Below are 57,671 nucleotides of genomic sequence, written 5' to 3' on the forward strand. Positions count from 1 at the left end.
GCTCACGGCGTCGTCCCGGGCAGGACCGAGCGGACGTACGGGCCGCGGTCGCGCAGGTCGGCGGCCGCGTCGGCGGTCACGTCGAACAGCGGCCCGGCCACCACGGTCAGCCCCAGACCGAACACCACGAGGGCGACCGTCGCGCCGACCATCAGCGCCGGCAGGCGTACGGCCGGCTCGGTGGTGGCCAGCCGCGGCGCCCGCCAGAAGGCGATGTTCCACACCCGGGAGGCGACGTAGAGGGTGAGCAGGCTGGTCAGCGCCCCGGCCGCGACGAGCGCCCCGGGCAGCGGGCCACCGGCGGCGACGCCGGCCTGGAGGAGACCGAGCTTGCCGAGGAACCCGGAGAACGGCGGCACTCCGGCGAGGTTCATGGCGGGTACGAAGAAGAGCACGCCGAGCAGCGGCGCCACCCGGGCCAGTCCGCCGAGGCGGCGCAGGTCGGTGCTGCCGGCCCGTTCCTCGACCAGGCCGGCGACCAGGAAGAGCGTGGTCTGGATGGTGATGTGGTGCACCACGTAGAAGATGGCGCCGGAGAGGCCGGCGACGGTGCCGACCGCCACCCCGAAGATCATGTAGCCGATGTGGCTGACCAGGGTGAACGAGAAGAGCCGCTTCATGTCGGACTGGGCGACCGCGCCGAGGATGCCCACCACCATGGTCAGCCCGGCGGCCACGAGCAGGAAGGCGTTGACTCGCCCGTCCGGGAAGAGCAGCGTCTCGGTCCGGATGATCGCGTACACGCCGACCTTGGTGAGCAGGCCGGCGAAGACCGCCGTGACCGGGGCCGGCGCGGTCGGGTAGCTGTCCGGCAGCCACGCCGACAGCGGGAACACCGCCGCCTTGATCGCGAAGGCCAGCAGCAGCATGAGCTGGAGGATCAGCCGTACGCCGGCGGGCAGCGCGTCGAGTCGCTGGGCGAGCTGGGCCATGTTGAGCGTGCCGGTGGCCGCGTACACCAGACCGACCGCGGTCAGGAACGTCATCGACGACAGGATGCTGACCACCACGTACGTCGAGCCGGTGCGGATCCGCGTCTGCGTGCCGCCGAGGGTGATCAGCACGAAACTCGCGGCGAGCAGGATCTCGAAGCCGACGAAGAGGTTGAACAGGTCACCGGCGAGGAAGGCGCTGGTGACGCCGGCGGTCAGCACCAAGTACGTCGGGTGGTAGATGGTCACCGGCGAGCTCTCGCCGGTGTCGCTCTGGCCCTGCCCGATGGCGTAGAGCAGCACGCAGAGGGTCACCGCCGAGGAGACCACCAGCATCAGCGCCGCCAACTGGTCGGCGACCAGCACGATGCCGACCGGTGCCGGCCACCCGCCGACCTGCACCACCACCGGCCCGTGCCGGTACGCCTGCACGAGCAGCGCCACCGCCACGCCGAGCGTGATGGCCAGGCAGATCACGCTGACCGTGCGTTGCAGGCCGGGCCACCGGGCCAGCAGCAGGGTCAGCGCGGCACCCAGCAGCGGCACCACCACCGGCAACGGCAGGAGCTGACTCACCGCGGCCCCTCCTCGCGTCCGGGCGGGCGGCGGCGCGCGGGTCCCGGGTCGACCTGCTCCGGGTCGGCGTCCGGGCCCTCGCCGCCGAGGTCGGCGGTGGCCGCCTCGTTGCGTTCGGCCTGGCGTACGACCTGGCGGTCCTCCAGGTCGTCGGGCACCTCGTCGTCGCCGGTGAGGTACCAGGCGCGGTAGCTCACCGCCAACAGGAACGCGGTCAGCCCGAACGTGATCACGATGGCGGTGAGCACCATCGCCTGCGGCAGTGCGTCGCTCAGGTCCCCGGTCGCGGCGGTGCCCACCACGGGTGCCGCCCCGGACCGGCCGCCCAGCAGGATGAGCAGGTTGACCCCGTTGCCGAGCAGGATGACGCCGAGCAGGATCCGGCTCAGGCTGCGCTCCAGCAGCAGCGTCACCCCGCAGCCGACCAGGACGCCGACGGCGACGACCACCGTCAGGGTCGGTCCCGCGGCGCCCCTCATGGGGCCACCTCTGTTCGCGACTGCGGGGCTCGCAAAATCGGCTCACTCCTCGCGCTCACGGCGCCTCCCGGGCCCGATCGACCGGCAGGGTGCGGTCGGGGCGTCCGGCGGCCTCGATGTGCCGGTCCACCTCGGCGCCGAGGCTGCGCAGGATGTCCAGCACCAGCCCGACCACCACCAGGTAGACCCCGACGTCGAAGATGAGCGACGTGACCAGGTAGAAGTCGCCGATGAGGGGCAGCGACACGTCGATCCTGGTGCTGGAGAGGACCGGCACGCCGAGGGCCAGCCCCACGACCCCGGTGCCGACCGAGATCGCCAGGCCGGCGCCGAGGACCGTGCCCGCGCCGACCGGGGCGGCCTCGGCCAGCTCGTACCGGCCGCCGGCGAGGTAGCGCACGGCCAGCGCGAGGCTCGCCACCAGGCCGCCGGCGAAGCCGCCGCCGGGTGCGTTGTGCCCGGAGAACAGCAGGAAGAGGGAGAAGACCACCACGGTGTGGAAGAGCAGGCGGGTGACGACCTCCAGCACGATCGAGCGCCGCCGCTCCTCCAGGCTCGACCCACCCCGCAGCCAGACCGGCCGGCCGGGCCGGTTCGCCGTGCTCGACGGCTCCGGTCGGCGGGGCCGGGGGCCGGTCCGGGAACGCTGGAAGATCAGGCTGGCCACGCCGGTCGCGGCGACCACCAGCACGGCCAGCTCCCCCATCGTGTCCCAGGCCCGGATGTCGACCAGGGTCACGTTGACCACGTTGCGGCCGTACCCCTGGTCGACCGCCAGCTCCGGGAACGCGTCGGAGATGGTGGGCGCGGACCGGGAGGCGGCAGCCGTCAGCGCCAGCCCGGCGGTGACGACCCCCACGGCGGCGCCGATCCCCCGGCGTACCCAGCGGCTGCGCCGGAACGGGCGGGCCGAGAAGCGTTCCGGGAGCCGCCGCAGCACGAGCACGAACACCGCGATCGTGGCCGTCTCCACGAGAAACTGGGTCAGCGCGAGGTCCGGCGCCCCGTACAGCACGAAGAGCATCGCGGTGCCGTACCCGGTCATCCCGACCAGCAGCATCGCGGTGAGCCGCCGCCGGGCGCCCACCGCGAGGAACGCCGCGACGGCGACCACCGCCACCACCACGACCTGCAACGGGGTGTCCCAGGGGGCGATCCGCTCCCGCCAGGGCTGGGTGGCCAGCAGCGCCGCGGCGGTCACCACCGAGAGGGTCACCAGGATGGTGCCGAGGTACTGCGGCAGCGAACCCCGCTGGGTGGCGCCGGTCACCTCGACGGCGAGCCGGTCGAAGCGGCGGGTCAGCCACTCGTACCCCTCGTTGCCGCTGACCGGCGCGCGGAGCCGGGCCAGCGCCGGGGCGAGCGGGCCGCGCAGCGCGAACAGCGCCGCGCCGCCGGCCAGGGCGAGAGCGGAGAGGCCCAGCGCGGGGCTGAGGCCGTGCCACAGCGCCAGGTGGTCGTCCACCGTGCCGAAGACCTCGGCGTACGGGCTGAGCAGGCCGTCCAGGGCTCCGGCGGCCGGACCGGCGACCAGCCCCGCCCCGGCGAGCACGGCCGGCGGTGTGAGCATCGCCGGGGCGATCCGCCCGACGTCGGTGGTGGGCACGCCGGGGCGGGTGGCGAACGCGCCCCAGACGAAGCGCGCGGTGTAGGCGACGGTCAACGCGGTGCCCGCCACCAGGCCGGCGACGACCACCGGGCGGTCGGTGAACGCGGCGAAGACCGCCTCCTTCGCCACGAAGCCGAGCAGGGGCGGCAGCCCGGCCATCGACGCGGCCGCGACCACCGCCACGGCGGCCAGCAGCGGGGCCCGCCGGCCCAGGCCGGACAGCTCCCGCAGGTCCCGGGTGCCGGCGTCGTGGTCGACGATGCCCACGACGAGGAACAGCGCCGCCTTGAACAGGGCGTGCGCCAGCAGCATGGCCACCCCGGCCAGCGCGGCGTCCGGGGTGCCCGCCCCGACCACCACGGCGAGCAGGCCGAGCTGGCTGACGGTGCCGTACGCCAGCAGGAGCTTGAGGTCGGTCTGCCGCAGCGCCGCCCAGCCGCCGACCAGCAGGCTGGCCAGGCCTGCGGCCGTCACCACCGGCCGCCACGGTCCCACCGTCGCGAGCGCCGGCGCGAGCAGCCCGAGCAGGTACACGCCGGCCTTGACCATGGCGGCGGCGTGCAGGTACGCGCTGACCGGTGTGGGCGCCGCCATCGCCACCGGCAGCCAGGACTGGAACGGCAGCACCGCCGACTTGGACAGCGCGCCGACCAGGATCAGCACGACCGCCGTGACGAGGTGGGCACCACCGGGCAGGGGTTGTTCCACGATCGCCGACCAGCGGTAGCTGCCGGCGTGTTCGCCGAGCATGATGAACCCGACCAGCATGGCCAGCCCGCCGAAGGTGGTGACGGTCAGCGCCTGGGCGGCCGCCCAGCGGCTGGAGCGCCGTTCGGTGCTGTGGCCGATCAGCAGGTACGAGAAGATCGTCGTGAGTTCCCAGCAGACGAAGAGCAGCAGCAGGTCGTCGGCGAGGACGAGGCCGAGCATCGCACCGGCGAACGCCACCAGCACCGCGGCGAAGCGGCCCAGCCCGAGCGAGCCGGGGTGGAAGTAGCGGGCGCTGTAGATCAGCACCAGGGCGCCGACACCGCCGACGAGCAGGGTCATCAGCCAGGACAGCGTCGTCATGCGGAACGCGAGGTCCAGGCCGAGCTGCCGGATCCACGGGTACGTCTCGACGACCGTCCCGCCGTCGCGTACGGCCGGCGTGCGGGCCACGGCCCAGCCGAACGCGGCGGCCGGGGCGAGAGCCAGCGGATAGCAGGCACGCGGCCCCCACCACCGGACGAACAGCGGCGCGACGAGGGCCGCCACGAGGTGGAGGATCAGCAGTACGAGCACCCGCACTCCCGGTCGAGTTGCGGCGACGCGCGCCGGAGACGGGCGGGCCGTGCCGCGCGAGCCGCCCGGTGGTGACGGCACCTAGGTGCGATCACACGCCAGTTCGCCGCCCGCCGAGGGCGTTTCGCGGTAATTGGGAGAAGACGTCGGGTGTTCGGTCAGGAGACGGCGGCGTCGGCGGGCAGCGTGGCCTCGCGGGCCGAACGCTCGCGGCGCACATCGACCAGCAGGTCGGGGCGGCCCAGTTGCAGGACGACCCGGTTGACCACGCGCTGGGCCGCCGCGAGCGACCGCACCGAGAGCAGCCGGCCCCGGCTCTCGCGCCGCAGGACGAAGAAGTGCACCGCGGCGCGCACCTGACCCCGGTCGGCGGCGCTGGCCTGCGCGGTGGAGACGACCAGCTCGCGCAGGGCGCGGGCGAGACCCTCGGCGAGCTCCAGGTCCGCACCGCTGAGGCCGGTGCGGAGTGCGGCGAGATGACCGTCGACCTTGCGGATGAGCACGTCGGTGCCGGGCTCGACACTCCGCTTCTCGACCGTCATCCGATCCCCTCCACCCCACGTTGCGAGTGAAGTTACTTTATGTTGTGCGCCGGAAGCAAGCAGTTAAGTGAGACTTAACGCGTTCATCGCCACATCCATCGCGTAACCGCCGGACCCGGACACAGGTCAGCGTTCGCCCGTCGGTGCGTGTCACACCGGCGAGGCAGGATGGAGGGCGTGACGGATGTGATGGCGGGCTTCGGTGCGGCCACCCGGGAGTGGTTCACCGCCGCCTTCGCCGCGCCCACGGCGGCGCAGACCGGGGCGTGGGGTTCGATCGCCGCCGGTCACAACGCCCTGGTGGTGGCACCGACCGGGTCCGGCAAGACGCTCGCCGCCTTCCTCTGGTCACTCGACCGGCTGGCCCGGGAGCCGGCGCCGGCCGAGCCCCGGCGGCGCTGCCGGGTCCTCTACGTCAGCCCGCTCAAGGCCCTCGCCGTCGACGTGGAGCGCAACCTGCGCACCCCGCTGATCGGCATCCGGCAGGCGGCCACCCGGCTGGGCGTCGCCCCACCGGAGATCACCGTCGGCATGCGCACCGGCGACACCCCCGCCGACGAACGGCGAGCGTTCGCCCGCACCCCGCCGGACATCCTCATCACCACCCCCGAGTCCCTGTTCCTGCTGCTCACCTCCGCAGCGCGGGACTCGCTGCGGGGCATCGAGACGGTGATCGTCGACGAGGTGCACGCGGTCGCCGGCACCAAGCGCGGCGCGCACCTCGCGCTCTCCCTGGAGCGTCTCGACGAGCTGCTGCCCGCCCCGGCACAGCGGATCGGTCTCTCCGCGACGGTCCGGCCGGTCGACGCATGCGCGCGGTTCCTGGGCGGCGCCCGGCCGGTCGACGTGGTGGCCCCGCCCACCGCCAAGACGATCGAGGTCAGCGTCCAGGTCCCGGTGGAGGACATGACCCGCCTCGACGAGCAGGAGCCGCCGGAGGACGACCTCGGCGGGTTGGGCCCCCGCCGGGCGTCGATCTGGCCCGCCGTCGAGGAGCGGGTCCTCTCGCTGATCCGGTCGCACCGCTCGACGATCGTCTTCACCAACTCACGGCGCTCGGCCGAACGCCTCTGCGCCCGGCTCAACGAGCTGGCCGCCGAGGAGATCGAGGCCGCCGCCGGTCCCGGCGGCAGCGGAGGCGGCCGGGACGGATCCGCGAGCGGGGCTCGGGGCGTACCCGGGGAGGCGTCGGACCGGGGCGGCCCGGCGGCCGGGGATGTCCCGGCCCGGGGCGCGGACGCCTGGGGTGGGCCGGTCGGGCCGGTCCGGGCCGGCCGGACGCCCGCCGAGATGATGGCGCAGGCGGGCGGGGCGGCCGGCGCGCCGCCGGTGATCGCCCGCGCCCATCACGGCAGCGTCTCCCGCGAGGAGCGCAAGCACATCGAGGAGGCGCTGAAGTCCGGGCAGCTGCCCGCCGTGGTCGCCACCTCCAGCCTGGAGCTGGGCATCGACATGGGCGCCGTCGACCTGGTGGTGCAGATCGAGGCCCCGCCCAGCGTGGCCGCCGGCCTGCAACGGGTCGGTCGGGCCGGGCACCAGGTCGGCGCGGTCTCCCGGGGCGTCGTCTTCCCCAAGCACCGGGGCGACCTGCTCTCCTGCACGGTCGTGGCGGAGCGGATGAGCGGCGGCGCCATCGAGGAGCTGCACTACCCGCGCAACCCCCTCGACGTGCTGGCCCAGCAGATCGTCGCCATGGTCGCGCTCGAGCCGTGGCGGATCGGCGACCTGGCCGTCCTGGTCCGGCGGGCCGCGCCCTTCGCCGAGCTGCCCGACTCGGCGCTGCACGCGGTGCTCGACATGCTCTCCGGGCGCTACCCGTCCACCGCCTTCGCCGAGCTGCGGCCCCGGCTGGTGTGGGACCGGGCCACCGACACCCTCACCGGCCGTCCCGGCGCGCAACGGCTGGCGGTCACCAGCGGCGGCACCATCCCCGACCGCGGGCTCTTCGGCGTCTTCCTGGCCGGCGCGGAGCGTGCCGCGCGGGTCGGCGAGCTGGACGAGGAGATGGTCTACGAGTCCCGGGTGGGTGACGTCTTCCTGCTCGGCTCCTCCTCCTGGCGCATCGAGGAGATCACACCGGACCGGGTGCTGGTCTCCCCCGCCCCCGGCCAGGCGGCGAAGATGCCGTTCTGGAAGGGCGACCAGCTCGGCCGGCCGGTGGAGCTGGGGCGGGCCATCGGTGCCCGGGTCCGTGCCCTGCTACGGCAGAGCGACGCCGACGCGGTCGCCGCGCTGCGCGCGGGCGGGCTGGACGACTGGGCGGCCGGCAACCTGATGGCGTACCTGCGCGAGCAGAAGGCCGCCACCCGGTCGCTCCCCGACGACCGCACGGTCGTGGTGGAGCGGTTCCGCGACGAGCTGGGCGACTGGCGGCTCGCCGTGCACAGCGTCCTCGGCGCCCGGGTCAACGGGCCGTGGGCCCTGGCGATCGGCCGGAGGCTCGCCGAGCGGTACGGGGTGGACGCCCAGGTGATGCCCTCCGACGACGGGATCGTGGTGCGGCTGCCGGACACCGCCGACGAGCCGCCCGGCGCGGACGTGGTGATCTTCGAGCCCGACGAGATCGCCCAGCTGGTGGAGGAGTCGGTCGGCACGTCCGCGCTGTTCGCGTCCCGGTTCCGGGAGTGCGCCGCCCGGTCGTTGCTGCTGCCCCGCCGCGACCCGCGCCGCCGCCAGCCGCTGTGGCAGCAGCGCCAACGCGCCGCACAGCTGCTCGACGTCGCCCGCGAGTACGCCGACTTCCCGGTCACCCTGGAGGCCGCCCGGGAGTGCCTCCAGGACGTCTTCGACCAGCCCGCCCTGGCCGCGCTGATGCGCGACCTGGCCGCCCGCAAGGTGCGGCTGGTCGAGGTGGAGAGCGAGCGCCCCTCACCGTTCGCCCGGTCCCTGCTGTTCGGCTACGTGGGCGCGTTCCTCTACGAGGGGGACGCTCCCCTCGCCGAGCGGCGCGCCGCCGCCCTCGCACTGGACTCGGCCCTACTCGGCGAGCTGCTCGGCCGGGTCGACCTGCGCGAGCTGCTGGACCCGGCCGTGCTCGCCGAGACCGAACGGCAGCTGCGCTGGCGCACCGACCAGCGCCGCCCCCGCGACGCCGAGGACGTGGTCGAGCTGCTCCGGGTGGTCGGCGACCTCAGCGCCGACGAGCTGGCCGAGCGCGGCGCCCCCGCCGAGTGGCTGACCGGGCTGGAGGCCGCCCGCCGGGTCCTACGGATCCGGATCGCCGGCCAGGACCGCTGGGTCGTCGTGGAGGACGCGGCCCGGCTGCGGGACGCCCTGGGGGTGGCCCTGCCGGTCGGGATCGCCGAGGCGTACCTGGCCCCGGTGGCCGATCCCCTCGGCGATCTGGTCGCCCGGTACGCCCGCACCCACGGCCCGTTCGCGGCCACCACCTGCGCGGCCCGCTTCGGGCTCGGCGTGTTCGTCGTGGAGCATGCGCTGCGCCGGCTCGCCGCGACCGGCCGGGTCGTCTCCGGCGAGTTCGCTCCGGACACCGTGGGCACCCAGTGGTGCGACGCCGAGGTGCTGCGCCTGCTCCGCCGGCGGTCCCTGGCCGCGCTGCGCCGGGAGATCGAGCCGGTGCCGCCGCGCGCGCTGGCCGCGTTCCTGCCCCGCTGGCAGCAGGTCGGCTCCTCGGCGCGCGGTGTGGAGGCCGTCGCCGCAGCCGTCGAGCAGTTGCAGGGCGCGGCGGTGCCGGCGTCCGCACTGGAACGTCTCGTGCTGCCGGGCCGGGTCGCCGACTACTCCCCCGCCCAGCTCGACGAGCTGTGCGCCAGCGGCGAGGTGTTCTGGGCCGGCTCGGGGGCGATCTCCGGCGGCGACGGCTGGGTCACCCTGGCGTACGCGGACACCGCGCCGCTGCTGCTGCCCCCGACCGACGACGCGCTGACCCTCACCCCGCTGCACGAGGCGGTGCTGGAGGCGCTCGGCGAGGGGCAGGCGCTGTTCTTCCGGCCGCTGGCCGACCGGGTCGGCTCGACCGACGACGCCGCGTTGACCAGCGCCGTCTGGGACCTGGTCTGGGCCGGTCACCTCACCAACGACACCCTCGCCCCGTTGCGCGCGGTGCTGGGCGGCGGTGGGGCGCACCGGTCCCGTCCGACCGCCCCGCGTACCCGCTACCGGCGGCCCGGCCGGGTGGCCCTGCCGAGCCGCAGCGGCCCCCCGACGGTCGCCGGCCGCTGGTCACGCCTGCCGGAGCGGGACACCGACCCCACCCGCCGGGCCGCGGCTCTCGCCGACGTGCTGCTGGAACGGCACGGCGTGGTGACCCGGGGCGCGGTCATGGCCGAGCAGGTCACCGGCGGCTTCGCCGCGGTCTACCCGGTGCTGTCCGCCCTGGAGGAACGCGGCGCCGCCCGCCGGGGCTACTTCGTGGAGGGTCTGGGCGCGGCCCAGTTCGCGGTGCCCGGGGCGGTCGACCGGATCCGGGCGCTCGCCGAGCCCGCCGACGGGGGACGGGGCCGGGGCGGGCCCACACTGGTGCTCGCCGCCACCGACCCGGCCAACCCGTACGGCGCCGCACTGCCCTGGCCGGAGCGGGTCGTCGACTCCGGAGACGGCGCGGCACCGGCGACCGGGCACCGGGCGGGCCGCAAGGCCGGCGCCCTGGTGGTGCTGGTCGCGGGTGACCTGGTGCTGTACGTCGAGCGGGGCGGTCGGACGATCCTGTCCTTCACCGACGACACCGACGCCCTGGCCGCGGCCGGCAAGGCCCTCGCCGACGCCGTCCACTCCGGAGCGTTGGGCGCGATGTCGGTCGAGCGGGCCGACGGCGAGGCGGTGCACTCGTCGCCGCTGCGCGACGCGCTGACCGCCGCCGGCTTCCGGGCCACGCCGCGCGGGCTGCGCCTGCGCGGGTGACCGGCTCGCTGCGGTGCTCCACGGACGCCTAGCGTGTGACGCATGGCGCCGACCCCCTGGATCTCGCTGACCACCGACTACGGGCTGGCCGACGGTTTCGTGGCCGCCTGCCACGGGATGATCGCCCGCCTCGCGCCGACGGCGCGGGTGATCGACGTGACGCACCTGGTCCCGGCGGCGGACGTACGCCGGGGCGCGACCGTGCTCGCGCAGACCGTGCCGTACCTGCCCGCCGGGGTGCACGTCGCGGTCGTCGACCCGGGCGTGGGCACCGAGCGGCGCGGGGTCGTCCTCGACACGCCGGACGGGCTGCTGGTCGGGCCGGACAACGGGCTGTTGCTCGACGCGGCGGCGGCGCTGGGTGGGATCCGGGTGGCGGTCGAGCTGGCCAACCCGGAGTGGTTCGCCCCACGGGTGTCCGCCACGTTCCACGGGCGGGACGTGTTCGCACCGGTGGCCGCCCGGCTGGCGCTGGGCGCGCCGCTGACCGGGGCGGGCCCGACCGTGGACCCGGGCAGCCTGGTGCGGACGCCGGCGCCGGTGGTCCGGCCGTCGGCGGACGGGTTCACCGCCGAGGTGCTCACTGTGGACCACTTCGGCAACGTGCAGCTCGCCGCCCCGGCCACCCTGCTGGACCCGCTGCCGCACCGGGTGCGGGTCGCCGACCGGCCGGCGGTACGCGGGCGGACGTTCGGCGACGCCGCACCGGGCGCCCTGGTGGTGCATTCGGACTCGGCCGGACTGGTGGCGGTCGCGGTGAACCGGGGCCGGGCGGTGGACGTGCTGGACGTGTCGCCCGGCGATCTGGTGCGGGTGGTGGCCGGCTGATCCCTTCGGACCGGGGGTTGAAACGGTGCGGCTCCCGGACCCGCAACCCCCGACGAACTGTGGAATGCTGCCGGGGTGGGTGAGCGATGGGTTCCGGTGCCCTGTCCCTGCTGCGGCGCGCGGACCGGGGGTGGCACGTGTCCGGTGTGCTTCTGGACCGACGACGGCCAGGGCGACACCGATGCCGACGTGGTACGCGACGGCCCGAACGGTGACCTCAGCCTGACCCACGCCCGCCTCAACTTCGCGGTCTACGGCGCGAGCCACCCCCGCTACCAGGACATGGTCCGCCCGGCCCGCCCCGACGAGCGCGTCTGACGCGGTCAGCAGACCGGCACCGTGCCGCCGTACACCGCCGAGATGTACGCGTGGCTGACGAACTGTCCGGTGGCGAGCCGGTTCCAACGGCTGGTCGTCCGGTACGGGCCGGCGACGGTCTGCCCGATCACGTAGCACTGGATCGGCACGTGCGCGTACCGGGCGGCGAGCCCGCGGGTCGCGTACGCGGTGCTGGCGCCGGTGCGGATGTTCAGGGGGCCGTCGCCGACCACGCCGCGCGGGCCCGCACCGGTCCACAGGTACGCCACGTCGACCCAGGCGTTGTCGGTGAGCCGCAACCCGTCCCAGAAGGTGCCGTCGGCGAGGTCGATGCCCGCCGGGTTGAGCACGGTCCGGCCGAACTGGTCCCTCCCGCCGTTGTAGCCGTACTGGTAGGCCGCCTGCGCCTCGGGCCGGCCCTGCGGCAGGTCCTTCCAGTTCTCCCGGACGGCGCTGATGTTCCAGTAGTCGTCCCGGGTGTTCCAGGGGCCGACGTCCCAGACCGGGGCGTACTCGCACCGGCTGCCGGTGGTGGTGCAGACCCGTACCGTGTAGTCGCCGGTGTTGAGCGGCGCCAGGCCGCGCCGGGACGGCAGCGCCACGAAGTGGTCGCGCGGCACGATGGTGTGCCCGTTGGCCGTCAGCTCGCCGACCAGACCGACCCGGGTGGCGTACACCCGGTACACCAGGCCGGGCGTGGCGCCGGAGACGGCGGTGGGTGCGACGGCGGCGCTGTCGGCGGTGAGGCGTACGGCGCGTACCTGCGCGGTGGCCCCGACGGCGGCGGTGAGCACCACGCGGAGCTGGACCCGGGTGACCGGCCGGTCGAAGACGGCGCCGGTCGTGGCCGTCCGCCACTCGGTCCAGCCGGTGGCCTGCCAACCGCGTACCTGGGTCTCCACGGTGGCGCCGTCCGGTACGCGGGCCGTGACCTCGGCGCGGACCCGGGTGGCGGGCCGGGCGAGGCGGTACGGGGAGGCGACGAACAGTCCCTCGGCCACCGCGCTGTGCGGGCTGCGCCCCGCGGGGGTCGGCGCGGGCCGGAGATCGGCCAGACGGAGCCCGGCACGGGTGTGGCGGACGTTGACGTCGTCGGCGTCGACGACGGAGAGATCGGTGGTCCACCGGTCGACACCGGCGGGGGCGGCCGAGGCGGGCGCGGCGAGTGGGAGCAGGGCGAGGGCGAGGACGGCGGCGAGGACGGCGGGGCGAACAGGTCGTCCGGTACGACTCATGGGCATTCTCCTCAGAACTCCCTGATAGTGCCGTTGTCGGTAGTTCGAGGGGAACCTCGGTACAAATAGCGACACATGCGAATATGGCTCGCGGGAGGGAGAATGGCGAGGTGCCCGAAGGCGACACCGTCTGGAACACCGCCCGCGTCCTGCACCGGGCGCTCGCCGGCGTACGGCTCACCGGCAGCGACTTTCGGGTGCCCCAGCTCGCCGCCACCGACCTCGCCGGCTGGACGGTGCGCGAATCGGCGAGCCGCGGCAAGCACCTGCTCCTGCGCCTCGCCGCCCCGGAGACGGACGAGCACCGGACCCTGCACTCGCACCTGCGGATGGAGGGGGCCTGGCGGGCGTACGCCCCGGATGAGCGCTGGTCCGCCCGCCCGGCGCACCTGATCCGCGTGGTCCTGCGCAGCGCGACGGCGGTCGCCGTCGGCTACCACCTGCACGAGCTGGCCCTGGTGCCGACCGCCGAGGAGCACACCCTCGTCGGCCACCTGGGGCCGGACCTGCTCGGCCCGGACTGGGACGTGGACGAGGCGGTACGCCGGCTCGCCGCCCACCCGGACACCACCATCGGCGAGGCGCTGCTCGACCAGCGCAACCTGGCCGGGGTCGGCAACCTGTACAAGTGCGAGGTGCTGTTCCTGCGCGGCATCTCGCCGTGGACGCCGGTCGGTGCGGTCCCGGACCTCGCCGGCACGGTGACCCTGGCGCAGAAGCTGCTGGCCGCCAACCGGGGCCGGTGGACGCAGAGCACCACCGGGTCCCTGCACCGGGGCCGGACCAGCTACGTGTACGGCCGCCGGGCCCAGCCCTGCCGCCGCTGCGGCACCGCGATCCGCAAGGAGGAGCTGGGCGAGCGCGTCACCTACTGGTGCCCGGTCTGCCAACCGGACCACCCCGCCACCCGACCGGGCTGACGCGACACGGCACCGGGCCGCCGACCGCCGGAGGCAACGGTCGGCGTCCGCGCCACAGGTGACGCCCGGTTCACCGGCGGCGTGTCGGCCTGGACACTCCGGGGCAACGGATGGACTCCACAGATACGGACGATTGGGTACTTCCTTCACGCCCCCACCCCGGTACATGCTGCGCTTGAGTGCTCACGCATCGTCAGCGCGACCGGGAGCGCCACGCCGGAGTGGCGGTCACCGCGCCCCGACCTCGGGGAGAGCCATGGACATGTTCCGCCGACTGCGGGTGACCCGCCCGAACCAGGCGGCCGGTGCCGACCGCGACACCGCCGACGGTCACGTGCCCCCCACGGCCGTACCCGCCGCCCGCCGCGCCGAGGAGCCGCCGGACCCCGATCCGACGGCGGTCCCGGCCCCGACCACCGCCAGTCTCGACCCGGCCGCCCTGCCGCGCTGCTTCGGTACGGTGCCGAACGTCGCCCACAGCCCGCTGCCGGTTCTCGACGCCGACGGGCGGGTGGTCCCGGGCACCGGCCTGCGGACGTTCGTCGACCCCCTGCCCACCCTGGGCACCGCCGTCACGACCGGCCCCGGACCGGCCGCCACGCTGCCGGTGGCGGTGCCGGACACCGTCACGTACCCGGGCTGCGACTACTACGAGATCGGCCTCCAGGAGTACGCGCAACGCCTGCACCGGGACCTGCCGGCCACCCGCCTGCGCGGCTACCGGCAACTCAACCTGGGCACCGACACCACCGGGCACAACACCGTCGCCCCGCCGGAGCGGCCGTGGCACCTCGGGCCGGTGATCATGGCCCGGCGCGGGCGGCCGGTCCGGGTGAAGTTCATCAACCAGCTTCCCACCGGCCAGGCCGGCGACCTCTTCCTGCCGGTCGACACCACCCTCGACGGAGCCGGCGTGGGTCCGCTGGACGGCCCGGCGCCGTACCCGCAGAACCGGGCCGTTCTGCACCTGGCCGGCGCGGAGACCGGCTGGATCAGCGCCGGCAACCCGTGGCAGTGGATCACTCCGGCGGGTGAGATCACCCCGTACCCGACCGGGGCGGGACTGACCCACGTGCCGGACATGCCGCACCCCGGCGCCGGGGCGACGACGTTCTACTACCCGAACGACCAGAGCGGCCGGCTGCTGTGGTTCCACGACAACACCGCCGGCGTGTCCCGCCTGACGGTCTACTCCGGACAGGTGGCGCTCTACCTGCTCACCGACCCGGTCGAGGACGAGCTCATCGCCGACGGGGTGCTGCCGGCCGAGCAGGTCCCGCTGGTGTTCGAGGACAAGACGTTCGTCCCGGACGACAGCCAGCTCGCCGTCGAGGACCCCACCTGGGACCGGGTCCGGTGGGGAGCCCGCGGCAGCCTCTGGCACCCGCACGTCTACCAGGCCCGGCAGAACCCGTACCGGGACGGTGGCACCAACCCGACCGGCCGCTGGGACTACGGGCCGTGGTCGCGTACCGCCGCCGACGCCGCCGTGGACGGCGGCGGCACCGGACGGGCGGACCTCCCGGGGCCGGTGCCGAACCCGCACCACGACCCGGTGACCGCGCCCGACGAGCCACCGACGGCGCCGGACGTGCCGCACCCGTCCGCGGTGCCGGAGGCCTTCGGCGACACCGTGCTGGTCAACGGGGTGGCCTACCCGTGGCTGTCGGTCGCGCCCGGGACGTACCGGTTCCGGATCCTCAACGCCTGCACCGACCGCAGTCTCAACCTCCAGCTCTACCGGGCCCACCCGGCCGGGGACGACCGGGGCGCGGGCGAGGTGCCGATGGTGGAGGCCGTGCGCGCGCCGGACCGACCGGCGGGCTGGCCGACGGACGGGCGCGACGGCGGCGTGCCCGACCCGGCCGCCGCCGGGCCGGACTTCGTGCAGATCGGCAACGAGGCCGGGCTCCTGCCGGCCCCCGCGGTGATCGCCAGCCGGCCGGTGACCTTCCGGTACGACCGCCGCGACCCGACGGTGCTCAACGTGGACGGGCACGCCCTGCTGGTCGCCCCCGGCGAGCAGGCCGACGTGCTGGTGGACTTCTCCACCGTCGCTCCCGGGGAGTCGCTGATCCTCTACAACGACGCGCCGGCCCCACTGCCCGGCTACGACCCCCGGTACGACCACCACACCCACGCCCCGGACCTGACCGCCGAGGGCGGCACCTCGCCCAGCCGGCCGGGGTACGGGCCGAACACCCGCACCCTGCTCCAGTTCCGGGTGACCGGTGACCCGTCCCCTCCGTACGACCTGGCCCGTCTGCGGGAGCGGCTGCCCCGCGCGTACGCGGCCAGCCAACGCCCGCCGATCGTGCCGCAGCCGGCGTACGACGCGGCCTTCGGCACCAGGACCGCTCGGGAGACCGCGGTCCCCGTGCACGCCACCACGGTCACCTTCCTCCCGGCCGGCGGCGGCGGGCCGGTCATCCTGCCGCTCGCGGTCAAGACCGTGCAGCAGGTCTTCGAACCCGACCACGGACGGCTGGCCGGGCGGCTCGGTGTCGACCACCCGAACGCCGGGCCGCTCTCCCCGACCGCCCTGCCGCTCGGCCCGACGGACCCGGCCACCGAGGTGGTGCACGTCAGCGACCCGGCGCTGCCGGTGGGCGTCCCCGCCGACGGGACGCAGGTGTGGCGCATCCGGGGCGACGGCCGGCAGACCCAGCCGGTCCGGCTGGACGGCTGCGACGTGCAACTGGTCAACCGGGTCGGCTGGGACGGCACGCTGCGCCGGCCGCACCCGAACGAACTGGGGTGGAAGCAGGTGGTCCGGGTCAACCCCCGGGAGGACGTCGTCGTGGCCCTGCGGCCCGTCGCGCCCGCCCTGCCGTTCAAGATCGGCGACAGCGTACGGCTGCTGGACCCGGCGCGGCGGGCCGGCACCGGAACCGGCTCGACGCCGGTCAGCCCGTTCGACGGCCGGCCCGTGCAGGTGGTGAACCAGCTCGTCAACCTGGGCTGGGAATACCGCTGGCACACGCAGCTCGCCGGCTACCGGGACCTGGGCATGAGCCGCCCCCTGGTGCTGCGGGTCGCCCCGAGGGCGCCCACCGGACTGACCGCCACCCCGGCGCCCGGGTCGGCCACCGCCCTGCCGGCGATCGCGCTGGCCTGGACCGGCAACGGCAGCCGCCCGCCGGCCACCAGTCACCTGCTCCAGCGGGCCACCGACGCCACCTTCACCACCGGCCTGACGTCGATCACCGTGGCGGCGAACGCGACCCGGTGGACCGACGCGAGCGTCATCCCGGGCGTCACCTACCACTACCGCATCCGCGCCGAGAACGCGGTCAGCTGCTCCACCTGGTCGAACAGCGTCCCCGCCGCGGTGCACCTCGGCGCGCCGACCGGCCTCGGCGCGGCGGTGCCCCCGGCGGCCCCCCTGCGGGTGGCGCTGCGCTGGGCCAACCGGTCGTTCGCCACCGGCATCGACGTGCAGCGGGCCACCAATCCGACCTTCAGCAGCGGCCCCGGCACCACCGCGATCGGGGTCGGCGACAACCACCTGGACGCCGCCGTCGCACCGGACACGACGTACTACTACCGGGTACGCACGACGTACCTGGGTGCCGCCTCACCGTGGTCGACGGTCGCGCAGGTGACCACGCCGCCCCGACCCGCCGCACCCGCCGCGCTGACGGTCACCTCCAGCGCGTCGGGGCCGGACACCGCGACGGTGATCCTCGGCTGGGCGGCGAGCACGCCGGCCGGGCCGGGCGCCGGCTTCGTGGTGCAACGGGCGCTGGATCCGGCGTTCACCCGCGAGCTGGCCACGTTCACGGTGACCGGACGCGGCTTCACCAACACCGGCCTGGCCCGGGGGGTCACCTACCACTACCGCATCCGGTCGTTCAACGTCGTCGGCACCTCCCCGTTCACGGGCCCGGTCCCGGTGACGACGCCCGGATGACTCCGAGGAGGGGGCGGCGTGCGGTCAGAGCGTGCGCAGGGGTGCGCCGACGGCGCGCAGCTCGGCCAGTGCCGACGAGACGCCGTGCAGCAGGTCGGTCGCCTCGACCAGGCGGTTCGCCGCGGCGTGCTCGGTGCCCGGGCGCGCGTCCTCCGCCACGTAGCCGGCGGCGGCCACCACCAGCCGCTCGTACGCGGCGACGCCGCTCTCCAGCTGCGCGGTCAGCGCCGCGTGCGCCTCGGCCAGCGGCGGTCGGGCGTCGACCGGGGCGAGCCGCAACGCGCGCTCGACGCTGGCCACCCGGGCGGCGAGGTCCCGCAGGGAGCGGTCCGCGGCGGCGGCCTCGGACACGGCCGGCCCGGCCAGGCCGGTGAGCCGGCTGGTCATCCCGGCGAGGGTGAGGGAGGCCCGGTCCAGCCGGGTCCACGGCTCGGCGGCGGACGTGCCCCGCAGGGCCACCCGGGAACGGACACGACGGACCTCGGCGAGCACGCCGGGGCCGACCGGCAGCCGCTCCACGGCGGCGACCAGGCGGGCCCGGGATCGGGCGGCCGCCTCGGCCGGGTCGAGCGCGGGCGGTGCGGGCTGGGCGGCCAGCGCCCGCAGGTCGAGCCAGCGCCACGCGGTGAGCACCAACGCGCCGCCCGCGCCGGCGGCCCAGGCCGCGTCCGGCAACCCCAGCCCGGCGTACGGGGTCAGCACGGCCGCCGCCCCCGCGAGCCCGCCGGACGTGACGCTCCACCGGCGCGCGGACCGGCGCAGCCGGCCCAACCGGCGGAAGTACCGCGTGCGCTCGTCTGCCACCTGTGCCTCCTCGACCCGGCCGCTCAACCGGCGGCGGTGCTGTCTCCGGTGCCCCGGTCCCGGGCCATGCTGGCCCGGATCTCGTCGAGCTTCGCGGCGGCCGCCGGGTCGGCGACCGGAGCGGTCGGCGCCACGGCGGGGCGTTCCTTCGCGCCGCCGAGCTGCTCGCCGGCCATGCTCGACCGGATCTGCTCCAGCCGGGCGGAGCCGGCCGAGTCCAGTGTCGCCTTCTGGATCTCCAGCATCCGGCCTTCGGTGGAGCTGCCGGCCAGCTCGGCACGGCCCATCGCGTTGGCGTAGCGCCGCTCGATGCGGTCGCGCACCTCGTCCAGGCTGGGGGTGTTGCCGGGGGCGGTCAGCGCCGACATCGACTCCAACGAGGCGGCGACGCTCTCCTGCATCCTGGCCTGCTCCAGCTGGCTGAGCAGGCGGGTGCGCTCGGCGAGCTTCTGCTGGAGGATCATCGAGTTGTTCTCGACCGCCTTGCGGGCCTGCGCGGCGGCGCCGAGCGCCTGGTCGTGCAGCGTCTTCAGGTCCTCGGTGGCCTGCTCGGCGGAGACCAGCTGGGTGGCGAGCGTCTGGGCGGACTGCTCGTACCTCCCCGCCTCGGCCTCGTCGCCGCGGGCCCGGGCCTGGTCGGCCAGGACGAGGGCCTGGCGGGCGTTGCCCTGGAGCCGCTCGACCTCGGTCATCTGCCGGGAGAGCTTCATCTCCAGCTGGCGCTGGTTGCCGATCACCGCGGCGGCCTGCTGGACGAGCGCCTGGTGCTGGCGCTGTGCCTCCTCGATGGCCTGCCGGATCTGCACCTTGGGATCGGCATGCTCGTCGATCTTGGCGCCGAACAGCGCCATCAGGTAGTTCCAACCCTTGACGAACGGGTTCGCCATCTCCGCGGTACCCCCTCAGTAGCGTCGCTCCGCCTCGGCCGGCCCGGCTGCCACCGGCCGGCCTCCGGCGCGGCAGTGTCCCCATCGTCCCAGCCGGACGCCACCCGAGCATCCGTACCCGGCGAGCGGGGCGTACGCCGACACCGACTGCGATCAACCCTACGCGGCGTAGGAGACAGCGACCATGCGACGGGAAGCGGATCCGGGATGTCACCGACCCGCTCAGGGTCGGACCGGGGCCCGGAGAGCGGCGGGGCTCAGGCGGCGCAGACCACGTCGCGGTCGCCGGGGCGGACCCGGGTGCTGCGCAGCGTCGCCTTGAGCGGGGAGTCCTGACGGACCTGGACGGAGACGGTGCCGTCGGAGGTGACCTGACGGACGCCCCGGTTGGTGGCCTTGCGTACGGCGGCGGCCACGGGGGTCTTCTCGACCTGCTCGTCGGTGACCGGGACCAGCACGCCCGGCATCTGCTCGGCGAGCGCCACGGTGTCGCTCACCTCGCGGAGAAGCTCGGAGAGGCGGGCGCCGAGGGCGTCGCAGATGGCGGCGAGGAGCTCGCTCGACGGCTCCTTGTGGCCCCGCTCGATCTCGGACAGGTAGCCCAGGCTGACGTTGGCGGCGGAGGAGACCTCGCGCAGCGTGCGGTGCTGCCCCTGCCGGCGTGCCCGCAGCGCGTCACCGATCACCCGGCGTAGCAGGACCATCGCACCTCCCCTGAGGGACACCTCGTCACCACGGCAACCGGTCCGGCACGGTCAACCGCGCCGAACCCCGACCGCCGGAGCCTTCCCGCAACCGTACCCGGTGGCGGCTCGGGCGACATCCCGCCCCGCCTGTCGAATCGGATGACGGGCCCCACGATCGCCCGTCCTCAGGCCGCGCTGCCGGCCGGGGCGGCGTCACGGTCGGCCGCGTGGACCCGCTCGGCGAGCAGCCGCAGCGCCTCGATCACCGCGGCGGAGCGGATGTGGTCCCGCCCGCCGTCCAGGTCGAACCGTCGTACGTCGGTGCCGGAGGGGCCGGCCACCGCCGCGTACACCAGGCCGACCGGCTTGCCGTCCTGCGGTTCCGGGCCGGCCACGCCGGTGGTGGCCAGCCCCCAGTCGGCCCCGCAGCGCCGACGCCCGCCCTCCGCGAGCGCCACGGCGACGTCCGGGTCGACCGGGCCGCGGTCGTCGAGCAGATTCTCCGGTACGCCCGCCAGCTGCGCCTTCAGCTCGGTGGCGTAGACCACCAGCCCGCCCCGGTAGACGCCGCTCACCCCGGCGATCTCCACGATCGAGGCGGCCAGCAGCCCGCCGGTCAGCGACTCGATGGTGGCCAGGGTCTCCCGCCGCTGGACGAGGGCGTGCACGACACCCGCCGCGGGGGATCCCACCGGCCGGGCCCCGTCCGCATCGGTCTCCGCGTCCATGCCGATCCCCTTCCCTCCCCGCCGCTGCTGACACATCCTCGCCGTCAGCGGGTGGGGCGGCGGAGGCGGAGGGCCTGGGCGACGTAGTCGAAGCCGGTGATCACGGTCACGGCCACGGCGGCGGCCATGATCCACGGGCCGACGGCGACCAGGGCGGCGGGCATCGGCCAGAGGTACCAGGTGATGGCGAGGATCTGGAGCGCGGTCTTGATCTTGCCGCCCCGGCTGGCCGCGATGACACCGTGCCGGATCACCCAGAAGCGTAGCGCGGTGATGCCCAGCTCCCGGGCCAGGATGACCCCCGTCACCCACCATGGCAGCTGGTCGTACCAGGACAGCAGCAGCAGCGCGGCCCCGGTGAGCGCCTTGTCGGCGATCGGGTCGGCGACCTTGCCGACCGAGGTGACCAGCCCGAACCGGCGGGCGATCCAACCGTCGACCAGGTCCGTCGCCGACGCCACCGCGAAGATCAGACAGGCGGCGATCCGCCAGCCGGCGTGCGTCATCCCGGAGATGACCACCGAGGCCGCGAAGATCGGCACCAGCACCAGCCGCAGCAGGGTGAGCGCGTTGGCCGCGTTGAGCACGGGCACGCGGGCGACCACCGCCGGCGCCGTGGACTCCGTCGCCCCGGTCACCGCCGCGCCCCGCTCCGGCCGCCGTGGCGCACCTGACCCCTCACCACGTGGCTCCCTCGCTCGATCCGGGCCCGCCGTCACCGTACCGCGCCGGGCGCCGCCGAGATCATCTCATCCGGCACCGCCACCAGGTCCACCCCTTCGGTCGCGGTGACCGTGGCACGGACCAGGTCCCCCGGGCGCAGGGCGGCCAGGTCGACCCCACCCTCGGCCGGGGCGACGAGGGTCGTCGAGCCGTCCACCTCGGGCGCCTGGTGGGCCGCCCGCCCCTCGACCACCCCGTCGTCGACCGAGTCGACCAGCACCTCGACCGTGGAACGGAGTCGCTCCTCGGCCCGCTGCGAGCACAGCTCGTCGGCGAGCGCGCTGAGCTTGTCGTACCGGCGCTTGATGGTGGCGGCGGAGACCTTGCCGGTCAGCCCGGCGGCCTCGGTGCCGTCCTCGTCGCTGTAGTCGAACATGCCGATCGCGTCGAGCCGCGCCTCGGTCAGGAAACGGACCAGTTCCTCCACGTCGGCACGCGTCTCCCCGGGGAAGCCGACGATGAAGTTGCTGCGCGCACCCGCCTCCGGTGCCAGCGCGCGGGCGCTGGCCAGCAGCTCCAGGAACCGGTCGGTGGAGCCGAAACGGCGCATCCGGCGCAGCACCGGCTCACTGGAGTGCTGGAACGACAGGTCGAAGTACGGCGCGACGCCCGGCGTGGAGGCGATCACCTCGACCAGGCCGGGCCGGGTCTCGGCGGGCTGGAGGTAACTCGCGCGCACCCGGACGATGCCGTCGATGGCGGCGAGCTGCGGCAGCAGCTTCTCCAGGGCCCGGGGGTCCCCCAGGTCCTTGCCGTACGAGGTGGAGTTCTCACTGACCAGCACCAGCTCCCGGACGCCGGTCTTGGCGAGCCACTCGGCCTCGGCGAGCAGCTCGTCCGGCGTACGCGAGACGAAGGCGCCGCGGAAGGCGGGGATGGCGCAGAACGCACAGCGTCGGTCGCAGCCGCTGGCGAGCTTGAGCGACGCGACCGGCCCGGTGTCGAGCCGGTGCCGCAGCACCTGCCGCAGGTGGGCTGGCGTGTGCTCGTCGGTCTCGACGGCGGCCCGTGTGGGGGTGCCGTGGCCGGGCAGCGACACCGCGGCGTCCCGGCGCTTGACCGGGGTCAGCGGCAGCAGCTCGCGACGGTCCCGCGGGGTGTGCGCGGCGATCGCCTCGCCGGCGACGACCGCGTCCAGCCGGGCCGCGATGTCCGGGTAGTCGTCGAAGCTCAGCACCGCCTGCGCCTCGGGGAGGCTGTCGGCCAGTTCCCGCCCGTACCGCTCGGCCATGCACCCGGCCGCCACGACCTTCGCCCCGGTGTCGGCGGCGGCGAGCAGCGTCTGGATGGAGTCCTGCTTGGCCTTCTCCACGAAGCCGCAGGTGTTGACGACCACCACGTCGGCGCCCTCGCCGTCGGTGGTGACCTGCCAGCCGTCGGCGTGCAGCCGGGCGGCCAGCTCCTCCGAGTCGACCTCGTTGCGGGCACAGCCCAGGGTCAGCAGGGCGACACGGCGGCCGTCAGAGGCAGGGGAGGTGGCAGACACCATCCGAGGGTACCGGGCGTGCCGTCGTGCCCCGGCGACGGCGGGCCGCGGACATCGGCCGGCTCACATCCCGCCCCCGCCCGCGCCGGCCCCGGTGGCGACGGTCAGAGCGCCGCGGCGCCCACCCGGACCAGCCGGTCGAGCAGGAAGACCTCCGTACCGGCCAGGCCCGTGGAGCAGAAGACCGACACCTGGTCCGCGCCGGTCCTCCCCGGGACCGCCCCGGCGAGGACCGCGCCCAGGTCGCGCAGCCGTCCGGCGTACGGCTCGACGGCGGCGAGCATCGGCGGGGCGTACGCGGCGGCCTGGGCCGGCGAGTCGGTGACCAGCAGGTCCGCACGGTCCAGCAGGTCGGTGCCGAACTCGTGGCGGTCGGTCTGCTTGAAGCCGATGGCGTTGACATGGGTGCCCGGGGCCAGGTCGGCCGCGTCGAGCACCGGCGTGACGCTGGTCGTGGCGAGGACCACGATGTCGGCACCGGCGACCGCCTCGCGGGCGGAGCCCACCGGTTCGGCCGGTACGCCCAGCTCGGCGCGGACCCGCTCGGCGAACGCCGCCCGTCGGGCAGCAGAGCGGCTCTGCACCCTGATCTGTCGCAGTGGGCGCACCGCGGCGGCCGCCCAGACCTGGGTCCACGCCTGCCGGCCGGAGCCGATCACGGCGAGGGTGGTCGCGTCGGGTCGGGCGAGGGCGTCGACCGCCACCCCGCCCAGTCCCCCGGTCCGCCGGGAGCCGAGCTCCTCGCCGACCGCGACCGCCCGTACCGCCCCGGTCCGCGCGTCGTGCAGCACCACCAGCTGCTCCGACTCCGGCAGGCCGAAGGTGTCGTACGAGCGGAAGCCGTACCACTCGCCGCTGAGGTGACCGGCGGTCAGCACCATCCGCCCGCCGTCCAACGGGGCGGACGCCCGGGGCGGGGCGACAAGCCGCCCGTCGTACGCGGCGAGCAGCGCCTCCCGCATCGCGGCCACGGTGGTGGCGGCGTCGAGGACGTCGGTGACCTCCCGGTCGGTGACAAGCATGGTCATCGGCCAAGCATGCAACCTGAAGTTGACGTCAACTCAACCTGTGGTGGGCGGGATCACCGTCCACCCACCGGGCCCGGTGCTAGCGTCGGCGGCAGCGGCTCCGGCCGCCCGGACGAGCGGTGGGCGTACCCGGTACGACAAGACGCCCCGAGACCAGAAACCGTCGTCCCGGCCCGCGTCCGGGACCGTCTCCCGCGAGGTGCCGTCGTGGCCTGGATCGTGCTCGTGATCTCCGGACTCCTCGAGACCGCCTGGGCGATCTCCCTGGACCGCAGCTCCGGCTTCAGCCGGCCGCTGCCGACGGTCGTCTTCGTGGTCACCCTGATCCTCAGCATGATCGGTCTGGCGTACGCGCTGCGCGAGATCCCGGTCGGCACCGGCTACGTCGTGTGGGTCGGCATCGGCGCGGTGGGCACCGCCCTGGTCGGCATGCTGGCGCTCAACGAGTCGGCCAGTCTCCCCCGCATCGTCTGCCTGCTGCTGGTGGTGGCCGGCGTCGTCGGCCTCAAGATCTACCACTGAGCCGCACCGCACGCGGAGATCGCGCTCGATCCCGCATGCAGTGGCATCCGGGCGCGTCCGAGGCCACTACATCGTGGATCCAGCGCGATCATGACCGGACGGCCGCGTGCCGTGGGTGAGGCGTGACGAACAGCCACAGTGGGTAGAGATCCGGTGGCACCCCAGGCTCTCACCACCGGAGGCAGTCATGGCCAACATGCACAGCAGCGCCCGTCCCCGTACCAACGCCGCCCGCATCTGCACGATCGTGAGTTTCGTCTTCGCGGTCCTCGCGCTGCTGCTCAACCCGATCATCTTCGGCCTCGTCGGCCTGGTGCTAGGCATCGTCGGCGCGGTCCTCGGCGACAAGCCGCTCGGCTGGTACGCGGCGATCGCCAACGTGGTCGCCATCGTGATCAACCTGGTGGTCCTGGCGGCCATCCTCAACTGACCGTCGCCGCCTCCACGCCAACGGGCCCGCCGGTGAACCGGCGGGCCCGCGGCGTGTCGGCGGCCCGCGGCGTGTCGGCAGCGGAAGGACCGGCGTGCCGGGCAGCGCCCGTCAGTCGTCGGCGCCGCGCAGACCGACCAGGACCTCCTCCAGCTCGTCCGGCTTCACCAGCACGTCGCGCGCCTTGGAGCCCTCGGACGGGCCGACCACGCCCCGGGTCTCCATGAGGTCCATGAGGCGGCCCGCCTTGGCGAAGCCGACCCGCAGCTTGCGCTGGAGCATCGACGTCGAGCCGAACTGCGAGGTGACCACCAGCTCGACCGCCTGCACCAGCAGGTCCAGGTCGTCACCGATGTCCTCGTCGATCTTCTTCTTGTTGTCCTGCGCGGGGGCGAGCACGTCCGGACGGAACTCCGGCTCCCGCTGGTCCTTGCAGAACTTCACCACGTCGGCGATCTCGCGCTCCGTCACCCAGGCGCCCTGGATGCGGACCGGCTTGGACGCGCCCATCGGCAGGAAGAGGCCGTCACCACGGCCGAGCAGCTTCTCGGCGCCCGGCTGGTCGAGGATGACCCGCGAGTCGGCCAGCGACGAGGTGGCGAACGCGAGCCGGGACGGCACGTTGGCCTTGATGAGGCCGGTGACCACGTCGACCGAGGGCCGCTGGGTGGCGAGCACCAGGTGGATGCCGGCGGCCCGGGCGAGCTGGGTGATCCGGACGACCGAGTCCTCCACGTCGCGCGGCGCGACCATCATCAGGTCGGCCAGCTCGTCCACGATCACCAGCAGGTACGGGTACGGGCGCATCTCCCGCTCGCTGCCCGGCGGGGCCTTGATCTCGCCGTTGCGCACCTTGCGGTTGAAGTCGTCGATGTGCCGGACCCCGTTGGCCGCGAGGTCGTCGTACCGCATGTCCATCTCGCGGACGACCCACTCCAGCGAGTCGGCGGCCTTCTTGGCGTTGGTCACGATCGGGGTGACCAGGTGCGGGATGCCCTCGTAGCCGGTCATCTCGACCCGCTTCGGGTCGATCAGCAGCAGCCGCACCTCGTCCGGCGTGGCCCGGGTCAGGATCGACACCAGCAGGGTATTGAGGCAGCTCGATTTCCCGGCTCCGGTGGCGCCGGCGATCAGGATGTGCGGCATCTTCGCGAGGTTGGCCACCACGTAGCCACCCTCGATGTCCTTGCCCAGTGCCACCACCATCGGGTGGTGGTCGCTGGTCGCCGCCCGGGACCGCAGGACGTCGCCGAGGGCGACGTTCTCCGGGTCGGTGTTGGGAATCTCCACGCCGACCGCGCTCTTGCCCGGGATCGGGCTCAGGATGCGGACGTCGGGAGACTTCACCGCGTACGCGATGTTGCGGGACAACTGGGTGATCCGCTCGACCTTGACGCCCGGCCCCAGCTCGACCTCGTACCGGGTCACGGTGGGTCCCCGGGTGAAGCCGGTGACGGCGGCGTCCACGTCGAACTGGTCGAAGACGCCGGTCAGCGCGGCGATCACCTCGTCGTTGGCCTTGCTCCGGGTCTTCGGGGCCGCGCCGCCGCCGAGCAGGTTCGCCGGAGGCAGCGTGTAGTCGCCGGCCAGGCCGGTCAGGGCCAACTGCTCGGCGCGGGTGGGCGGCGCCGAGTGCTCCGGCGGCTCGGCCGGCCGGCGGCTCGCCGGCACCTTGGCCGGCGCCTTGCGGGGCAGCACGATGGTGTCCTGGAGGTCCACGCCCTCCACGTCGTCGAAGTCGTCCGGGTCCAGCGGCGGCGGCACGCGCTTCGCCGGCTTCCGGCGCGCGGGCTTCGCGGGTTCCTCGTCGGTCTCGTCCTCGCCGACGGACGGGGCGCCGACCACGGCACCGGCCAGCAGGCCGAGCCGCTCGGGAATCTTGTTGATCGGCGTCGCGGTGACGACGAGCAGGCCGAAGACGAGCAGCAGGATCAGCAGCGGCACCGCCACCCAGGCGGTGACCGCCCGTTCCAGCAGGCTGCCGACGCCCGCGCCGACCAGGCCACCGGCGAAGTCGCGCTGGACGTCGTCCACCGGGGCCTGCCCGATGTGCAGCATCGCGGCGGTGGCCACCAGCATCGATCCCCAGCCGACCAGCCCGCGTCCCCGGTGTTCCGGGTCGGCCGGCTGCCGCATCAGCCGCCACGCGCCGATCATCAGCAGGACCGGCACCACGATGGCGATCGCGCCCAGGAACAGCCGCACGGTGTCGGCGAGCCGTGCCCCCATCGGCCCGGCGGCGGAGAACCAGATGCCCGCCGCGCTGAGCAGCGCGAGCCCGAAGACGAGGAGGCCGGCGCCGTCGCGGCGGTGCTCGGGGTCGAGGTCACGGGCGGAGGCGGCCTGCCGACCGGCGGCGCGGACGGCCCAGCCCACCCCGTGCGCCAGGCCCATCCACAGGGCACCGACGGCCCGTCCGACGTAGACCGCCGGCCCCGGCCGGGCGGCGGTCGTCCGGCGCCGGGCCGACGCACGGGTCTTCTTCGCCGGCTGGCGGGCACGACTGTTCGTGCCGCGCGGCGACGCGCCGCGCCGCCGGCTCGCCTGAGAGGTACGGCCCGCCATAGCATCAACTTAACGGCGGGACCCGGCAGATCGCCGCTTTTCCGGGTCGTGTCCGCGCGTCGCCGCGTGGATCCGCCGTCCGTCGTGATATTCGCCGCAGAAGGGATGCCCCCATGGCGTCGCCGGGTACCGGGGACGGTCGGGCCGACCCCCTGGCCGGGCACCCGGACGAGTTGCGGCCCCTGAGCGACGCTCTCGTCGCCGCGGTGCTGGCCTCCCGGGGGTATTCGGTGCAGACCGACCCGGCCGGCGACCTGGTCGGCCGCTGGGCCGACAGTCTGATCTGGTTCCTGCGTCCGGGCACCGCCGGCGAGCTACTCCAGGTCCGCACGGTGGCCGCACCGTCGTTCGGAATCGAGTACGTCCCCGCGCTGCACGCCTTCTGCAACGCCTGGAACCACGACCACCTGTGGCCGAAGGCGTTCGTGCACGTCGAGGACGACGGGCGGGCACGGGTCTGCGGAGAGGTCATCACCGACCTGGAGCACGGGGTGACGCCGCACCAGCTCGACCGCCTCCTCCACTGTGGCATCGTCACCGGCTGTCAGCTCGCCGCCGAGGTCGCCGGGCTGCCGGGCGGGGTGGTGACGTGAGCGGGGACCTCGCCGGCCGGGGGCTGGACCCGTTCGGATGGCAGGGCCGGCTGCCCGGACGGCGCCGTACCGGCGACGACGTCCGCGCCCCGGTCGACGCGCTCACCGACGCCCGGGACTCCCCCGACGGCGAGGCGCGCAGCGCGGAGCTGGAACGGATCGCCGCGCACGCCGACGCGACCGGGGACGACCGGTCGGCCGTGGCGGCCCGGTTCGCGCTGATCGAGGCGTACCTGCTGCACGGCGAACGGTGGCGGCTGGTCGAGCTGGTCCGCCGGTGCGGGGCCGCGCTCGACCGCCGGCCCGACCTGCTACCCGAGGCCGACCGGCGGCTGTTCCCGCGCTACCAGCGGTACGCGGTGGAGGCGCTGCTCGGCACGCCACGGGTGGGTCTGGACCAGGCCCGCGCGCTGCTGGACGACCTGGCCGAGCGGTCCGGCGCGGGTTCGCCCGACGGGGATGGGCCGGCGGCGGGCGACGGCCCGGCAGCCGGGGGCGGCGACGACACGGGCCACGCCGAGGCGGTCGCCGAGTTGCGCTGCCGGTTCGCCGACCACCTCGGCGACGAGCCGGCCGCCCGGCGGTGGTACGCCCACTGGGCGGCAGCCGAACCGGGCCCGGCCGGCGGCTGCCCCGGCTGCGCCCCGGTGCGTCGGGCGGACCTGCTCGCCGGGTGGGGCGACTGGCGGGCCGCGCTGGACGAGCTGCACAAGGTGCTCGACGGCCGGGCGGACTGCACCGACCAGCCGGAACGCGCCCTCGCCGCCGCTCTGCTGCCATGGCTGCGCGCGGGTGAGCCGGAACGGGCCGCCGCGGCGCACGTGCGGGCGTACCGGCGGCACCGGCGGGAGCCGTCCGCCTTCGGCGCTCTCGCCGCGCACCTGCGGTGGTGCGCGCTGGCCGGGCACCCCGGGCGGGGCCTGGACATCCTCGCCGAGCAGTTGCCCCGGCTGGACGGGCCGACCGACGACCTGGCCGCGATGGAGTTCGCCGCCGCCGGGGCGCTGGTCTGCGCGGTGGCCGGCGAGGTGGGACTCGGCGGGCGTCGGGTGCCCCGTCCGGCGTACGGGGACCGGCCGGCCGCCGAGGTCGACGTCGCCACGCTGGGCGCGACACTGCTGGACCTGGCCACCGGGCTGGCCGGCAGCTTCGACGCCCGCAACGGCACCGGCCACCAGTCCGGGCGGATCGCCGCCTGGCTCACCGAGCGGGCCCTCGCCGCGCCGGTCCCGCTGCCACCGGAGGAGGACCCGGCCGACGTGGAGCACGCCCACGACGGGCCGGACGACGCACCGGCGGACGACGACCTGGCACCGCTCACCCTCGGGCTGATCACCGCCGCACTGGACCGGCGCGGGGACCACTACGCGGTGGACGCGGCGGGCACCGTGGTCGGCCGGTGGGGTGCGGCGCTGATCCAGTTCCGTACCGCCGGGGAGCATGGCGAGGTCCTCCAGGCGCGGTGCGTCGCGAGCCGCCGGCTCCCGACCGTCCGGCTGACCGAGGCGTACGCCTTCTGCAACGCGTGGAACCACGACCGGCTGCTGCCGAAGGCGTACGTGCACGACCTGGGGGCTCAGCTGGTGCTGGCCGGCGACGTCAGCACCGACCTGGGGCACGGGGTGGCCCCGGCGCAGCTCACCGTGCTGATCGACGCGGCGGTCCGGACCGGGGTCGCGTACGCCGACGCGGTGGCCGCCCTGCCCTGACCCACGGCGGTGAGGTCCGGAAGTCGCTCGACCGGCCGCCCGACCGGCTGGTGGACTACCCGCATGACAACCTCCACCCGCGACCGTGCCCTGCTCCTCCACGACCTGCACCGCCCCGGCTCCCCGCTCGTGCTCCCCAACGCGTGGGACGTGGCCACCGCCCGGATCGTCGCCGCCTGCGGTGCGGCGGCGGTCGCCACCACCAGTGCCGGGGTCGCGTGGAGCCTGGGCCGGCCCGACGGCGACGTGCTGGACCGGGAGTCGGCGGTGGCGGCCGTGGCCCGGATCGCCGCCGCGGTCACCGTCCCGGTCACCGCCGACATCGAGAGCGGGTTCGGGGCCGATCCGGCCGGCGTCGCCGAGACGGTGGCCGGGGTGCTCGCCGCCGGGGCGGTCGGCGTCAACATCGAGGACGCCCGTCCGGACGGGGCGGATCCCCTGCGGACCGTCGACGACCAGTGCGCGCGGCTGCGGGCGGCCCGGGCGGCGGCGGACGCGGCCGGGGTTCGGCTGTTCGTCAACGCCCGCGTCGACATCTACCTGCGCGCGGTCGGCGCCGCAGAGGACCGGCTGGCCCAGACGCTGCGCCGGGCTGCGGCGTACCGGGCCGCGGGCGCGGACGGGATCTTCGTGCCGGGTGTCGCGGACCCGGCGACCATCGGTGCGCTGGTGGCCGGCATCGACGCGCCGGTCAACGTGCTCGCCGGCCCCGGTTCACCCCCGGTCGGCGTCCTGGCCGAGCTGGGAGTGGCCCGGGTCAGCCTCGGCGCGAACCTGGCCGAGGCCGCGTACGGCCTGGTGCGGCGAGCCGCGACGGAGGCCCTCACACGGGGCTCGTACGACGCGCTGTCGGATCCCCTGCCCTACGGTGAGCTGAACGCGCTGTCGGCCTGAGCCGCGGACGCCGGCGGGCCCGGTCCTGCGGGACCCGCCAGCGTCCGACGCGGCTACGGCGTGCCCTGGTTACCGGTGGTGACCAGGGTGAGGCCGTTGACCTCCAGGATCTCGGCGAGCGGCTGGAAGAAGGTGACACCGCCCCGGGTGCAGTCCCCGGAGCCGCCGGAGGTGACGCCCTGCGCCTGGTCCCCGGAGATCCACGAGCCGCCGGAGTCGCCGGGCTCCGCGCAGACGTTGGTCCTGACCAGGCCGGTGACGGTTCCCTCGGGGTAGCGCACCGTCGCGTTGCGGGCCTGCACGGTCCCGCAGCGGGCGCCGGTGGTGGAGCCGGAACGGCAGATCGAGGCGCCCACCGGCACCTCCTGCCCGCCGGCCACCGGCACCGTCCCGCCGTTGAAGTCGTTCACCACCGGCTGCGGCGTCCAGGCGTTGTTGGTCTCGACGAACGCCCAGTCGTCGCCGGGGAACGAGGAGGCGCGGAAGACACCCTGGCCGACGCCGTTAGCCCCGGCCGTCCGGGAACCCTCCTGGCCGCAGTGACCGGCGGTGACGAAACCGCCGACCACCGAGAAGCCGACCGAGCAGCGGCCCGAGCCGTCGATCGTGAACGGGTCACCGCCCCGGACGTCGAACAGCAGCCGCGGCGACTCCGCCGTGGCGTCCACCCGCACCGCCTGCCGGGGCACGCCGGTCCGGTCGACCAGCCGCCACGCGGCGTCCTGGGCGCCCGGCTGGGCGAGCACCACGAGGGAGTTGTCGGCGACGTCGACGTACCAACCGGCCACCGCGTCGGACGCCGACGCACCGGCCCGGTCCAGTCGGGTCTTCCACGCGTCGAGCTGGCCGACACCCCGCTGGACCACCTTCGGCACCGCGCCGGCGGCACGGACCCGCTCCGCGTCGGCCCGGTCGGCGACCGCGACGTTGAGCGTCGTGCCGTCCGCGCCGAGCCAGCTGCCGCCGTAGTCGGCGCCCAGCTCCGTCCGCAGGTCGGCGACCACCCCGGTCGCCCACCGCTCGGTCTTCAGCCGCGCCGCCGCCTGCCCGCCGCTGAGCGAGAGGTCGCGGCGCATCGCGTCGACCACCTCCGGCGCGACGCCCCCGGGCGCCGGCTGCGCCGACCCGCCCGGCGGGGTCGTGCCCTCACCGGCGAACGACGGCAGGGTCACCGCCGCCGCGGCTCCCACCGTCACGACCATCACGCCGATGGCTGTCATCCGTCTGCGGTCCATCCGCCACGCTCCTCCCGGCCGGCGCGGTCACGCCTGCCGGTCGGGAGTACGGACACGACGCCCGGAAGGTTGAATCGACCCTCGACGATCGCACGACACCGGCCCGCCTCCCGAGGAGAGGCGGGCCGGTGGACGAGCGGAGGTCAGACCTCCACGACGGTCGGGACGATCATGGGCCGACGCCGGTACGCGTCGTTGACCCACCGCCCCACCGTGCGCCGGACGATCTGCTGGAGCTGGTGCGGGTCGGTGATGCCGTCCGCGGCGGCCCGGTTCAGCGCCTCGGTGACCAGCGGGATCACCGGGCTGAACGCCTCCGGGTCCTCGGAGAAGCCCTTCGCCGACAGGGTCGGACCGCCCACCACCTTGCCGGTGACCGAGTCCACCACCACGGTGGTGGCGATGAAGCCACCGTCGCCGAGGATCCGCCGCTCGGTGAGCAGCGACTCGCTCACGTCACCGACGGCGAGGCCGTCCACGTAGACGTACCGGCTCTTCACGTGGCCGACCAGGCTGGCCCGGCCCTCGACGAGGTCGACCACGTCGCCGTCCTCGCAGAGCACCACCCGGTCCGGCGCGACACCGGACTCGATGCCGAGCCGGGCGTGCGCCCGCAGGTGCCGCCACTCGCCGTGCACCGGCATGAGGTTGCTCGGGCGGACCACGTTGAGCAGGTAGAGCAGCTCGCCGGCCGGGGCGTGCCCGGACACGTGGACCTTGGCGACGTCCTTGTGCACGACGACCGCGCCGGCCCGGGCCAACCGGTTGATCACCCGGTAGACGGAGGTCTCGTTCCCCGGCACCAGCGAGGACGCCAGCACCACGGTGTCGCCCGGCGCGATGGTGATGTGCCGGTGGTCCCCGCTGGCCATCCGGCCGAGGGCGCTCATCGGCTCACCCTGCGAGCCGGTGGACATCAGCACGATCTGCTCGGGCGGGAGGTTGGTGGCCTCCTCGATGCCGATGACCAGCCCGGCCGGGATGTTGAGCAGGCCCAGGTCCCGCGCGATGCCCATGTTGCGGACCATCGACCGGCCGATCAGGGCCACCTTGCGGCCGTGCTCGGCCGCGGAGTCGAAGACCTGCTGCACCCGGTGCACGTGCGAGGCGAACGAGGCGACGATGATCCGCCCCTTGGCCTTCGCGAAGATCGAGTCGAGCACGGGCCCGATCTCCCGCTCCGGGGTGACGAAGCCGGGGATCTCCGCGTTGGTGGAGTCCGACAGCAGCAGGTCCACGCCCTCGGCGCCGAGCCGGGCGAACCCGGCCAGGTCGGTGATCCGCCCGTCCAGCGGGAGCTGGTCCATCTTGAAGTCGCCGGTGTGCAGCACCAGGCCGGCCGGCGTACGGATGGCCACCGCCAGGGCGTCCGGGATCGAGTGGTTGACCGCGAAGAACTCGCACTCGAACGGCCCGAGCCGCTCCCGACCCCCCTCCCGCACGGTCAGCGTGTACGGCTGGATCCGCCGCTCGGCGAGCTTCGCCTCGACCAGGGCCAGGGTGAACTGCGAGCCGACCAGCGGAATGTCCGGCTTGTGGGCGAGCAGGTACGGCACCGCGCCGATGTGGTCCTCGTGACCGTGGGTGAGCACGATCGCCTGGACGTCGCCGAGCCGGTCCAGGATCGGGGCGAAGTCCGGCAGGATCAGGTCGACGCCGGGCTGCTCGACGTCCGGGAAGAGCACCCCGCAGTCGACGATGAGCAGCTTGCCGTCGTACTCGAAGACGGTCATGTTCCGACCGATGGCGCCGAGCCCTCCGAGCGGGATGATCCGCAGCCCACCCTCCGGCAGCGGCGGGGGCATGTCCGCCTCGATGTGCGCCTCGGTCACGCGTCCACCTCATTCTGCGACGCCGTTACCCGGCGTCCGTCGTGTCGTTCCATCATCAGGGCAGTTCCAGACCCGCTGCCGCGCAGTCGGCGCGGAGCTGGGTCATTTCGTCGTCGGTGGCGTCCACCATCGGCGGGCGCACCGGACCGGCCGGCAGCCCGCGGGCCGCCAGGCCCGCCTTCACCAGGATCACGCCCTGCGTCCGGAAGATCCCGGTGAACAGGGGCAGCAGCCGCCGGTGCAGGCTGAGCGCGGTCGCGGTGTCCCCCGCGTCGTACGCCTCGATCATCCGCTTCGTGAGCGCGCCGGTGAAGTGGGTCGACGTGCCGACCACGCCCACCGAACCGACGGCCAGCGCCGGCAGGGTCAGCGAGTCCTCGCCGCTGTAGAAGGCGAGGTCGGTGCGGCTGGTCACCCAACTGGTGGCGGTCAGGTCGCCCTTGGCGTCCTTCACCGCCACGATCCGCTCGTGCCCGGCCAGCCGGACCAGCGTCTCGGTGTCGATCGGCACACCCGCGCGGTGCGGGATGTCGTAGAGCATCATCGGCAGGCCGCTGGCGTCGGCGACGGCGGTGAAGTGGCGCAGCAGGCCGCTCTGCGGCGGCTTGTTGTAGTACGGCGTCACCACGAGCAGCCCGTGCGCGCCGGCCTTCTCCGCCCCGGCGGCCAGCTCGATGGTGTGCCGGGTGTCGTTGGTGCCCACCCCGGCCACCACCTGCGCCCGGTCGCCCACGGCCTCCACGACGGCCCGGATCAGGCGCTCCTTCTCCGCGTCGGTGGTGGTCGGCGACTCGCCGGTGGTGCCGTTGACCACCAGCGCGTCGTTGCCCTGCTCGTCGACCAGGTACGTCGCCAGCCGCGCGGCGCCGTCGAGGTCGAGCGAGCCGTCGGCGGTGAACGGGGTCACCATTGCCGTCAGCAGCCGCCCGAAGGGGCGGGACACCGCCCGGGCGGGAGTGTCAGGGTGGTCGTGCGTCATGCCACCAACCTAGCGGACGACCAGCGGCCCCCTGGCGGGGAAGGGCTCAGGACTGCTCGGCGTGCGGGCTCGCCGCCACCTCGGTGCCGTCCGGCAGGGTCGAGACCACGAAGTCGGCGAAGACGTTCGGCGCGACCCGCTTGAGCTGGCGCAGGCACTCCACGGCCAGCTCGCGGATCTCCACGTCGGCGTGCTCGGTGGCGCGCATGGCGATGAAGTGCCGCCAGGCGCGGTAGTTGCCGGTGACCACGATCCGGGTCTCAGTGGCGTTGGGGAGCACGGCGCGCGCCGCCTGCCGCGCCTGCTTACGGCGCAGCGTCGGATTGGGCTCGTCGGCGAAGCGCTGCTCCAGGCCCTCCAGCAGCTCGGTGTACGCCCGCACGCTGGCCTCGGCGGCCTCGACGAACTTCTTGTGCAGCTCCGGGTCCTCGGCGATCACGGTCGGCTCGACCATGGCGGCGTCCCGCTCGGGCACGTACCGCTGGGACAGCTGCGAGTACGAGAAGTGCCGGTGCCGGATCAGCTCGTGGGTGAACGACCGGGACACCCCGGTGAAGTAGAAGCTCACCGAGCCGTGCTCCAGCACGCTGAGGTGGCCGACCTCCAGGATGTGCGCGAGGTAGCCGGCGTTGGTGGCGGTGGCCGGGTTCGGCTTCTTCCAGCTCTGGTAGCAGGCCCGGCCGGCGAACTCGGCGAGGGCCTGGCCGCCCTCGGCGTCGGTCGACCACGGCACGTCGTCCGGCGCCTCGAACTGGGTCCACGCGACGAGCTTCACCTGGGGCTGCACCATGTCCGGCATGCCTCGGACTGTAGTGGCGGGCACCCGCGCGACCCAAGCCAGGCTCGCCGGCTGCAACGTCCATCACGGGCCCGACGCGACGAGACGTCAGACGTAGAGCGAGGTGAACGGGGCCCAGGGCAGGTTGCGCAGCACCGAGAAGGCGAACCACACGGCCAGGAAACCGCCGAGCACCTTCGGGCTGAGCCGCAGCTCGGGAAGGCGCCAGCCGAAGGCCTGCTTTCCGGCCCATGCCACGAACAGGTAGGCCAGGAACGGCGCGGTGAAGACGAACAGGAAGTGGTGCCGTGCGGCAGCCGGCAGGTCGGCGTGCAGCAGGTACCACAACGCGCGGGTGCCGCCGCAGCCCGGGCAGTCCAGCCCCGTGGTCAGCTTGAGCAGGCAGGTCGGTGCGGCGTCCGGCGCGGACCGGGTCGGATCGCTGACCAGCGTGTACGCGATGCCGAGACCGACGCAGCCGACGGCGGCCAGGGGCACCGCCCAGCGGGGTGCCCGGTCGTAGAGCCGGACCACGAAGCGGGTCAGCCGGTCCTGCTCGGGCGCCGGATACTGGTAGGCCGTCGGCACCGGGCCCGCCGGCCAACCGGCCGGAGCACCGGGGTCGGCCGCGTCGGCGGACGAGGGCGGCTGGAGGGCCGGTCGGTCAACGCGCGTCACACCGCTCACCGTACACCGGAGACACCAGCCAGGGCGGCGGCCAGCGGCGCGGCCAGGTCGCCGGCGGCGGGCGGTGCCACGGCGTCCAGGCCGAGCCAGCCGGCGAGCCGGTGCAGCTCGGCGGCGAGCGCCACGGCGGTCTCGCCGGGGTCGACGCCGGGCTCGACCCAGGCCGCCGGTACGAGCAGCACACCCGCCCGGCGGTCGGCCTTGAGGTCCACCCGCGCGGTGAACCGCTCCCCCTGGAGGAACGGCAGCACGTAGTAGCCGTACACGCGCTGCGGCGCGGGCACGTAGATCTCGATCCGGTAGCTGAAGCCGAAGAGCCGCTCGGTGCGCGCCCGCTCCCAGACCAGCGGGTCGAAGGGGCTGACCAGGGTGGCGGCCCGCACCCACCGGGGCAGCCGCGCACCGGCGTGCAGCCAGGCCGGTTGCCGCCAGCCCTGCACGGTGACCGGCAGCAGCTCCCCGGCCTCGGCCAGCTCGGCGATCGCCGCCCGCGCCCCGGCCACCGGCAGCCGGAAATAGTCCCGCAGCTCGGGCTCCGCCGCCACCCCGAGCGAGCGGGCGGCCACGGCGACCAGCGTGCGGTACGCCTCGGCGTCGCTCGGCGTCGGCGCGTCCAGCACCGCGGCGGGCAGCACCCGCTCGGGCAGGTCGTAGCGGCGGGCGAAGGAGCTGGTGCGCTCGGCGGCGCTCACCTCGCCGGCCCAGAACAGGAACTCCAGGGCCTGCTTGACCGCCGACCAGTTCCAGCCCCAGTGGCCGGTTTCCCGTGGGGCGTCGTGCTCGATCTCGGCGGCGGTCAGCGGGCCCCGGGCGGCCACCTCGTCGCGGACCCAGGCGACCAGGCCGGGCTGCTCCCGGGCGATCCGCCGCATGTTGCCCCAGGCCTCGTCGTGGGCCCTGGCCATCCGCCAGCGCAGCGCCGCGTGCAGGTCGACCGGCACCAGCGACGCCTCGTGCCCCCAGTACTCGAAGAGCTCGCGGGGCCGCCGGTAGGCCGCGGTGTCCAGCAGGCCGGTCGGGTAGGGACCCAGCCGGCTGTACAGCGGCAGGTAGTGCGCGCGTTGCAGCACGTTGACCGAGTCCATCTGGATCAACCCGACCCGGTCGAGCACCCGGCGGAGGTGCCGGCGGGTGGGCACGCCGCCGGGCGGCGGGTCGGTGAAGCCCTGGGCGGCCAGCGCGATCCGCCGGGCCTGGGCGAGCGAGAGCGATTCCGGTACGGCCATCGCCCGGCACCCTATTTCAGGCGTACGACACCGGAGCGGCAACTGGACCGATCCCCCGACGAGGCATAGAACAGACACATGCTCACGATCCGCCGCGAGGAGCCCGAGGACGCGGAGGCGGTCGCGCGGGTGCACATCCACGGCTGGCAGGCCGGCTACGCGGGGATCATGCCCGACGAGGTGCTGCGCCGGCTCAACGTGGTCGCCTGGGCGCAGCGCCGCCGCGACCTCGGTACCGCCGACCCGGAGCACCCGTTCACCACGCTGCTCGTCGAGCACCACGGCACCGTCGTCGGCTTCACGACGTTCGGGCCGTACCGCAACAACCAGGACCGGAGCGACCTCGACCCGACGTACGGCGAGGTGGTCGCGATGTACGTCGAGCCGGCGCACTGGGGCGACGGCACGGCGCGCACGCTGCTCGCCGTCGCCGAGGACGGGCTGGCCGGCCGGGGCCTGCACGAGTACCGGCTGTGGGTGCTGGCGGACAACGGACGGGCCCGCCGCTTCTACGAGCGGGCCGGCCTGTCAGCGGACGGCGTCCGGTCGACCTACCCCGTGCCGCTCTCCGGCGGGCGTCCCCCGGTCGACCTCGCCGAGCTGCGGTACACCGGACGGATCGCGCGCTGACCCCGCGGTCGTCGAGTCGTGGCGCAGCGGCAGGAACGCCAGCACGGCGAGGCTGATCCACACGTAGGTGTTGCTGCCGAGGAACCCGTCCAACCCGGTGAAGTCCTTCTCCCAGGCCCAGACGATCCGGCTGATCAGGAGCGCGTACGCGACGACCGCGGCGGCCAGCAGGGCCCGGCGGCGGCGTCCGCCGGCGGGCGCCGCCGTCGCGTTGTCCACCAGCAGGATCAGCGCGGGCAGCAGCCAGACCAGGTGGTGCACCCAGGTCACGGGGCTGACCAGGCACATCACCGCACCGGTCAGCGCCAGCCCGGCCGCCTCGTCACCGGCCGCGGCGGCCCGCCGGGACCGCCACACCCACAGGGCGAGGGTGGCCACCACCAGCACGAGCCAGACCAGCGTGCTGGGCTCCTGGGGGTTGAGCCGGGCCACCACCCCCTGCAATGACTGGTTGGAGACGAAGGCCAGCTCACCCACCCGGCTGGTGTTCCACAGCGCCTCGGTCCAGAACTCGCGGGACGCGTCCGGGAAGAGGGCGGCGGCCAGCAGGGTGGCACCGGTCGCGGCACCCATCGCGGTGAACGCGGCCCGCCACCGGCGGGTGACCAGGAGGTAGACGATGAAGATGCCGGGGGTCAGCTTGATCGCGGTGGCCAGGCCGATGCCCACCCCGGCCCACCGGCTGCCGCGCGGGAGCAGCCGCAACAGGTCGACCGCCACCAGGAACAGCAGCAGCATGTTGACCTGGCCGAAGTTCACCGTCTCGCGCATCGGCTCGTACGCGGCGGCGAGGCAGAGCGCCACGGCGAGGGCGTACCAGCGGGTCCAGCCGGCCCGGCGCGAGATCGGGTCGATCATCCAGTGGAACACCAGGGCGGTGACCACCACGGTCGCGCTCACGCTCACCGCGATCGCCGCCGTCCACGGCAGGTACGCCATCGGCAGCATGGCCAGGGCCGCGAAGGGCGGGTAGGTGAAGCCGTACTGGGTGAACGGGCGCAGGTAGTCGTAGATCTCGCCGCCGTCGTGCACCCACCAGGTCAGCGCGCCGTAGTAGACCTGCATGTCGAAGAAGCCGTGCCGCACCGCCGCCACGGACAGGAAGAGCGCGACCGCGACCGCGAGACCGACCACGCTGGCGACCTGCCCGGCCGTCCGTGCGGCACCCTGCATCACCGTCGCCTCCCTCGCCCTGCGTAGGCTTCCGTGCCATGGCTCTCGGGTACGTCCGCCCGGCGCGTCCGGAAGACGCCGGCGAGATCGCACGCATCCAGCTCGCGACCTGGCGGGTCGCGTACCGCCGGATCCTGCCCCGGCACGTGCTCGACAACCTGGACGAGGCGTGGCTCGCCCGGCGGTGGAGTGCCGCGGTGCAGGAGCCGCCCTCCGGCACCCACCGGGTGCTGGTCGCCGTCGAACAGGCCGAGCAATCGTATCTGGTGGGGTTCGCGGCCTCCGGCCCGGCCGACGCGGAGGCGCTCGCTCCCGGTGAGCCGGCCGAGGCGCTCGGACCGGACGTGGTGGCGGTGACCGACCTGCTGGTCGAGCCGCGCTGGGGCCGGCGCGGCCACGGCAGCCGGCTCCTCGCCGCCAGCGTCGACCTGTGGCGTGAGGACGGTTTCGCGCAGGCGGTGGCGTGGGCCTTCGACGGCGACGCGGCGACCCGGAAGTTCCTCACCAGCACCGGTTGGGAACCGGACGGCGCGGGCCGCGCGCTGGACGTGGACGACATGCTGGTCCCCCAGGTGCGACTGCACGTCGCCGTTCCCACCGAGCCCGTCGCCCCGCCGGACTCCGCAGTTCCGGCCGAACCCGTCGAGCCGGCCTGACCCGGATTCCCGGGAAGTGTCGGGGGCCTCGCCTACGGTGGATCCATGACCGTGACGACGGCAACCGGCACGGCGGGTCCCACCGGCCACGACCCCCGCGGCGGCACAGGCCCCGCCGCGCTGGAGGGGCACCGCGTCGAGCTCACCGGCTACTGCTACCGCATGCTGGGTTCGATCTTCGACGCGGAGGACGCGGTGCAGGAGACCCTGCTGCGCGCCTGGCGCGGGCGGGACGGCTTCACCGGCCGGTCGAGCGTGCGCACCTGGCTCTACCGCATCGCCACCAACGTCTGCCTGGACCTGCTGCGTGGGCGCGGGCGGCGGGCGCTGCCGATGGACCTCGGTCCGGCGTCCCCACCCGTCGCGTCCTCGCTGGGCTCGCCCGAGCGGGGGTGGCTGGAGCCCGCACCCGACGCGGCGGTGCTGCCCGGCCAGGACGACCCGGCGGAGGTCGCCGTGGCCCGGGAGTCGGTGCGGCTGGCGTTCGTCGCCGCGCTCCAGCACCTGCCGCCCCGGCAGCGTGCCGTGCTGATCCTGCGCGACGTCCTGCGGTGGCGGGCCGACGAGGTGGCGGAGCTGCTCGACGGGTCGGTCGCGGCGGTCAACAGCGCGCTGCAACGCGCCCGCACCACGATGGCCGGCAGCGGCGACGGGCCGACCGCCCCCGCGCTCGACCGCGAGCACCGGGCGCTGCTCGACCGGTACGTCGAGGTCTTCCAGCGCTACGACGTCGACGCCCTGGTCGCCCTCCTGCGGGAGGACGCCGTGCAGAGCATGCCGCCCTTTCGGCTCTGGCTGCGCGGGCCGGCGGACATCGCCACCTGGATGCGCGGTCCGGGCGCGGAGTGCCGGGGGTCTCGCCTGGTGCCGGTCGCGGCCAACGGCGACACCGCCTTCGGCCACTACCGGGTCGACCCGGCCGGCGGGCACCGCCCGTTCTCGATCCAGCTCGTCGAGACCGCCGCGGGGCGGATCACCCGCCTGACCACCTTCCTGGACACCGGGCTCTTCCCCCACTTCGGGCTGCCCGACCGGTTGCCCTGACCCCCGGCCGATGAGTTCCGCCCCCCGGCGTCGTCCACCCCTCGACACGCCAGGAGAGGGAAGACATGACGGAGACGACGACGGCCGGCGCGGGGCGACGGGAGTGGATCGGGCTGGCGGTGCTGGCCCTGCCCACGCTCCTCCTGGCGCTCGACCTGAGCGTGCTCTACCTCGCGCTGCCCAGCCTGAGCACCGACCTGGGCGCGGACAGCACCGAGCAACTGTGGATCACCGACGCCTACGGCTTCCTGATCGCCGGGTTCCTGGTCACCATGGGCACCCTCGGCGACCGGGTGGGGCGGCGACGCCTGCTGCTGATCGGCGCCACCGCGTTCGCCGTGGTGTCGGTGGTGGCCGCGTACGCGCCGAACCCGGAGCTGCTGATCGCCGCGCGGGCGCTGCTCGGTGTAGCCGGGGCGACCCTGATGCCGTCCACGCTGGCGCTGATCAGCACGATGTTCCGGGTCCCGGCCCAACGGGCGGTGGCGGTCGGGGTGTGGATGTCCTGCTTCATGGGCGGCATGGCGGTCGGTCCGGTGATCGGCGGGGTGCTGCTGGAGCACTTCTGGTGGGGGTCGGCGTTCCTGCTCGGTGTCCCGGTGATGGTGCTGCTGCTGGTGACCGCGCCGGCGCTGCTGCCCGAGCACCGGGCGTCCAGCCCGGGCCGGCCGGACCTGGTCAGCGTCGCGTTGTCCCTGGTCACGATCCTGCCGGTGGTGTACGGCCTGAAGGAGCTGGCGCGGCACGGCTGGCGCGGGCTGCCCGTGCTCGCGATCGTGGCGGGCGTCGCGTCGGGGGCGCTCTTCGTCCGGCGGCAGCGTCGCCTCGCCGACCCGCTGATCGACGTCCGACTCTTCGCCCGCCGGACGTTCACCGCGGCGCTGGTGCTGTTCCTGCTCAACGGTCTGCTGATGGGCGGCACGTTCCTGCTGCTCAGCCAGTGGCTGCAACTGGTCGGAGGGCTCTCCCCGTTGCGCGCCGGTCTGGTGCTGGTGCCGCAGGCCCTGGCGATGATCGCGGCCACCACCCTCGCCCCGCTGCTGGCCCGGCGAATCCGGCCGGGTCACGTGATGGCCGTCGGGCAGGTCGTGACGGCGGCCGGTTTCCTCCTGCTCACCGGCGTCGACTCCGGCGGTCCACTGCTGCTGGTGCTGGTCGCCTTCGTCGTCGCCTCGGTCGGCATCGCCCTGCCGTCGGCGCTGGTCACCGACCTGATCGTGGGGTCCGCCCCACCGGAGCGGGCCGGTTCGGCGGCGTCGATGTCGGAGACCAGTGGGGAGCTGGGCATCGCGCTGGGCGTGGCCACCCTGGGCAGTCTCGCCGCCGCCGTCTACCGGGACGAGCTGGGTCGGACGCTGCCGGCCGGCGTGACCGCCGAGGCGGCCGAGGGTGCCCGTGACGGGCTGGCCGCGGCGACGACGGTGGCCGGGGACCTGCCGGCCGGGCTGGGTGCCGAGCTGCTGGCCGCGGCCCGCGCCGCGTACACGAGCGGGTTGGAGGTGACCGCGACGGCCGGCGCGGTCCTGCTGCTGGGGCTGGCCGTCGTGGCCGTGGTGGTCTTCCGGTCGGTGCCGCCATACGCGACGCCCGGCCACGACGCCGTGCCCGTCGGGGACGGGGCGTCCGGCCCCGCCGTGCCAGAGACGACGGAAAGCACGACCGGCCGGTGAGCCACCGGCCGCCGCGAACGACAACGACGAGGAGACGACGATGTTCAGGGACACGAGGGCGTTCAGTGGCTTCTCGGTGGACGACACCGACCGCGCCATGCGCTTCTACGCCGACACGCTCGGGCTGCGCGTGTCGAAGGACGACGCGATGGGCGGCATGTTGACGCTGCACGTCGCCGGGGACCGGGACATCCTGGTCTACCCGAAGGAGGACCACGTTCCGGCCTCGTACACCGTGTTGAACTTCCCGGTGGACGACATCGACACCGCCGTGGACGAGCTGACCGCGCGCGGTGTGCGGTTCGCCCGGTACGACGGGATGCCGCAGGACGAGAAGGGCGTCATGCGCGGCAACGGTCCGTCGATCGCCTGGTTCACCGACCCCGCGGGGAACGTCCTGTCGGTACTGCAACAGCAGTGACCCGGGAGTGGCGGTTCCCGGTGCATCCCGGGAACCGCCACCCGTCAGCCCTTCTCCGCGCCCTCTGAGGAGTCGCGTACGAAGTAGCGCTGGAAGATCACGAAGATGATCGCCACCGGGATCGTGGCGAGCAGCGCCGCGCCGAGCTTGAGCGGATACTGGGTTCCCTTGCCGAGGGAGCCGCTGACCAGGTCGGCGAGACCACGGGGCAGGGTGAACAGGTCGGGGTCCTGCACCGCGACCAGGCTGTGCGGGAACTCGTTCCAGGAGCCCTGGAACGACAGGATGGTGAGCGTGATCAGCGCCGGTTTCGCCATCGGCAGGACCACCGACCAGAAGGTGCGGAAGATGCTCGCCCCGTCGATCCGGGCGGCCTCCTCCACGCTGACCGGGATCGACTCGAAGAACTGCTTCATGATGAACACGCCCGCGGCGTCGGCGAGCAGGGGCACCACCAGGCCGGAGTAGCTGTTGTACATGCCGAGCTGGTTGAGGACCAGGAACTTCGGGATCAGAAGCACGACGCCGGGCACCGCCATCACGGCGATGACCGCGGCGAAGAGACCGCCGCGTCCCCGGAAGCGCAGCCGTGCCAGCGCGTACCCGGCGAGGGAGTCGAAGAACACCCGGCCCAGCGTGATCAGCACGGTCACCAGCAGCGAGTTGCCCAGCCAGAGCGGGAAGTTGGTCCCGGCGAAGATCCGCTCGAAGCCGGCCAGCGTCAACGGGTCCGGGATCGGCGACAGCGGATTGGCCGCCGCGTCGGGCTCGGTCTTGAACGAGTTGCCGATCTGGATCACGAAGGGATAGAGGAAGATCAACCCGAAGATGACCAGGGTGGCGTACCCGAGGACGCGGCTGACCAGGGCGCGGGCGCGGCGGCCGTCGCGGCGGGCGGGCGCCACCGCGACCGGCGGCCGGTCGGTCAGTGCGGTCATGATCCTCCCTCCGGTACGCGCTGGCGCCACCGGCGTCCACGCCGTGGCTCGACGTCGCGGTCGGCCATCACCCGACGCTGCACGAGGGTGAACACGATGATGATGAGGAAGAGGACGAACGAGATCGCCGCTCCGGAGCCGTAGTCGAAGTCCCGGAACGCGGTCCGGTAGGACAGGTACGCCGGGGTGAGCGTGGTCTTCGCCGGCTCGCCCTGGCTCATCACGTACACCTGGTCGAAGACCTGCCAGGAGCCGATCAGGCCGAGGGTGACCACCAGGAAGGTGGTCGGCTTGATCAGCGGCAGGGTCACGTGCCGGAACCGCTGCCAGCGGGTCGCGCCGTCGAGGGTGCTGGCCTCGTCCAGGGCCACGGGCACGTTCTGCAGGGCGGCGAGGTACATCAGCATGAAGGTGCCGGACGTGGTCCAGACGACCAGAGTGATGATCGACATCATCGCCACGCTGGGCCCGGACAGCCACTCCCACCAGCTCAGCCCGAAGGGCCCGCCGTCGGCGAGCACCGCCGGCGCGGAGTCGACGCCGACGAGACCGAGCAGGAGGTGCAGTACACCCCGGGAGTCGGCGAACCACTGCGGCCCGGTGATCCCGAAGAAGTCGAGCAGGGCGTTGACCGCACCGGAGTTCGCGAACAGGAACAGGAACACCACACTGATCGCGACGGAGCTGGTCACCGAGGGGAAGTAGAAGGCGGTCCGGAAGAAGCTCTTCCCCTTCAGCATCCGGTTGTTCACCACCAGCGCGAGCCCCAGGGCGAGCACCGTCTGGGTCGGCACGACGAGCGCCACGTAGTAGATGTTGTTGCGGATGCTGGTCATGAAGTCGCGGCGGGCCAGCCCGTCCTCGGTGAACAGCCGGGTGTAGTTGTCGGTGCCGACGAACGGCACGCCTCCGGTGAACGGGCTGCCCTGGCCGTTCCAGTCCGTGAGGCTCACCCAGAGCGCCATCAGGATCGGCAGCAGCAGGAACAGGCCCAGGATGACGATGACCGGCGCGACGAACAGCCAGCCGGCGAGGTTCTCGTTGCTCCGGACGCCGCGTCCCGAGCGGCGTGGTGGACGGGCGGTCGCGGTCGCGGGTGCCGCCAGTGCTTCGGTTGCCATCTCCCCTCCTCCCTCGACGAGGTGGCCGGAGGGGCCGCACCAGGCGGCCCCTCCGGTCACGTCAGCTGCCGCCGAGCGCCGCCTTGGCGTTCTTGTCGAAGTTCTGGAGGATCGTCTTCGGGTTGCCGTTGGCCAGGCCCTGCAGTCCGGTGTCCAGTTCGGCGACCACGCTGTCCATCTTCGGGGCGTTCACCGGGCCCTGGGCGTACTCGGCACCGTCGATGAACGGCTTGTCCGTCGGGAACGCGCTGGTGTACTGGTCACGGACCGACTGCCGGGACGGCATCACGCCGAACGCCTTGGCGAAGGTCATCTGCTGCTCGCCGGCGGTCATCGCCTCGACGAACTTGATCGCCTGGTCCTTGTGCTTCGACTTCGCGGCGATGCCCCAGCACTGGGTGAAGGACAGCGTGCCCTGCCCCTTCGGCCCGGCCGGCAGCGGCACGACCTTGTACTTCACGTTCGGGAAGTCGTTCTGGAGGGCCCCCTTGATCCAGTTGCCCTCGATGGTCATCACGGCCTTGCCCTTGCCGAACGCCTCGCCGGACCAGCCCGCGTCGAGCTGCTTCGGGAAGCGGGCCAGCCCCTGGGTGAGCAGGGACTTGACGTACGTCAGGGCCGCCTCGTTCTCCGGGGTGTCGGCGGTGGGCTGCTTGGAGTCGTCGCTGAGCAGCCATCCACCGCTCTGCACCAGGAAGGCGCCGATCCGGTCCCGGGTGTCGCCCAGTGCCAGCGGCACCTGCCCCTTCGCCTTGATCTTCTGGGCGGTGGCGGTGAGCTGGTCCCAGGTGGTCGGCACGTCGGCGTCGGTCAGGCCCGCCTTCGTCCACAGATCGGTGTTGATCTGGAGGGCGAGGGTGGAGAAGTCCTTCGGCGCACAGTAGAGCTTGCCGTCGTAGGTGAAGGTCGTGCGCAGGCTCTCGTAGAAGTCGTCGGTGTTGCTGATCTTGTCGCCGTACGGCTCCAGCGCGCCGACGCTGGCGTAGTCCGCGAACCGGGCCGCGTCGACGTAGAAGACGTCCGGCGGATTCCCACCGGCAAGGGCCTGGCCGAGCTGCTGCGTGAGGTCCTGGGCGGGGGTGACGGTGGCCTGGTTGCCCGACGCCGACGCCCACGTGGCGGCGGCGTCCTGCACGGCCTTGGTCTCGGCGTCGCCGGAGGAGCCGATGAGGATCTGCAGGTTGGCGGGTCCGCTGGACTGTGCGGCGTCGCCGGAGGAGTCGTCGAAGCCGCTGCCGCAGGCGGCGGTTCCGAGTAGGGCGAAGGCGGCGAGGCCGGCCACGGCCGCTCGGGTGAGGGATCGAGGTGCCATCGGGTTCTCCTGGTGGGGGACGGGATTCATGCGGTGTGGCGAAGCACCAGCGAGGGCTGGAGCAGGACGTGGTCGGGGGTGCGCTGGGTGCCGTCGAGGACGGCGGTGAGGAGGTCGACGCAGCGGGCGGCGGCCTCGCCGAGGGGCTGGCTGACACTGGTCAGGCCGATCGCCGCCGCGACCGGGGTGTCGTCGAAGCCGATCACCGGCACGGCCGGCGCGTCGGCGCGGACGGACTGGAGCGCGCCGAGGGCGAGGGAGTCGCTGGCGCAGACGAGCGCGGTCGGGGCCGCACCGGCGAGCAGGTCACGGGCGGCCCGCTCCCCCTCGGCGATGCCGTCGACGGTCTGCCGGTCCAGGCCGGTGGGATCGACGCCGGCGGCGACCAGCGACCGACGCCAGCCCGCGCGCCGGTCGTCGCCCACGCCGGAGCCGACCGGCCAGCCGATGAAGCCGATGCGCCGGTGGCCGGCGGCCAGCAGGTGGTCGGTGGCGGCGGCGGTGCCAGCCGCGCCGTCGACGTCGACCCAGGAGTGGGACTCCGGGTCGTCCCACGGCCGGCCGAACGTCACGAACGGCACGCCGCTGGCCGCCAGCCAGGCGGTACGCGGATCGCCGTGGTCGGTGCCGGTCAGCACGAACCCGTCCAGCTCGTACGAGCTGAGCAGGTCGTCGTAGGTGGCGATCTCCCGCTGGTCGTCCGTGGCGGTGTAGAGCATGGTGCGGTAGCCGGCGGTCTCGGCGGTCTCGGTGAGGCCGTGCAGGAACCGGTCCAGCACCGAGCCGTTGATGCCGTCCCGGGTCGGCTCGATGCGTACGGCGATCAGCCGCGACCGCCCGGTGCGCATCTGGCGGGCGGCCTGGTTGGCCCGGTAGCCGAGCGCCGTGATGGCCTCCTGCACCCGCAGCCGGGTCTCCTCGCGCACGATGTGCGGTGCGTTGAGCACGTTGGAGACGGTCTGCCGGCTGACCCGGGCATGCCGCGCCACCGTTGCGATGGTCACCTTCTCGGCCACGTGATCCCCTTCGCGGTCTTGAACGATCCAATTCGGATGAGGCAGGATTGGATCGTTCAAGTTGCTGGAATGTTTCGCACTTTGCACCCCCCGGGGACCGTGTGTCAAGAGATCGGTCCCCGTCGAGAAGGATCTGGAGCCGCGTCGTGACCGAGCGCCATCTGCAACCCCTCCTGCACGACCTGGCCGGGGTGGTCCTCGCCCCCACCAGCGCGCTGGGGGACGCGGCCGGGCAGATCCGCCCCGTCGGCGTCCAGGGCGTCTTCCACGCCGACACCCGGGTCCTCACCCGGGCCGAGCTGCTGATCGACGACCGGGAGCCGGAGGGCGTGGCCAGCGGCGCGGCCGGGCCGCACGGTGCCCGGTTCGTCGCCCTGGTCCGGTGGCTCGGCGACGCCACGCCCGACCCCACCGTGCGCGTCGACCGCACCCGACGGCTCGACCCCCGGGGCCTCACCGAGGAGCTACGGGTCGCCTCCACCGCCACCGTTCCCGTCCAGGCCACCGTCACCGTCGATCTCGGCTGCGACCTGGCGCCGATCGAGGTGGTCAAGTCCGGCGGCGCGGTACCGGCGCTGGAGGCCAAGACCGGCGGGCCGGGCCAGCTGTCCTGGTCCGGCGACGGCACCACCGTCACGGTCACCGCCGAGGGCGCAGACGTCGACGCGTCCGGCGGCCGGGTCACCGCGCCGCGACTGGCCTGGCCGGTCACGCTGGCGCCGGGCGGGACCGCCACGCTGCGCTGGCGGATGACCATCGAGGACCCGCACGCCGTCGTGGTCTGCCCGCCCGGCGAGCCGGACTGGGCCCATCCCGAGGTACGCACCGACGACCGCCGCCTCACCCGCCTGCTCGACCGGTCCCTGGCCGACCTGCGCGCACTGCGGCTGGCCGACCCCGACGCACCGCACGACGTCTTCCTCGGCGCCGGGGTGCCGTGGTTCCTCACCCTGTTCGGGCGCGACAGCCTCTGGGCGGCCCGGATGATGCTGCCGCTCGGCACCGAGCTGGCGGCCGGCACGCTGCGGGTGCTCGCCCGCCGGCAGGGCACGCGCGTCGAGCCGGCCACCGGGGAGGCACCCGGCAAGATCCTGCACGAGCTGCGGCGGCACGAGTTCGCGCTGCTCGGCGAGACACTGCGCCTGCCACCGGCCTACTACGGCACGGTCGATGCCACCATGCTGTGGGTCAACCTGCTGCACGACGCGTGGCGCTGGGGGCTGCCCGACGACCAGGTCGAGCCGCTGCTGCCGCACCTGGAGGCGGCGCTGGGCTGGCTCGCGGAGCACGCCGACGCCGACGGCGACGGGCTGGTCGAGTACGTCGACCGCACCGGTCACGGGCTGTCCAACCAGGGCTGGAAGGACTCCGGCGACGCGGTCCGGTTCCGCGACGGCCGGCTCGCCGAGGCACCGATCGTGCTGGCCGAGGTGCAGGGGTACGCGTACGAGGCCGCCCGTAACGGGTCCGCCCTGCTCGACGCCTTCGGCCGGCCGGGCGCGGACCGCTGGCACTCCTACGGGGAGCGCCTCGCCGCCCGGTTCCGCGCCGCCTTCTGGGTCGACGGTCCACACGGCCCGCAGCCCGCCCTGGCCCTGGACCGGGACAAGCGCCCCGTCGACTCGCTGACCAGCAACATCGGCCACCTGCTCGGCACCGGCCTGCTGAACGCCGACGAGGAGGCGCGGGTCGCCCGGCTGCTCACCACGGACGCGCTGGCCGGCGGGTTCGGCCTGCGCACGATGTCCACCGACGACGCCGGGTTCAGTCCCCTGTCGTACCACTGCGGGTCGATCTGGACCCACGACACCGCGATCGTGCTCGCGGGCCTGGCCCGGGCCGGCTTCCGTTCCGCCGCGCTCGGCTTCGCCGAGGGCCTGCTCGCGGCAGCGGAGGCGTTCGACTACCGCCTGCCCGAGCTGTACGGCGGCGACGACCGCGACCTGCTCGGCCGGCCGGTGCCGTACCCGGCCGCGTGCCGGCCGCAGGCCTGGTCGGCGGCGAGCGCGGTGCTCCTGCTCCAGGCGGCGACCGGGTTCTACCCGGACGTGCCGGCCGGTGCGGTACGGCTCGCCCCGCTGGCCGGACCGGAGCTGGGCGCGGTCTCGGTCTCCGGCCTGCGCGTCGCGGGTTCGTCGACGGATGTCGCGGTCGACCGGGACGGCACCACCTCGGTCACCGGCCTGCCGGCCGGCCTCCGGCTCACCGGTGCCTCCGTGCCCGCCCCGCGCCCCGCCCCCGAGACGCCCCACGAGGTCCGTTGAGGACGGCCGGCGAGGGTCGTGACGGCTCAGCGGTGCGACGACCGGCGTGTCGGACCGCTCAGGCGTCACCGGTCCGGGCGACGAGTTCCACGACGATCTCGTCGTCCTCCGTCGCACCGCTGGGGACGAAGCCCAGCCCGGTGTAGAGACGGGCCGCCGCGACGTTGTCCGGGTGGTACGACAGCCGCACCGGATGCCGGCCGCCGTCCTGGGCCGCCAGCCAGTCGGTCAGCGTGACGACCGTGGCCCGCCCGACGCCGCTGCCCTGCTCGGCGGCGTCCACCACCATGCCGCCGATCCACCGCGACCCGTCGTCGTCCACACCCCACATGACGTGCCCGACGACGGTCTCGTCGGCGTACACGGCCAGGGACGTCCAGACCTCGGAACGCGAGGTCAGCAGGAGGTAGCGGGCGGCCAGCGCGGCGACCCAGGCTCGCTGGTCGTCGCGGGGGGCCACCTCCGCGACCGCCCGCCAGTTGTCGTCGTCGACCGGGCGCAGGGTGACCCGCCGCCCGGCCCGGTCCAGAACTCCGAAGTCGATCATCCCGGGCAGCCTAGGCCGCCGGGAACGGTCCGACGAACGGTTTCAGTCGAGCAAGGCGTCCAGGCCGATGGTGAGGCCGGGGCGGTTGCGCACCGCACGGACCGCCAGCAGCACGCCGGGCATGAACGAGGCGCGGTCGTACGAGTCGTGCCGGATGGTGAGCGTCTCGCCGGTGGTGCCGAACAGCACCTCCTGGTGCGCGACCAGACCGGTGGCGCGGACGGCGTGCACGCGTACGCCCTCGATGTCGGCGCCACGGGCGCCGGCCACCTCGTCCTTGGTGGCGTCCGGCGTGGGCCCCATGCCCGCGTCGGCGCGGGCGGCGGCGATCAGCCGCGCGGTGTGGGTGGCGGTGCCGCTCGGGGCGTCGAGCTTGCGCGGGTGGTGCTGCTCGACGATCTCGACCGACTCGAAGTGCCGGGCGGCGCGGGCGGCGAACTGCATCATCAGCACGGCGCCGATGCCGAAGTTGGGGGCGATCACCACACCGACACCGGGCTTGCGCTCCAGCCAACCCCGCACCCGGTCCAGGCGCTGCTCGGTGAAGCCCGTGGTGCCGACCACCGCACTGATGCCCTGGTCGATGCACCAGTGCAGGTTGTCCATGACGACGTCCGGGGTGGTGAAGTCGACGACCACCTCGGCGCCGGCGTCGGAGGCGTTGAACAGCCAGTCACCCTGGTCGACCATGGCCACCAGGTCCATGTCGGCTGCCGCGTCGACCGCCCTGCACACCTCGACGCCCATCCGGCCGCGCGCTCCCAGCACGCCGACGCGGATCGGCTCGTCCGCGTTCTTGTCCTGCTCGTCAGTCACCGGCACAACCTACCCGTTCGGTGGGCGAGCCGGCCGGGGAGGACCACAAGTCAGGAAGCGGCGAAGTCACCCGCGCCGAACGGTCCGACCACGGCCAGGGACATCGGCCGGCTCAGCAGCTCGGCGGCGAGGGAGTTCACGTCGTCCAGGGTCACCGCGTCGACCCGGGCCAGCAGTTCGTCGACCGGCATCAGGTCGCCGTAGAGCAGCTCACCCTTGGCCAACCGGCTCATCCGGGAGCCGGTGTCCTCCAGGCCCAGCACGAACGAGCCCTTGCTCATGCCCTTGCCCCGGGCCAGCTCGCTCTCGGTGATCCCCTCGGCGGCCACCCGGGACAGCTCCGCCCGGGTCAGGTCCAGCACCTCGTCGACCTTGCCCGGGGCGCAGCCGGCGTAGACGGCGAAGAGGCCGCTGTCGGCGTACTGGCTGGCGTAGGAGTAGACCGAGTAGGCCAGCCCGCGCTGCTCGCGGATCTCCTGGAACAGGCGGCTGGACATGCCGCCACCGAGGACGTTGTTGAGCACCCCGAGGGCGAAGCGCCGCTCGTCGAGCCGGTCGATGCCGGGGCACCCGAGGATCACGTGCGCCTGCTCGGTCTCCTTCGCCTCGACCACGGTGGTCGCGGGCCTCGTGCGTACCACCGAGGCGTTGGAGCGGTACGGCGCCGGCGCGGCCGGGTCGCTGTCCAGTGGCGTGCCCCGCACCGCCTGCCGGACCAGCCGGACCACGGCGGCGTGGTCCAGGTTGCCGGCGGCGGCGATGACGATCTGCGGCGCGACGTAGCGGCGCCGGTAGAAGCTCTGGATCTGCCGGCGGCTCATCGGGGTGACCGTCTCCTCGGTGCCGGAGATCAGCCGGCCCAGCGGGTGGTCGCCGTACACGGCCCGGGCGAAGAGGTCGTGGACCTCGTCACCGGGCTCGTCGTCATGCATGGCGATCTCCTCGAGGATCACGCCCCGCTCGGTCTCCACGTCGGCCGGATTCAGCACCGAGTCGGCGACCAGGTCGCACATGACGTCGATCGCCAGCGGCAGGTCCTCGTCGAGCACCCGCGCGTAGTAGCAGGTGTACTCCTTGGTGGTGAAGGCGTTCGTCTCGCCGCCCACCGCCTCGATCGAGGACGAGATCTCCAGCGCACCGCGCTTGTTGGTGCCCTTGAAGAGCAGGTGCTCCAGGAAGTGCGCGGCGCCGGCCTGCGGGCCGGTCTCGTCGCGGGAGCCGACCGCCACCCAGATGCCGAACGAGACGCTGCGCATCGTCGGGATGGCCTCGGTGAGCACGCGGAGCCCGCTGGGCAGCACGGTCCGGCGGACCGTGCCACCCAACGGGTCGTCGCTCAGCGTCCGGGTCACCGCCCGGCCGGCGGCGCCGGGGCGGGCCGCCCCGGTGCCGCGGTACGCCGCACCCGTGCCCGGGAACGACGCCACCCCCCGTCGATCCGGCGGAAACGGCGCACGACTGGCCCGACTCACGTGTTGCTCCCAGATCGACGAGGGGTGGTGTGGTGCTGGTGGTGCTACAGGTCAGCTGTGCCGGGTGCGGCGACGCGGACGCTCGCCGCCCTCGCCACCCTCGCCGCCACCCGGACCGCGCTCGCCGCCGCCCGCGCCACGCTCGCCGCCGCCCGCGCCACGCTCGCCGCCGCTCGGGCCACGACCGCCCCGGTCGCCGCCGCGCTCCCGGTCACCGCGGTCACGCGGGCCCCGGTCGCCACGGTCACGCGCGGGCGGACGCTCGCCACCCTCGGCCTCGCCGGCGGCCGGCGCCTCGGCGCCCTCCGGGCGGACCTTGTCCAGGTAGATCTTGCCGCGGGCGTCGATGTCCGCGATCTCCACCTCGACCTTGTCGCCGACGTTGAGGAAGTCCTCGACCCGCTCGACCCGCTTGCCGTCGCCCACCTTGGAGATGTGCAGCAGGCCGTCACGGCCCGGCAGCAGCGAGATGAACGCGCCGAACGCGGCGGTCTTGACCACCGTGCCGAGGAACCGCTCCCCCGCCTTCGGCAGGGTCGGGTTGGCGATGCCGTTGATCCGGTCGACCGCCGCCTGGGCGGACGGCCCGTTGGTGGCACCGACGTAGATCGTGCCGTCGTCCTCGATGGAGATCTCGGCGCCGGTCTCGTCCTGGATGGCGTTGATGGTCTGGCCCTTCGGGCCGATCACCATGCCGATCTTGTCCACCGGGATCTTGACGGTGGTGACCCGCGGCGCGTACTCCGACATCTCGGCCGGGGACTCGATCGCCGCCTGCATCACGTCGAGGATCGTCTGCCGGGCCTCGTTCGCCTGCTGCAGCGCGGCGGCCAGCACGTCCGACGGGATGCCGTTGAGCTTGGTGTCGAGCTGGAGCGCGGTCACGAAGTCCCGCGTGCCGGCGACCTTGAAGTCCATGTCACCGAACGCGTCCTCGGCACCGAGGATGTCGGTCAGCGTCACGTACTGGGTCTTGCCGTCCACCTCGTCGGAGATGAGGCCCATGGCGATGCCGGCGACCGACGCCTTCAGCGGCACACCGGCGCTGAGCAGGCCCAGCGTCGAGGCGCAGACCGAACCCATCGAGGTGGAACCGTTGGAGCCGAGCGCCTCGGAGACCTGGCGGATGGCATACGGGAACTCCTCGCGCGACGGCAGCACGGGGATCAGCGCCCGCTCCGCGAGGGCACCGTGGCCGATCTCGCGCCGCTTCGGCGAACCCACGCGGCCGGTCTCACCGGTGGAGTACGGCGGGAAGTTGTAGTTGTGCATGTAGCGCTTGCGGTTCTCCGGAGAGAGGGTGTCGACCATCTGCTCCATGCGCAGCATGTTGAGCGTGGTGACGCCCAGGATCTGGGTCTCGCCCCGCTCGAACAGCGCCGAGCCGTGCACCCGCGGCAGTACGCCGACCTCGGCGGTCAGCGGGCGGATGTCGCGCGGGCCGCGGCCGTCGATCCGGACCTGCTCGCGCAGCACCCGGTTGCGGACCTCGGACTTGGTCAGCGACCGGAACGCCGCGGACAGCTCCTTCTCGCGGCCCTCGAAGCGCGAACCCAGCTCCTCGACGACCTTGGCCTTGACCCGGTCGAGAGCCTCCTCGCGGTCCGCCTTACCGGCGATCTTGAGGGCCTCGGCGACCTCGGCGCGGGCGACGTCGGCCACCGCGTCGTACACGTCGTCCTGGTAGTCCAGGAAGACCGGGAACTCGGCGACCGGCTTGGCGGCCACCTCGGCCAGCTCGCTCTGCGCGCGGCACAGCTCGCGGATCGCCGGCTTGGCGGCCTCCAGGCCGCTGGCGACGATCTCCTCGGTCGGCGCGGTGGCGCCGCCCGCGATCAGCGTCACGGCGTTCGGCGTCGCCTCGGCCTCGACCATCATGATCGCGACGTCGCCGTCGTCGAGGGCGCGGCCGGCGACGACCATGTCGAAGGTGGCCCGGGCCAGCTCCTCCAGGGTCGGGAAGGCCACCCACTGGCCGTCGATGTGCGCGACCCGGGTCGCCCCGATCGGACCGGAGAACGGCAGGCCGGACAGCTTGGTCGACATGGAGGCGGCGTTGATGGCCACCACGTCGTACGGGTGCTGCGGGTCGAGCGCGAGGATGGTCTCGACAACCTGGACCTCGTTGCGCAGGCCCTTGACGAACGACGGGCGCAGCGGCCGGTCGATCAGGCGGCAGGTGAGGATCGCGTCCTCGCTGGGCCGGCCCTCGCGGCGGAAGAACGAGCCGGGGATCCGGCCCGCGGCGTACATCCGCTCCTCGACGTCGACGGTCAGCGGGAAGAAGTCGAACTGCTCCTTCGGCTGCTTGCCGGCGGTGGTGGCGGAGAGGACGACCGTCTCGCCGAGCTGGGCGATGACGGAGCCGGCGGCCTGACGGGCGAGCCGGCCGGTGGAGAAGGTGATCTCACGGGTGCCGAAGGACCCGTTGTCGATCACGGCGGTGCGGGATTCGGTGCCGAGGTTGCTCTCGGTCATCTGCGGTAGTGCTCCTTCGCGTCGTGGGCCCACGACGGGGGAACTGCTCAGACGGCCGGTCTTCGATCGAAGCGCCCGGGTGGCCGGCAAGGTGCCGGGGTGCCCGGGGGCCACTACCGGAGACCGGTACGCTGACCGGCTCCCGTTTCGGGTGGTCGCGCGGCCCGTGGTTTTTTCCTGTGTAACACCGGAACGGGGGAGCGGCCCGCTGGCCACTCCCCCGTCACGTCATCGGCGCAGGCCGAGCCGCTCGATGAGCGACCGGTAGCGGTTGATGTCCTTCTTCTGGACGTAGTTGAGCAGCCGGCGGCGGCGGCCGACCAGCAGCAGCAGCCCGCGACGGCTGTGGTGGTCGTGCTTGTGCACCTTCAGGTGCTCGGTGAGCTCGGCGATCCGCTTGGTGAGGACCGCGACCTGCACCTCCGGCGAACCGGTGTCGCCCTCGGCGGTCGCGTACTCCGCGCGGATCGTGGCCTTGGCTTCCTGGTCGAGCGCCATGTTCTCCCTGTTTCAGTGGGTTGTCCAGTGGTGTCCGTCGTGTCGGGCTTTCGCACCGGAGAAACGGACCGGTTCCTCGCACCCGCGGCGTCGTGCAGGCACGCGAGGCACCACGTCGGTCAGCCGACGTCTCCACCACACTACCAGCACGTCCGGATCGTCCGTACCAGGCCGCCGCAGACCGGTGCCGGGACCGCTCAGGCCAGCGCCCGCCGGGTCCGCTCGACGTCCTGGCGGATCTGGGCGACCAACGGCTCGACGCCCTCGTAGCGGACCTGCCCACGCAGGTGCGCCACGAAGTCCAGGGCCAGCCGCTCGCCGTAGAGGTCGCCGTCGAAGTCCAGCACGTACGCCTCGACCCGCCGCTCCCGCCCCGAGAAGGTGGGGTTGGTGCCGATCGACACGGCCGCCATCAGTGGCTCGGGCCGCCCCCGGCGCACCAGGCGGGCCGCGTAGATGCCGTCGGCGGGCACCGCCGCGTACCGGTGGCAGAGCAGGTTCGCGGTGGGGAAGCCCAGCTCCCGCCCGCGCTGGTCGCCCCGGACCACGACTCCCTCCAGGCGGTGCGGCCGGCCCAGCGCGGCGGCCGCCGCCCCCACGTCGCCCGCGTCGACGCAGGAGCGGATGTACGTGGAGGAGAAGACGGTCCCCGCCTCGGCGACCAGGGGCGCGCCCTCGACGCCGAAGCCGAACGTGCGGCCGAGCCGTTCCAGCAGCGCGACGTCGCCGGCCGCCTTGTGACCGAAGCGGAAGTTGCCCCCCACGACGACCCCGGCGGCGTGCAGGTGCTCGACGAGGATGTCGTGCACGAATGCCTCGGCGGGCAGCCGGGAGAACTCGGGAGTGAACGGCACCACGCAGAGCACGTCGACGCCGAGCGCCTCGATCAGCTCCGCCTTGCGGGCCGGCTCGGTGAGCACGGCCGGGTGCGAGCCGGGACGGACCACCTCGGCCGGGTGCGGGTCGAAGGTGACCACCACGGACTGGACGCCCAGCTCACGGGCCCGCGCCACGGTGTGCCCGATGGTCGCCTGGTGCCCCTTGTGCACGCCGTCGAAGACGCCGATGGTGACGACGGACCGCCCCCAGCCGCCGGGCGCCGCGTCGTACCCCCGCCACCGCTGCATTGCTCTCCTCCCCTGCTCCCCCGCCGGCCGTCGACGGGCCGGCGGTGACGACACCCGAGCCCGGCCGTCAGGCCGGAGCGAGCACGATCTCCGCGCGGGCCCGACCGCCCCGCTCGCTGACGATAGCGAGCAGCCCACCGGCCGGGTCGTACACCGCATACGGCCCGGCGATCCCCACCGGGTCGAGCGGCCCGCCGTGCGACAGCGTCGCGGCCTCGGCGGCGTCGGCGTCGCGACGCGGGAAGAACCGGTCGGCCGCCGCGGCGAGCGGCAGGTTGACCACCTCCGGCGCGCTTGACTCCAGGTCGTCGAGGGTGGCGGCCTCCGCGAGGGTGAAGCCCCCCACCGCGGTACGCCGCAACGCGGTCAGGTGGCCCCCGACGCCGAGCGCCAGGCCGGCGTCCCGGGCGAGGGCGCGGATGTACGTCCCGGACGAGCAGGTCACGTCGACGTCCACGTCGACCACGTCGGGCTGGTCCCGGCGGATCGCCAGCACGTCCAGCCGGGACACGGTGACCCGGCGGGCGGGCAGGTCGACGCTCTCGCCCTCGCGGACCCGCTTGTACGCCCGCTGGCCGTCGATCTTGATCGCGCTGACCGCGCTGGGCACCTGGTCGATCTCGCCGGTGAGGGCCGCGAACGCGGCGTGGACCGCCTCGTCGGTCACCGTTCCGGCGGGCGTGGTGGCGATGACGTCACCCTCGGCGTCGTCGGTGACGGTGGCCTGCCCCAGGCGGACGGTGGCGGTGTAGCTCTTGCCGGCGCCGATCACGTACGTCAGCAGGCGGGTGGCCCGCCCGACGCCGATCACCAGCACCCCGGTGGCCATCGGGTCGAGCGTGCCGCCGTGGCCCACCCGGCGGGTACGCGCCAGCCGGCGGATCCGCGCCACCACGTCGTGCGACGTCATGCCGCCCGGCTTGTCCACCACGATCAGACCGTCAGTGCTCACGACCGCCAAGCCTGCCAGACCGCCGCACGCCGACCCGCCCCGGTACGCCCGGAGAAAACGGGGCGACGCGTCTCGCGCCGCGCTGCGACGATGTCCGCAACGACGTCCGTCGGTATGCCGGGCGTCCGGACCACGGGGAGACATCGATGCGACAGACCCGCGACAGCCACACCGGCGCGGCCAGCGACGGCCGGCCCTGGCAGCGCACCCCGCAGCAGCCGTCCGCCCTGCCGGACTGGATGCGCGAC

General features: G+C 74.0%; 48 protein-coding genes and 1 riboswitch (1 of these 49 cut by a window edge). Of the genes, 17 read left to right on the forward strand and 31 right to left on the reverse strand.

The window, feature by feature from the left end:
- Positions 1-2 precede the first annotated feature (2 nt).
- From ACIBR0_RS08865 to ACIBR0_RS08880, 4 genes are all read right to left on the reverse strand, one after another.
- The gene (locus ACIBR0_RS08865; RefSeq protein ID WP_396713651.1) at positions 3-1,508 is read right to left on the reverse strand and encodes a Na+/H+ antiporter subunit D; all 1,506 of its coding nucleotides are present in this window, start codon (positions 1,506-1,508) and stop codon (positions 3-5) included.
- The gene (locus ACIBR0_RS08870) at positions 1,505-1,987 is read right to left on the reverse strand and encodes a Na(+)/H(+) antiporter subunit C (protein ID WP_396713653.1); all 483 of its coding nucleotides are present in this window, start codon (positions 1,985-1,987) and stop codon (positions 1,505-1,507) included. The genes ACIBR0_RS08865 and ACIBR0_RS08870 overlap by 4 nt, the downstream gene beginning before the upstream one ends.
- A gap of 55 nt (positions 1,988-2,042) precedes the next feature.
- A complete protein-coding gene (locus tag ACIBR0_RS08875) occupies positions 2,043-4,880 on the reverse strand; it encodes a Na+/H+ antiporter subunit A (RefSeq protein WP_396713655.1) in 2,838 nt (945 codons plus the stop codon).
- A 158-nt stretch (positions 4,881-5,038) separates the two neighbouring features.
- Positions 5,039-5,422, reverse strand: a complete 384-nt coding sequence (locus ACIBR0_RS08880) for a hypothetical protein (RefSeq protein ID WP_396713657.1) — start codon at positions 5,420-5,422, stop codon at positions 5,039-5,041.
- Positions 5,423-5,590: 168 nt separating this feature from the next.
- Here ACIBR0_RS08880 and ACIBR0_RS08885 point away from each other — a divergent pair, with 168 nt between their 5' ends.
- From ACIBR0_RS08885 to ACIBR0_RS08895, 3 genes are all read left to right on the forward strand, one after another.
- Positions 5,591-10,282, forward strand: a complete 4,692-nt coding sequence (locus tag ACIBR0_RS08885) for a DEAD/DEAH box helicase (protein WP_396713659.1) — start codon at positions 5,591-5,593, stop codon at positions 10,280-10,282.
- A 42-nt stretch (positions 10,283-10,324) separates the two neighbouring features.
- A complete protein-coding gene (locus ACIBR0_RS08890; protein ID WP_396713660.1) occupies positions 10,325-11,110 on the forward strand; it encodes an S-adenosyl-l-methionine hydroxide adenosyltransferase family protein in 786 nt (261 codons plus the stop codon).
- A gap of 96 nt (positions 11,111-11,206) precedes the next feature.
- Positions 11,207-11,428 carry a CPCC family cysteine-rich protein gene (locus ACIBR0_RS08895; protein WP_396713827.1) on the forward strand — a complete coding sequence of 74 codons (222 nt, stop codon included), beginning with the start codon at positions 11,207-11,209 and terminating at the stop codon, positions 11,426-11,428.
- 5 nt (positions 11,429-11,433) lie between these two features.
- On the opposite strand, the gene ACIBR0_RS08900 is transcribed toward ACIBR0_RS08895, so the two are convergent.
- On the reverse strand, positions 11,434-12,663 hold the full coding sequence (locus ACIBR0_RS08900) for a hypothetical protein (RefSeq protein ID WP_396713662.1): 1,230 nt from the start codon (positions 12,661-12,663) through the stop codon (positions 11,434-11,436).
- 110 nt (positions 12,664-12,773) lie between these two features.
- Between ACIBR0_RS08900 and ACIBR0_RS08905 the strand changes: the two genes are divergently transcribed.
- Together ACIBR0_RS08905 and ACIBR0_RS08910 are read left to right on the forward strand one after the other, a co-directional pair.
- Positions 12,774-13,583: a DNA-formamidopyrimidine glycosylase family protein gene (locus tag ACIBR0_RS08905; RefSeq protein WP_396713664.1), complete on the forward strand. Its 810-nt coding sequence runs from the start codon at positions 12,774-12,776 to the stop codon at positions 13,581-13,583.
- 256 nt (positions 13,584-13,839) lie between these two features.
- Complete coding sequence (locus ACIBR0_RS08910) at positions 13,840-17,496, forward strand: hypothetical protein (protein WP_396713666.1); 3,657 nt, start codon at positions 13,840-13,842, stop codon at positions 17,494-17,496.
- 24 nt (positions 17,497-17,520) lie between these two features.
- Here the strand turns inward: ACIBR0_RS08910 and ACIBR0_RS08915 are convergent, their stop codons facing one another.
- The 7 genes from ACIBR0_RS08915 to ACIBR0_RS08945 form a co-directional block, all read right to left on the reverse strand.
- Complete coding sequence (locus tag ACIBR0_RS08915) at positions 17,521-18,300, reverse strand: hypothetical protein (RefSeq protein ID WP_396713668.1); 780 nt, start codon at positions 18,298-18,300, stop codon at positions 17,521-17,523.
- Between the two features lie 23 nt (positions 18,301-18,323).
- Positions 18,324-19,187, reverse strand: coding sequence for a PspA/IM30 family protein (locus tag ACIBR0_RS08920; RefSeq protein WP_396713670.1), 864 nt, complete (start codon positions 19,185-19,187; stop codon positions 18,324-18,326).
- A 257-nt stretch (positions 19,188-19,444) separates the two neighbouring features.
- Positions 19,445-19,891, reverse strand: coding sequence for a helix-turn-helix transcriptional regulator (locus tag ACIBR0_RS08925; protein ID WP_357039315.1), 447 nt, complete (start codon positions 19,889-19,891; stop codon positions 19,445-19,447).
- Positions 19,892-20,058: 167 nt separating this feature from the next.
- Positions 20,059-20,601, reverse strand: a complete 543-nt coding sequence (locus tag ACIBR0_RS08930; RefSeq protein ID WP_396713672.1) for a CinA family protein — start codon at positions 20,599-20,601, stop codon at positions 20,059-20,061.
- Positions 20,602-20,645: 44 nt separating this feature from the next.
- Positions 20,646-21,239 (reverse strand): CDP-diacylglycerol--glycerol-3-phosphate 3-phosphatidyltransferase, encoded by a 594-nt coding sequence (pgsA, locus tag ACIBR0_RS08935; RefSeq protein WP_396713674.1) that lies wholly within the window; start codon positions 21,237-21,239, stop codon positions 20,646-20,648.
- A 77-nt stretch (positions 21,240-21,316) separates the two neighbouring features.
- Positions 21,317-22,813 (reverse strand): 30S ribosomal protein S12 methylthiotransferase RimO, encoded by a 1,497-nt coding sequence (gene rimO, locus ACIBR0_RS08940; RefSeq protein ID WP_396713676.1) that lies wholly within the window; start codon positions 22,811-22,813, stop codon positions 21,317-21,319.
- 101 nt (positions 22,814-22,914) lie between these two features.
- Positions 22,915-23,838, reverse strand: coding sequence for an ornithine cyclodeaminase family protein (locus ACIBR0_RS08945; RefSeq protein ID WP_396713678.1), 924 nt, complete (start codon positions 23,836-23,838; stop codon positions 22,915-22,917).
- Between the two features lie 91 nt (positions 23,839-23,929).
- Positions 23,930-23,990, forward strand: a riboswitch (guanidine-III (ykkC-III) riboswitch).
- A gap of 55 nt (positions 23,991-24,045) precedes the next feature.
- On the opposite strand from ACIBR0_RS08945, the gene ACIBR0_RS08950 reads away from it, so the two are divergent.
- Together ACIBR0_RS08950 and ACIBR0_RS08955 are read left to right on the forward strand one after the other, a co-directional pair.
- Positions 24,046-24,360 (forward strand): SMR family transporter, encoded by a 315-nt coding sequence (locus ACIBR0_RS08950; protein WP_357039239.1) that lies wholly within the window; start codon positions 24,046-24,048, stop codon positions 24,358-24,360.
- 187 nt (positions 24,361-24,547) lie between these two features.
- Positions 24,548-24,790 carry a hypothetical protein gene (locus ACIBR0_RS08955; protein WP_357039237.1) on the forward strand — a complete coding sequence of 81 codons (243 nt, stop codon included), beginning with the start codon at positions 24,548-24,550 and terminating at the stop codon, positions 24,788-24,790.
- A gap of 111 nt (positions 24,791-24,901) precedes the next feature.
- Here the strand turns inward: ACIBR0_RS08955 and ACIBR0_RS08960 are convergent, their stop codons facing one another.
- The gene (locus tag ACIBR0_RS08960) at positions 24,902-27,355 is read right to left on the reverse strand and encodes a DNA translocase FtsK (RefSeq protein ID WP_396713681.1); all 2,454 of its coding nucleotides are present in this window, start codon (positions 27,353-27,355) and stop codon (positions 24,902-24,904) included.
- Between the two features lie 113 nt (positions 27,356-27,468).
- On the opposite strand from ACIBR0_RS08960, the gene ACIBR0_RS08965 reads away from it, so the two are divergent.
- From ACIBR0_RS08965 to ACIBR0_RS08975, 3 genes are all read left to right on the forward strand, one after another.
- Positions 27,469-27,948, forward strand: a complete 480-nt coding sequence (locus ACIBR0_RS08965) for a YbjN domain-containing protein (RefSeq protein WP_396713683.1) — start codon at positions 27,469-27,471, stop codon at positions 27,946-27,948.
- Positions 27,945-29,657: a YbjN domain-containing protein gene (locus tag ACIBR0_RS08970; RefSeq protein ID WP_396713685.1), complete on the forward strand. Its 1,713-nt coding sequence runs from the start codon at positions 27,945-27,947 to the stop codon at positions 29,655-29,657. The genes ACIBR0_RS08965 and ACIBR0_RS08970 overlap by 4 nt, the downstream gene beginning before the upstream one ends.
- 63 nt (positions 29,658-29,720) lie before the next feature.
- Positions 29,721-30,551: an isocitrate lyase/phosphoenolpyruvate mutase family protein gene (locus ACIBR0_RS08975; protein WP_396713687.1), complete on the forward strand. Its 831-nt coding sequence runs from the start codon at positions 29,721-29,723 to the stop codon at positions 30,549-30,551.
- Between the two features lie 53 nt (positions 30,552-30,604).
- Here the strand turns inward: ACIBR0_RS08975 and ACIBR0_RS08980 are convergent, their stop codons facing one another.
- From ACIBR0_RS08980 to ACIBR0_RS09005, 6 genes are all read right to left on the reverse strand, one after another.
- Positions 30,605-31,786: a S1 family peptidase gene (locus ACIBR0_RS08980; protein WP_396713689.1), complete on the reverse strand. Its 1,182-nt coding sequence runs from the start codon at positions 31,784-31,786 to the stop codon at positions 30,605-30,607.
- A 143-nt stretch (positions 31,787-31,929) separates the two neighbouring features.
- Positions 31,930-33,618, reverse strand: coding sequence for a ribonuclease J (locus tag ACIBR0_RS08985; protein WP_357036219.1), 1,689 nt, complete (start codon positions 33,616-33,618; stop codon positions 31,930-31,932).
- 55 nt (positions 33,619-33,673) lie between these two features.
- Positions 33,674-34,597, reverse strand: a complete 924-nt coding sequence (gene dapA / locus ACIBR0_RS08990) for a 4-hydroxy-tetrahydrodipicolinate synthase (protein WP_396713691.1) — start codon at positions 34,595-34,597, stop codon at positions 33,674-33,676.
- A 46-nt stretch (positions 34,598-34,643) separates the two neighbouring features.
- The gene (gene thyX / locus ACIBR0_RS08995) at positions 34,644-35,387 is read right to left on the reverse strand and encodes an FAD-dependent thymidylate synthase (protein ID WP_396713829.1); all 744 of its coding nucleotides are present in this window, start codon (positions 35,385-35,387) and stop codon (positions 34,644-34,646) included.
- A gap of 96 nt (positions 35,388-35,483) precedes the next feature.
- Entirely contained in the window at positions 35,484-36,062 is a 579-nt protein-coding gene (locus ACIBR0_RS09000; RefSeq protein WP_396713693.1) for a DUF2752 domain-containing protein, read from the reverse strand.
- On the reverse strand, positions 36,059-37,288 hold the full coding sequence (locus ACIBR0_RS09005) for a winged helix-turn-helix domain-containing protein (RefSeq protein WP_396713695.1): 1,230 nt from the start codon (positions 37,286-37,288) through the stop codon (positions 36,059-36,061). The genes ACIBR0_RS09000 and ACIBR0_RS09005 overlap by 4 nt, the downstream gene beginning before the upstream one ends.
- Before the next feature lie 78 nt (positions 37,289-37,366).
- On the opposite strand from ACIBR0_RS09005, the gene ACIBR0_RS09010 reads away from it, so the two are divergent.
- Positions 37,367-37,918, forward strand: coding sequence for a GNAT family N-acetyltransferase (locus tag ACIBR0_RS09010; protein ID WP_396713697.1), 552 nt, complete (start codon positions 37,367-37,369; stop codon positions 37,916-37,918).
- On the opposite strand, the gene ACIBR0_RS09015 is transcribed toward ACIBR0_RS09010, so the two are convergent.
- A complete protein-coding gene (locus tag ACIBR0_RS09015) occupies positions 37,817-39,094 on the reverse strand; it encodes a glycosyltransferase family 87 protein (protein WP_396713699.1) in 1,278 nt (425 codons plus the stop codon). The two genes, ACIBR0_RS09010 and ACIBR0_RS09015, sit on opposite strands and share 102 nt — an antisense overlap.
- A 35-nt stretch (positions 39,095-39,129) precedes the next feature.
- On the opposite strand from ACIBR0_RS09015, the gene ACIBR0_RS09020 reads away from it, so the two are divergent.
- The 4 genes from ACIBR0_RS09020 to ACIBR0_RS09035 all read left to right on the forward strand — a co-directional run bounded on the left by ACIBR0_RS09020 (position 39,130) and on the right by ACIBR0_RS09035 (position 42,882).
- Complete coding sequence (locus ACIBR0_RS09020) at positions 39,130-39,747, forward strand: GNAT family N-acetyltransferase (protein ID WP_396713701.1); 618 nt, start codon at positions 39,130-39,132, stop codon at positions 39,745-39,747.
- Between the two features lie 45 nt (positions 39,748-39,792).
- Positions 39,793-40,791, forward strand: coding sequence for a sigma-70 family RNA polymerase sigma factor (locus ACIBR0_RS09025; RefSeq protein ID WP_396713703.1), 999 nt, complete (start codon positions 39,793-39,795; stop codon positions 40,789-40,791).
- Positions 40,792-40,856: 65 nt separating this feature from the next.
- Entirely contained in the window at positions 40,857-42,461 is a 1,605-nt protein-coding gene (locus ACIBR0_RS09030) for an MFS transporter (protein ID WP_396713705.1), read from the forward strand.
- A gap of 40 nt (positions 42,462-42,501) precedes the next feature.
- Positions 42,502-42,882 carry a VOC family protein gene (locus ACIBR0_RS09035; RefSeq protein WP_396713707.1) on the forward strand — a complete coding sequence of 127 codons (381 nt, stop codon included), beginning with the start codon at positions 42,502-42,504 and terminating at the stop codon, positions 42,880-42,882.
- A 44-nt stretch (positions 42,883-42,926) separates the two neighbouring features.
- On the opposite strand, the gene ACIBR0_RS09040 is transcribed toward ACIBR0_RS09035, so the two are convergent.
- From ACIBR0_RS09040 to ACIBR0_RS09055, 4 genes are all read right to left on the reverse strand, one after another.
- Positions 42,927-43,820, reverse strand: coding sequence for a carbohydrate ABC transporter permease (locus ACIBR0_RS09040; RefSeq protein WP_357032169.1), 894 nt, complete (start codon positions 43,818-43,820; stop codon positions 42,927-42,929).
- On the reverse strand, positions 43,817-44,941 hold the full coding sequence (locus ACIBR0_RS09045; protein WP_396713709.1) for a carbohydrate ABC transporter permease: 1,125 nt from the start codon (positions 44,939-44,941) through the stop codon (positions 43,817-43,819). Before ACIBR0_RS09045 ends, ACIBR0_RS09040 begins: the two co-directional genes overlap by 4 nt.
- A gap of 61 nt (positions 44,942-45,002) precedes the next feature.
- Positions 45,003-46,253, reverse strand: a complete 1,251-nt coding sequence (locus tag ACIBR0_RS09050) for an extracellular solute-binding protein (protein ID WP_396713711.1) — start codon at positions 46,251-46,253, stop codon at positions 45,003-45,005.
- A gap of 26 nt (positions 46,254-46,279) precedes the next feature.
- A complete protein-coding gene (locus ACIBR0_RS09055; RefSeq protein WP_396713713.1) occupies positions 46,280-47,269 on the reverse strand; it encodes a LacI family DNA-binding transcriptional regulator in 990 nt (329 codons plus the stop codon).
- 146 nt (positions 47,270-47,415) lie between these two features.
- On the opposite strand from ACIBR0_RS09055, the gene ACIBR0_RS09060 reads away from it, so the two are divergent.
- Entirely contained in the window at positions 47,416-49,533 is a 2,118-nt protein-coding gene (locus ACIBR0_RS09060) for a glycogen debranching N-terminal domain-containing protein (protein WP_396713715.1), read from the forward strand.
- A gap of 58 nt (positions 49,534-49,591) precedes the next feature.
- On the opposite strand, the gene ACIBR0_RS09065 is transcribed toward ACIBR0_RS09060, so the two are convergent.
- From ACIBR0_RS09065 to truB, 7 genes are all read right to left on the reverse strand, one after another.
- A complete protein-coding gene (locus ACIBR0_RS09065; RefSeq protein WP_396713717.1) occupies positions 49,592-50,080 on the reverse strand; it encodes a GNAT family N-acetyltransferase in 489 nt (162 codons plus the stop codon).
- A gap of 42 nt (positions 50,081-50,122) precedes the next feature.
- On the reverse strand, positions 50,123-50,896 hold the full coding sequence (gene dapB, locus ACIBR0_RS09070) for a 4-hydroxy-tetrahydrodipicolinate reductase (protein WP_357032151.1): 774 nt from the start codon (positions 50,894-50,896) through the stop codon (positions 50,123-50,125).
- 50 nt (positions 50,897-50,946) lie between these two features.
- On the reverse strand, positions 50,947-52,368 hold the full coding sequence (locus tag ACIBR0_RS09075) for a M16 family metallopeptidase (RefSeq protein WP_396713719.1): 1,422 nt from the start codon (positions 52,366-52,368) through the stop codon (positions 50,947-50,949).
- 51 nt (positions 52,369-52,419) lie between these two features.
- Positions 52,420-54,846, reverse strand: a complete 2,427-nt coding sequence (locus tag ACIBR0_RS09080; protein ID WP_396713721.1) for a polyribonucleotide nucleotidyltransferase — start codon at positions 54,844-54,846, stop codon at positions 52,420-52,422.
- Between the two features lie 228 nt (positions 54,847-55,074).
- The gene (rpsO, locus tag ACIBR0_RS09085) at positions 55,075-55,344 is read right to left on the reverse strand and encodes a 30S ribosomal protein S15 (protein ID WP_088963411.1); all 270 of its coding nucleotides are present in this window, start codon (positions 55,342-55,344) and stop codon (positions 55,075-55,077) included.
- Between the two features lie 197 nt (positions 55,345-55,541).
- A complete protein-coding gene (locus ACIBR0_RS09090; protein ID WP_396713724.1) occupies positions 55,542-56,471 on the reverse strand; it encodes a bifunctional riboflavin kinase/FAD synthetase in 930 nt (309 codons plus the stop codon).
- A 67-nt stretch (positions 56,472-56,538) separates the two neighbouring features.
- A complete protein-coding gene (gene truB, locus ACIBR0_RS09095; protein ID WP_396713831.1) occupies positions 56,539-57,381 on the reverse strand; it encodes a tRNA pseudouridine(55) synthase TruB in 843 nt (280 codons plus the stop codon).
- Between the two features lie 188 nt (positions 57,382-57,569).
- Here truB and ACIBR0_RS09100 point away from each other — a divergent pair, with 188 nt between their 5' ends.
- Positions 57,570-57,671, forward strand: the beginning of a protein-coding gene (locus tag ACIBR0_RS09100) for a hypothetical protein (protein ID WP_357037391.1). 219 nt of this gene lie beyond the right edge of the window; the window shows 102 of its 321 coding nt (coding positions 1-102); the start codon lies at positions 57,570-57,572; its stop codon lies off the right edge, out of view.

The sequence above is a fragment of the Micromonospora sp. NPDC049497 genome (genome assembly GCF_044465805.1).
Taxonomy (GTDB): domain Bacteria; phylum Actinomycetota; class Actinomycetes; order Mycobacteriales; family Micromonosporaceae; genus Micromonospora.

Bases quoted from the DNA above. Each gene is read 5' to 3' on its own strand.
- ACIBR0_RS08870 (WP_396713653.1), bottom strand. From the start codon at position 1,987: ATGAGGGGCGCCGCGGGACCGACCCTGACGGTGGTCGTCGCCGTCGGC.
- ACIBR0_RS08880 (WP_396713657.1), bottom strand. From the start codon at position 5,422: ATGACGGTCGAGAAGCGGAGTGTCGAGCCCGGCACCGACGTGCTCATC.
- ACIBR0_RS08885 (WP_396713659.1), top strand. From the start codon at position 5,591: ATGGAGGGCGTGACGGATGTGATGGCGGGCTTCGGTGCGGCCACCCGG.
- ACIBR0_RS08890 (WP_396713660.1), top strand. From the start codon at position 10,325: ATGGCGCCGACCCCCTGGATCTCGCTGACCACCGACTACGGGCTGGCC.
- ACIBR0_RS08900 (WP_396713662.1), bottom strand. From the start codon at position 12,663: ATGAGTCGTACCGGACGACCTGTTCGCCCCGCCGTCCTCGCCGCCGTC.
- ACIBR0_RS08910 (WP_396713666.1), top strand. From the start codon at position 13,840: ATGGACATGTTCCGCCGACTGCGGGTGACCCGCCCGAACCAGGCGGCC.
- ACIBR0_RS08920 (WP_396713670.1), bottom strand. From the start codon at position 19,187: ATGGCGAACCCGTTCGTCAAGGGTTGGAACTACCTGATGGCGCTGTTC.
- ACIBR0_RS08925 (WP_357039315.1), bottom strand. From the start codon at position 19,891: ATGGTCCTGCTACGCCGGGTGATCGGTGACGCGCTGCGGGCACGCCGG.
- ACIBR0_RS08930 (WP_396713672.1), bottom strand. From the start codon at position 20,601: ATGGACGCGGAGACCGATGCGGACGGGGCCCGGCCGGTGGGATCCCCC.
- rimO (WP_396713676.1), bottom strand. From the start codon at position 22,813: ATGGTGTCTGCCACCTCCCCTGCCTCTGACGGCCGCCGTGTCGCCCTG.
- ACIBR0_RS08945 (WP_396713678.1), bottom strand. From the start codon at position 23,838: ATGACCATGCTTGTCACCGACCGGGAGGTCACCGACGTCCTCGACGCC.
- ACIBR0_RS08955 (WP_357039237.1), top strand. From the start codon at position 24,548: ATGGCCAACATGCACAGCAGCGCCCGTCCCCGTACCAACGCCGCCCGC.
- ACIBR0_RS08960 (WP_396713681.1), bottom strand. From the start codon at position 27,355: ATGGCGGGCCGTACCTCTCAGGCGAGCCGGCGGCGCGGCGCGTCGCCG.
- ACIBR0_RS08965 (WP_396713683.1), top strand. From the start codon at position 27,469: ATGGCGTCGCCGGGTACCGGGGACGGTCGGGCCGACCCCCTGGCCGGG.
- ACIBR0_RS08975 (WP_396713687.1), top strand. From the start codon at position 29,721: ATGACAACCTCCACCCGCGACCGTGCCCTGCTCCTCCACGACCTGCAC.
- ACIBR0_RS08980 (WP_396713689.1), bottom strand. From the start codon at position 31,786: ATGGACCGCAGACGGATGACAGCCATCGGCGTGATGGTCGTGACGGTG.
- dapA (WP_396713691.1), bottom strand. From the start codon at position 34,597: ATGACGCACGACCACCCTGACACTCCCGCCCGGGCGGTGTCCCGCCCC.
- thyX (WP_396713829.1), bottom strand. From the start codon at position 35,387: ATGGTGCAGCCCCAGGTGAAGCTCGTCGCGTGGACCCAGTTCGAGGCG.
- ACIBR0_RS09005 (WP_396713695.1), bottom strand. From the start codon at position 37,288: ATGGCCGTACCGGAATCGCTCTCGCTCGCCCAGGCCCGGCGGATCGCG.
- ACIBR0_RS09010 (WP_396713697.1), top strand. From the start codon at position 37,367: ATGCTCACGATCCGCCGCGAGGAGCCCGAGGACGCGGAGGCGGTCGCG.
- ACIBR0_RS09020 (WP_396713701.1), top strand. From the start codon at position 39,130: ATGGCTCTCGGGTACGTCCGCCCGGCGCGTCCGGAAGACGCCGGCGAG.
- ACIBR0_RS09025 (WP_396713703.1), top strand. From the start codon at position 39,793: ATGACCGTGACGACGGCAACCGGCACGGCGGGTCCCACCGGCCACGAC.
- ACIBR0_RS09030 (WP_396713705.1), top strand. From the start codon at position 40,857: ATGACGGAGACGACGACGGCCGGCGCGGGGCGACGGGAGTGGATCGGG.
- ACIBR0_RS09035 (WP_396713707.1), top strand. From the start codon at position 42,502: ATGTTCAGGGACACGAGGGCGTTCAGTGGCTTCTCGGTGGACGACACC.
- ACIBR0_RS09040 (WP_357032169.1), bottom strand. From the start codon at position 43,820: ATGACCGCACTGACCGACCGGCCGCCGGTCGCGGTGGCGCCCGCCCGC.
- ACIBR0_RS09045 (WP_396713709.1), bottom strand. From the start codon at position 44,941: ATGGCAACCGAAGCACTGGCGGCACCCGCGACCGCGACCGCCCGTCCA.
- ACIBR0_RS09050 (WP_396713711.1), bottom strand. From the start codon at position 46,253: ATGGCACCTCGATCCCTCACCCGAGCGGCCGTGGCCGGCCTCGCCGCC.
- ACIBR0_RS09065 (WP_396713717.1), bottom strand. From the start codon at position 50,080: ATGATCGACTTCGGAGTTCTGGACCGGGCCGGGCGGCGGGTCACCCTG.
- ACIBR0_RS09080 (WP_396713721.1), bottom strand. From the start codon at position 54,846: ATGACCGAGAGCAACCTCGGCACCGAATCCCGCACCGCCGTGATCGAC.
- rpsO (WP_088963411.1), bottom strand. From the start codon at position 55,344: ATGGCGCTCGACCAGGAAGCCAAGGCCACGATCCGCGCGGAGTACGCG.
- ACIBR0_RS09090 (WP_396713724.1), bottom strand. From the start codon at position 56,471: ATGCAGCGGTGGCGGGGGTACGACGCGGCGCCCGGCGGCTGGGGGCGG.
- truB (WP_396713831.1), bottom strand. From the start codon at position 57,381: ATGACGTCGCACGACGTGGTGGCGCGGATCCGCCGGCTGGCGCGTACC.